At 50.3% G+C, this 57,671-nt stretch carries 43 protein-coding genes and 1 pseudogene (2 of these 44 cut by a window edge); 8 read left to right on the plus strand and 36 right to left on the minus strand.

All coding sequences use genetic code 11. The features are described 5' to 3' along the window. From SY83_RS21640 to moaA, 4 genes are all read right to left on the minus strand, one after another. On the minus strand, positions 1-480 hold the beginning of the coding sequence (locus tag SY83_RS21640; protein WP_331709963.1) for an HD-GYP domain-containing protein. 630 nt of this gene lie to the left of the window's left edge; the window shows 480 of its 1,110 coding nt (coding positions 1-480); its start codon is at positions 478-480; its stop codon lies beyond the left edge, outside the window. A 126-nt stretch (positions 481-606) separates the two neighbouring features. Then, positions 607-2,052, minus strand: a complete 1,446-nt coding sequence (locus tag SY83_RS21645) for a bifunctional metallophosphatase/5'-nucleotidase (protein WP_068610342.1) — start codon at positions 2,050-2,052, stop codon at positions 607-609. 35 nt (positions 2,053-2,087) lie between these two features. Next, a complete protein-coding gene (locus tag SY83_RS21650; RefSeq protein ID WP_068610344.1) occupies positions 2,088-2,552 on the minus strand; it encodes a molybdopterin-binding protein in 465 nt (154 codons plus the stop codon). Positions 2,553-2,573: 21 nt separating this feature from the next. Then, positions 2,574-3,575, minus strand: a complete 1,002-nt coding sequence (gene moaA / locus SY83_RS21655; RefSeq protein WP_068610346.1) for a GTP 3',8-cyclase MoaA — start codon at positions 3,573-3,575, stop codon at positions 2,574-2,576. A 107-nt stretch (positions 3,576-3,682) separates the two neighbouring features. On the opposite strand from moaA, the pseudogene SY83_RS23705 reads away from it, so the two are divergent. Together SY83_RS23705 and SY83_RS21670 are read left to right on the plus strand one after the other, a co-directional pair. Next, a pseudogene (locus tag SY83_RS23705) lies at positions 3,683-4,374 on the plus strand (molybdenum cofactor biosynthesis protein). An 89-nt stretch (positions 4,375-4,463) separates the two neighbouring features. Next, positions 4,464-5,510 carry an HD-GYP domain-containing protein gene (locus SY83_RS21670; RefSeq protein WP_068610351.1) on the plus strand — a complete coding sequence of 349 codons (1,047 nt, stop codon included), beginning with the start codon at positions 4,464-4,466 and terminating at the stop codon, positions 5,508-5,510. A gap of 70 nt (positions 5,511-5,580) precedes the next feature. On the opposite strand, the gene SY83_RS21675 is transcribed toward SY83_RS21670, so the two are convergent. From SY83_RS21675 to SY83_RS21705, 7 genes are all read right to left on the minus strand, one after another. Then, the gene (locus tag SY83_RS21675) at positions 5,581-6,795 is read right to left on the minus strand and encodes a C40 family peptidase (protein ID WP_068610354.1); all 1,215 of its coding nucleotides are present in this window, start codon (positions 6,793-6,795) and stop codon (positions 5,581-5,583) included. Positions 6,796-6,929: 134 nt separating this feature from the next. Next, complete coding sequence (gene sufB / locus SY83_RS21680) at positions 6,930-8,327, minus strand: Fe-S cluster assembly protein SufB (protein ID WP_068610356.1); 1,398 nt, start codon at positions 8,325-8,327, stop codon at positions 6,930-6,932. 37 nt (positions 8,328-8,364) lie between these two features. After that, the gene (gene sufU / locus SY83_RS21685) at positions 8,365-8,796 is read right to left on the minus strand and encodes a Fe-S cluster assembly sulfur transfer protein SufU (RefSeq protein WP_068610359.1); all 432 of its coding nucleotides are present in this window, start codon (positions 8,794-8,796) and stop codon (positions 8,365-8,367) included. Continuing rightward, complete coding sequence (locus SY83_RS21690; protein WP_068610361.1) at positions 8,783-10,009, minus strand: cysteine desulfurase; 1,227 nt, start codon at positions 10,007-10,009, stop codon at positions 8,783-8,785. Before SY83_RS21690 ends, sufU begins: the two co-directional genes overlap by 14 nt. Then, positions 10,006-11,313, minus strand: a complete 1,308-nt coding sequence (gene sufD, locus SY83_RS21695) for a Fe-S cluster assembly protein SufD (protein WP_068610364.1) — start codon at positions 11,311-11,313, stop codon at positions 10,006-10,008. Before sufD ends, SY83_RS21690 begins: the two co-directional genes overlap by 4 nt. 21 nt (positions 11,314-11,334) lie before the next feature. Continuing rightward, positions 11,335-12,120 carry a Fe-S cluster assembly ATPase SufC gene (gene sufC / locus SY83_RS21700; RefSeq protein ID WP_068610366.1) on the minus strand — a complete coding sequence of 262 codons (786 nt, stop codon included), beginning with the start codon at positions 12,118-12,120 and terminating at the stop codon, positions 11,335-11,337. Positions 12,121-12,323: 203 nt separating this feature from the next. After that, a complete protein-coding gene (locus SY83_RS21705; protein ID WP_082882682.1) occupies positions 12,324-12,908 on the minus strand; it encodes a DUF1802 family protein in 585 nt (194 codons plus the stop codon). 168 nt (positions 12,909-13,076) lie between these two features. Between SY83_RS21705 and mtnK the strand changes: the two genes are divergently transcribed. Next, on the plus strand, positions 13,077-14,297 hold the full coding sequence (gene mtnK, locus SY83_RS21710) for an S-methyl-5-thioribose kinase (protein WP_068610371.1): 1,221 nt from the start codon (positions 13,077-13,079) through the stop codon (positions 14,295-14,297). A 44-nt stretch (positions 14,298-14,341) separates the two neighbouring features. Beyond that, the gene (gene mtnA / locus SY83_RS21715) at positions 14,342-15,448 is read left to right on the plus strand and encodes an S-methyl-5-thioribose-1-phosphate isomerase (protein ID WP_068610372.1); all 1,107 of its coding nucleotides are present in this window, start codon (positions 14,342-14,344) and stop codon (positions 15,446-15,448) included. 55 nt (positions 15,449-15,503) lie between these two features. Here mtnA and SY83_RS21720 read toward each other — a convergent pair whose 3' ends face one another. From SY83_RS21720 to SY83_RS21750, 7 genes are all read right to left on the minus strand, one after another. Further along, on the minus strand, positions 15,504-15,806 hold the full coding sequence (locus SY83_RS21720) for a YunC family protein (RefSeq protein WP_068610375.1): 303 nt from the start codon (positions 15,804-15,806) through the stop codon (positions 15,504-15,506). A gap of 177 nt (positions 15,807-15,983) precedes the next feature. Then, complete coding sequence (locus SY83_RS21725) at positions 15,984-16,373, minus strand: DUF423 domain-containing protein (protein ID WP_068610377.1); 390 nt, start codon at positions 16,371-16,373, stop codon at positions 15,984-15,986. Between the two features lie 89 nt (positions 16,374-16,462). Then, on the minus strand, positions 16,463-17,677 hold the full coding sequence (fdhA, locus tag SY83_RS21730; protein ID WP_068610379.1) for a formaldehyde dehydrogenase, glutathione-independent: 1,215 nt from the start codon (positions 17,675-17,677) through the stop codon (positions 16,463-16,465). Between the two features lie 152 nt (positions 17,678-17,829). Beyond that, a complete protein-coding gene (locus tag SY83_RS21735) occupies positions 17,830-19,215 on the minus strand; it encodes a molybdopterin molybdotransferase MoeA (RefSeq protein WP_068610382.1) in 1,386 nt (461 codons plus the stop codon). Next, positions 19,212-19,979 (minus strand): formate dehydrogenase accessory sulfurtransferase FdhD, encoded by a 768-nt coding sequence (fdhD, locus tag SY83_RS21740; protein WP_068611290.1) that lies wholly within the window; start codon positions 19,977-19,979, stop codon positions 19,212-19,214. Before fdhD ends, SY83_RS21735 begins: the two co-directional genes overlap by 4 nt. A 60-nt stretch (positions 19,980-20,039) precedes the next feature. After that, complete coding sequence (locus tag SY83_RS21745) at positions 20,040-22,391, minus strand: FdhF/YdeP family oxidoreductase (protein WP_068610384.1); 2,352 nt, start codon at positions 22,389-22,391, stop codon at positions 20,040-20,042. Between the two features lie 128 nt (positions 22,392-22,519). Next, positions 22,520-22,882 carry a Na-translocating system protein MpsC family protein gene (locus SY83_RS21750; RefSeq protein ID WP_068610386.1) on the minus strand — a complete coding sequence of 121 codons (363 nt, stop codon included), beginning with the start codon at positions 22,880-22,882 and terminating at the stop codon, positions 22,520-22,522. Between the two features lie 198 nt (positions 22,883-23,080). On the opposite strand from SY83_RS21750, the gene mobB reads away from it, so the two are divergent. Together mobB and mobA are read left to right on the plus strand one after the other, a co-directional pair. Next, the gene (gene mobB, locus SY83_RS21755; protein ID WP_068610389.1) at positions 23,081-23,620 is read left to right on the plus strand and encodes a molybdopterin-guanine dinucleotide biosynthesis protein B; all 540 of its coding nucleotides are present in this window, start codon (positions 23,081-23,083) and stop codon (positions 23,618-23,620) included. Then, entirely contained in the window at positions 23,617-24,258 is a 642-nt protein-coding gene (gene mobA, locus SY83_RS21760) for a molybdenum cofactor guanylyltransferase (protein ID WP_068610391.1), read from the plus strand. The genes mobB and mobA overlap by 4 nt, the downstream gene beginning before the upstream one ends. Here the strand turns inward: mobA and SY83_RS21765 are convergent. The 9 genes from SY83_RS21765 to SY83_RS21805 all read right to left on the minus strand — a co-directional run bounded on the left by SY83_RS21765 (position 24,241) and on the right by SY83_RS21805 (position 35,399). Continuing rightward, the gene (locus tag SY83_RS21765; protein ID WP_068610393.1) at positions 24,241-24,639 is read right to left on the minus strand and encodes an MmcQ/YjbR family DNA-binding protein; all 399 of its coding nucleotides are present in this window, start codon (positions 24,637-24,639) and stop codon (positions 24,241-24,243) included. The genes mobA and SY83_RS21765 overlap by 18 nt on opposite strands. 140 nt (positions 24,640-24,779) lie before the next feature. Then, positions 24,780-26,255 (minus strand): CoA-acylating methylmalonate-semialdehyde dehydrogenase, encoded by a 1,476-nt coding sequence (locus SY83_RS21770; protein ID WP_068610395.1) that lies wholly within the window; start codon positions 26,253-26,255, stop codon positions 24,780-24,782. Then, a complete protein-coding gene (locus SY83_RS21775; RefSeq protein WP_068610396.1) occupies positions 26,245-26,466 on the minus strand; it encodes a hypothetical protein in 222 nt (73 codons plus the stop codon). Before SY83_RS21775 ends, SY83_RS21770 begins: the two co-directional genes overlap by 11 nt. A gap of 16 nt (positions 26,467-26,482) precedes the next feature. Next, positions 26,483-27,868 (minus strand): dihydropyrimidinase, encoded by a 1,386-nt coding sequence (gene hydA, locus SY83_RS21780; protein ID WP_068610397.1) that lies wholly within the window; start codon positions 27,866-27,868, stop codon positions 26,483-26,485. Between the two features lie 3 nt (positions 27,869-27,871). Then, on the minus strand, positions 27,872-29,173 hold the full coding sequence (gene preA / locus SY83_RS21785) for an NAD-dependent dihydropyrimidine dehydrogenase subunit PreA (RefSeq protein WP_068610398.1): 1,302 nt from the start codon (positions 29,171-29,173) through the stop codon (positions 27,872-27,874). Positions 29,174-29,191: 18 nt separating this feature from the next. Then, positions 29,192-30,553, minus strand: a complete 1,362-nt coding sequence (locus SY83_RS21790; protein ID WP_068610399.1) for an NAD(P)-dependent oxidoreductase — start codon at positions 30,551-30,553, stop codon at positions 29,192-29,194. 42 nt (positions 30,554-30,595) lie between these two features. Continuing rightward, positions 30,596-31,861, minus strand: coding sequence for a M20 family metallo-hydrolase (locus tag SY83_RS21795; RefSeq protein ID WP_068610401.1), 1,266 nt, complete (start codon positions 31,859-31,861; stop codon positions 30,596-30,598). Then, complete coding sequence (locus tag SY83_RS21800; RefSeq protein ID WP_068610403.1) at positions 31,858-33,228, minus strand: aspartate aminotransferase family protein; 1,371 nt, start codon at positions 33,226-33,228, stop codon at positions 31,858-31,860. The genes SY83_RS21795 and SY83_RS21800 overlap by 4 nt, the downstream gene beginning before the upstream one ends. 194 nt (positions 33,229-33,422) lie before the next feature. Further along, positions 33,423-35,399 (minus strand): alpha-amylase family protein, encoded by a 1,977-nt coding sequence (locus SY83_RS21805; RefSeq protein ID WP_068611291.1) that lies wholly within the window; start codon positions 35,397-35,399, stop codon positions 33,423-33,425. A 140-nt stretch (positions 35,400-35,539) separates the two neighbouring features. On the opposite strand from SY83_RS21805, the gene SY83_RS21810 reads away from it, so the two are divergent. Then, a complete protein-coding gene (locus SY83_RS21810) occupies positions 35,540-36,424 on the plus strand; it encodes a helix-turn-helix domain-containing protein (protein ID WP_082882684.1) in 885 nt (294 codons plus the stop codon). On the opposite strand, the gene SY83_RS21815 is transcribed toward SY83_RS21810, so the two are convergent. The 7 genes from SY83_RS21815 to SY83_RS21845 all read right to left on the minus strand — a co-directional run bounded on the left by SY83_RS21815 (position 36,351) and on the right by SY83_RS21845 (position 54,105). Beyond that, complete coding sequence (locus SY83_RS21815; RefSeq protein ID WP_068610405.1) at positions 36,351-40,223, minus strand: sugar-binding protein; 3,873 nt, start codon at positions 40,221-40,223, stop codon at positions 36,351-36,353. The two genes, SY83_RS21810 and SY83_RS21815, sit on opposite strands and share 74 nt — an antisense overlap. Positions 40,224-40,401: 178 nt before the next feature. Continuing rightward, positions 40,402-47,073, minus strand: coding sequence for a sugar-binding protein (locus tag SY83_RS21820; RefSeq protein WP_068610407.1), 6,672 nt, complete (start codon positions 47,071-47,073; stop codon positions 40,402-40,404). Positions 47,074-47,179: 106 nt separating this feature from the next. Beyond that, positions 47,180-48,658 (minus strand): extracellular solute-binding protein, encoded by a 1,479-nt coding sequence (locus SY83_RS21825; protein ID WP_068610409.1) that lies wholly within the window; start codon positions 48,656-48,658, stop codon positions 47,180-47,182. Between the two features lie 60 nt (positions 48,659-48,718). Next, on the minus strand, positions 48,719-49,624 hold the full coding sequence (locus SY83_RS21830; RefSeq protein ID WP_068610411.1) for a carbohydrate ABC transporter permease: 906 nt from the start codon (positions 49,622-49,624) through the stop codon (positions 48,719-48,721). A gap of 17 nt (positions 49,625-49,641) precedes the next feature. Further along, the gene (locus tag SY83_RS21835; RefSeq protein WP_068610413.1) at positions 49,642-50,559 is read right to left on the minus strand and encodes an ABC transporter permease; all 918 of its coding nucleotides are present in this window, start codon (positions 50,557-50,559) and stop codon (positions 49,642-49,644) included. A 146-nt stretch (positions 50,560-50,705) separates the two neighbouring features. Then, positions 50,706-52,325 (minus strand): response regulator transcription factor, encoded by a 1,620-nt coding sequence (locus SY83_RS21840; RefSeq protein WP_068610415.1) that lies wholly within the window; start codon positions 52,323-52,325, stop codon positions 50,706-50,708. 7 nt (positions 52,326-52,332) lie between these two features. Further along, positions 52,333-54,105 carry a sensor histidine kinase gene (locus tag SY83_RS21845; RefSeq protein ID WP_197479919.1) on the minus strand — a complete coding sequence of 591 codons (1,773 nt, stop codon included), beginning with the start codon at positions 54,103-54,105 and terminating at the stop codon, positions 52,333-52,335. A 98-nt stretch (positions 54,106-54,203) separates the two neighbouring features. On the opposite strand from SY83_RS21845, the gene SY83_RS21850 reads away from it, so the two are divergent. Further along, positions 54,204-55,544 carry an ABC transporter substrate-binding protein gene (locus tag SY83_RS21850; protein WP_068610419.1) on the plus strand — a complete coding sequence of 447 codons (1,341 nt, stop codon included), beginning with the start codon at positions 54,204-54,206 and terminating at the stop codon, positions 55,542-55,544. Positions 55,545-55,639: 95 nt separating this feature from the next. On the opposite strand, the gene SY83_RS21855 is transcribed toward SY83_RS21850, so the two are convergent. Together SY83_RS21855 and SY83_RS21860 are read right to left on the minus strand one after the other, a co-directional pair. Beyond that, a complete protein-coding gene (locus tag SY83_RS21855; protein ID WP_068610422.1) occupies positions 55,640-57,034 on the minus strand; it encodes a DUF4832 domain-containing protein in 1,395 nt (464 codons plus the stop codon). Between the two features lie 112 nt (positions 57,035-57,146). Further along, on the minus strand, positions 57,147-57,671 hold the 3' portion of the coding sequence (locus SY83_RS21860; RefSeq protein WP_068610424.1) for a carbohydrate ABC transporter permease. Its footprint extends 351 nt past the window's final position; 525 of the gene's 876 nt are visible here — the last part of the coding sequence; its start codon lies beyond the right edge, outside the window — the gene reads right to left on this strand; the stop codon is at positions 57,147-57,149.

Below are 57,671 nucleotides of genomic sequence, written 5' to 3' on the forward strand. Positions count from 1 at the left end.
GTAACCGTCCGCCATACCCAACATCGTGGAATAGATACACACATTTAATGAATGTTCATACAGGTACAGATCTGTGATACTCATATTCGTAAGCATAATCATAGCGTCCTTATGGCTGCCCAGATCATCAATCAGTACCTGCATCACATTGCGAAAGTCCTTGCCCATCGTAGGTTGAACTACATTCCGCTTACGTCCCGCTTCATCCATGATCCGCTTAAAATTACTGCGGATTTCAAACATCACCCGCCTGCGGGTGTCATCCGAAATTAAATCCGGAATCGTCACGTCCTCTGTTCGCGCGTCCGCTATATAGATATAGGCGATTCCCATTTGTTCCAGCCGTCGGATGAGTCCTCCTGTAAGCTCGACTTGCTCGCTAAGAAGAACTAAACCTTCCTCATTGTAAATCTTCCTGCCTAGTTTCATACCGGGTTCACATCTATGTATAGGGATTAATCGCATTACCGGTCTCTCCATCCAAAAAAAACATATTATAAGTATTTCTTATTTGATTTAAATGTAAAGCAAACATTGGAAAGAAGCAACTAAAAAACCGCATCTTTCGACACGGTTCTTAGGTCTTATTTTGAAGTTTAGCGCATGTTAAGACCCATCTATTGGTATAAAATTCTGATTATGGGATTCGAGCAGCGCTTGGGGATTCTGAATTTCCGCTGCCAGCACGTCCCTGAGAAATTCCGGCAATTGAAATTGCAAATCCTTCCCCTGACTTAAGCTCAGATAGCCGATGCGAAACGTGAACATATCGATGGTGCCGACTTTGTAGTCCTTGTCTTCGTTCAACAGCTCATCTCCTACGCGAATGGACGTAATACGGTTGCCTTCAGGGCCACGCGGATTATAACGGATCGTCAGGCCTGAAACCGCCAGCGTGCCGAGCACCTTCCCGCGGAAGCCGAAACCCCGGATCTCCTTCCCTGTAAAGGCGGGAAGGAGGCATTCCTCGAGCGACCGTCGCAGATCGCGGCCGCTCAGAAGCATGCTGCACGGGTTGATCGGCCCCGGGCAGATCGCGTGCAGCGTCGCTGCGGTGACCGGGCCCGCCGGCAGCCCGGCCAGCAGCTGTCCGGCGTTGACGAGGCCGATTTCGGCGCCCGTCCAACGCCGGAGGCCCGCCGCGAGCAAGTTGCCTAGCGGAGACTCCCTGTGCCACTCCAGTGGCACAGGGACGTCCAGCGCGGCAACGACGCCGCCCAAGGCGGCCTCGCCGCGGGCCCGGCCGGCGGCGATGGCCGCCGCTGCGCGGGCGGCCGGTTCGGGCGCGCCGGCAAAGCCGTCGACTTCGATGCACGACCCGCCCGTGTAAGACACGCGGCGGGTCGTTCGATCGAAGGAGAACTCGGCTTTGCCGACGTACTGCCCGAACTTGCCCGCGCCGCAGACGGCGGCGCCGCCGATGCGCAGCGGCGGATCCAGTACGTGGTGCGTATGGGCGCCGAGGATGCAGTCGATGCCGGGAATGATCCCGGCCATCTCTTCGTCTTCGCGGATGCCCAAATGCGACAGCACCACGATCAGATCCGCCTGCGGGCGAAGCAGGGCCGTCAGCTCCCGCACGGTGTCCAGCGGATCGCTCACAGCCCAGCCCAAAGCCTCGTAGAACGGCGAGAACGCCGCCGTTACGCCGATCAGCGCAACCCGGATCCCGCCTTTATCGACCAGGCGGTACGGCTCCACCCATGCGGGCGGGAGCCCGGTTTCAAGCTCTGTGAGATTCGCGCAGAGCACGGGAAACCGGGTTCGCCCTTCGTAGGCTTCTCTCAGTTCCTCACGGGTAAACGTGAGTCCTTCGTTGTTGCCGAGCGTCACGGCTTCATATCCTGTAAGGTTCATCAACTCAATGTTTGCGGCTCCGCCCGTCCCCTCGGTTTCGACGCGGGACCGATCCATATGGTCCCCGATATCCAGCACCAGAAGCTCTTCCGGCGCGTAATGCTGCTTATAGTAACCCACCACGCCGGCAATGCCGGGCATCTGTTCGAAGTGGCTATGTATATCATTCGTATGCAGCACAATCAATCGTTGCATAGATACCGGCACTCCCTTCGCAAGCACACCTTGAATCAGCCTTTATAGCGTAATTGTTCTAGGGTTACCTCATTCTTGTATCCGTATGTGGCTGCTTCGCCCAATTGCTTGTCGCGGGCAAACCGAATATCCACAACACTCTTTACATTCAGGCAGGCACTGCTTCCGTTAGGGACATAAAGACGGATCGGAAAACCCTTCTGCAGCGGTTTGCCGTCTTGCTCGTACAGAATGGAAGCCATATCCAGCTCATGCCATGGAATGATTGCTTGAAACTCATCCTCGGCTTCCACAATCAAGTGCGTCGGTCCATCAGCCCCTTCACCTTCACCTTGGCCTTCTCCTGCCCAGACCGCGTACCAGCTCCTTAAATCGAAAGCGCGTCCGCGCGCTTTACGTACCCGCTCTTCCAGATTGATATGACGCGGCGCTTGCCCGACAAGATCCTCCACCGAACACGTCATATCCTTCCCGCCATCTTCACGAACACGAATGGCCATAGCTTAATAAACCTCCTTCAATTATCCGCCGATTTGTGACATCCGCCGATCCGTCGGCTGATGGCTCTGATTCTCGTCCGCCAGCTTGGCGGCCATCTCATGGTTTAAAGGCTTGATGTCCAACGCCTTCATGAACAGTTGCTTTAAAGCTTCCTCATCCCCGATCAATGGCCTTACATTAAGCTCGTCTACCCAATATAAACAGGGCTTCAGACTACCGTCCGCCGTCAACCTGAGCCGGTTGCAGCGCTCGCAGAAATGATTGCTGACAGGATGAATTAATCCAAATGTGCCTTGAGCCCCTTGAATCTGATAGTCCTCGGAAGGGCCGTTTCCTTGTAAATCATTAATTCTGGCAAAATGGTGACCCTGGTCCTCCGCGATTTCCATTACTCTGGACAGAGGCAGATAATGCTTCTTCCAATTCTCATCCGCGTGACCGATCGGCATATATTCAATGAACCGCACATGAAGCGGTTCGTTCAAGGACAGCTCCAGAAACTTGGCAATTTCATTCTCATTGATACCCTTTAGCAACACGCAATTAATCTTAATCGGATGAAATCCCGCCCGCGCCGCGGCCTCAATGCCCCGAATGACTTTATCCAAACCGCCGTTTCGGGAAATCATCCTGAACTTGGACGGATCAAGCGTATCCAGCGAGATGTTCACCCGGTTCAAACCGGCTGCTTTAAGCGCCTCCGCTTTCTTCTCAAGCAGAATGCCGTTGGTTGTCATAGCTATGTCATCTATGCCCGGTATTGCGGCAAGTTTCGCGATTAACAGCTCAATATCTTTACGAATTAACGGTTCGCCTCCGGTAATCCTCAGTTTACGGATACCCATAGAAGCACCCGTCTTTACAACCGCTTCAATTTCTTCAAAGCTCATCACATGTTCGGATTCGAGAAAATCCAACCCTTCCTCCGGCATGCAGTAGACGCAACGTAAATTGCATTGATCCGTTACCGAGATCCTTAAATAGTTATGAATTCTTCCGAACCGATCGATCATTTCGTTCATCTTTCATCACCGCTTTTTGTAAGTATAGAGTTCAGTATAGCATAACATTTAGCGGGTAATTATGGTATGCTTATGTCAGATTTACTCCAAAAAGAGAGGGACGAATCATGCAATTACGCATACAATTATTCGCGGGTCTTACCGAGCAGATCGGAGCTTCAACTATAGATGTTTCAATCACGGACCGGGATACGGAGCTGACATCCGCAGGACTTATGCGGCTGTTGTCGCAGAAATACCCGCAGGCCGCCTCCCTGCTGGCTTCATCGTTTGTTGCCGTGAATCAGGCTTACGCCGATCAAGAGCAGCGAATTCATGAGGGGGATGAAATTGCCGTCATTCCGCCCGTGTCGGGAGGTTAAACATGATGTATTTCATTAACGATTCGCCCATACAGGTGCAAGATGTGGCAGCTAAAGTAGCTCACCCCGACCATGGCGCATCCCTGTTGTTCATAGGTTCAACGCGGGAATACACCCATGGAAAGCGCACCGTACTGTTGGAATACGAGGCCTATATTCCAATGGCATTAAGCACATTAAGCCAGATTGGCAAAGAAGTTGCTGAACGCTGGGACGGCGCTTTATGCGCGATTACGCACCGGATCGGTCCCGTTGGTATCAAGGACATCTCCGTAGTGATTGCCGTCTCCGCCCCCCACCGTGACGCATGTTACGAAGCAAGCCGCTATGCCATTGAGCGATTGAAACAGATTGTTCCTATTTGGAAAAAGGAAATATGGGAAGACGGTTCCGAATGGAAAGGTCATCAGCTCGGACCTTGGAACCCCCTGAGTTAGCATTCCATTCTGCAAACGGTGTCACATATTGTAATAAAAAGAATGTGCTGATATGATAATTTTATTAAGTGCGGAAACGGGGCGGTCCGATGAGAGTTCATGTTACGGAGCTGGTGAACGGAGATACTTTAAACAAGGATATATACAACAGTTACGGGTTAATGGTTATTTCCTCGGGCACGGTCCTGCAGTCTAAAGAAATATCCAAGCTCTATCTTCATTCCATTGATTACGTGGACATTCTGACCCGCGCAACCCTGCACGACCTGGAACCGGACAAGCTGGACAATCCTTATTTAAGTTCAATGCATTCCGAATACATATCAGCCCTTCAGGGCATCGAATCCCTATTCGCACAGGCTTTCCAGGATGGTAAATTCGAACACGAACAGATGGAATCTTCCTTCGGACCGCTTGTGATTAACTTTAAGCAACAGACGGATGTCGTCACCCTCTTACTTACTTTAAACAGCAAGGATGACTATACATATCAACATAGCGTACAAGTGGGCATGATTTCTTATTACATAGCCAAATGGTTGGGACTGCAGGAAGAAGAAGCGCTGATTGTCGGCAAAGCCGGTTTCTTGCATGATATCGGGAAATGCAGAATCGATGAGTCCATCCTAAATAAACCCGGACGTCTTACCGAGACGGAATATACGGAAATCAAACAACATACCATCCACGGTCATGAAATTATCTCCCGCTCCATCGGAAGTTCTGTCTACTCCAGAGTCGCGCTGGAACATCATGAACGGATGGACGGTCAAGGATATCCGAACGGGAAGAAGGGTGATGAGTTGCACTTCTACTCACGGATTGTGGCTGTAGCCGACGTATACAGCGCGATGATCTCCTCAAGAGTTTACCAGGAGAAGAGGGATTTACTCACCGTGCTGAAAGAATTGAACCGATGCAGCTTCGGTGAACTGGATCCCGTCATTACTCAGACCTTTATCAAAAATATGATCCCCAATTTTATAGGCAAAAAAGTCATGCTGAAATCCGGCGAAACCGGTGAAATCGTAATGAACAATCCCAATGATTTCTTTAGTCCCCTTCTGCAAATCGGAGATCAGTTCTGCGATTTATCCAAACAGAGCGAGGCTGAAATCGATACGATCTTTATGTAAAGAACACCGCAGAACTGGTACTTAAGAGCCCGCTCTGCGGTTTTTTATGCGTACAGAATCTTTGGCCGCCCTATTGAACCAATCTCTTCGCGGTCAGGAACGTTCTCTTCCAATATGCTTTATTGATATCCGTAATTTGGACTCCGTTTTGAGGCTCTGGTGAAGCGTGTATCATTTGGTTGTCCCCCATATAAATGGCCACATGGCCAATCGTACGGTTGGATTTGAAACGTCCCGGTACGTAGAAGAACATCAAATCGCCGGGCCGTAGATTTTTCCGGCTTACTTCTATGCCGTTCCTTGCTTGTGAACGGGCCGTACGAGGCAAATTCACTCCGTATTTATCAAACACATGTTGAGTAAATGTAGAGCAATCAAACGTTCCGGATTTCGGATAGGATTCTGTGCCGAATTCGTAATCCACGCCAATATACTTCTTCGCAGTCGAGAGTAGACTGGATTCATTCGCGGAAACAAGTGCAGGCAAAGCCTCTTCCTGATCTCCGTTCATGGATGGTGAAGTGCCATCCCCTGAAGTTTCGTTGCCTTGAGCTTCATTCCCTTGAGTTTTGCTTCCCTGATCTTCTTCACCCGATGGTGAATGAGGTTCGTCTCCGAAATTGAGGTTCGGGTCATTCCCCTCATCCCCATCATTAAAGTTTAACCCGTCAACGGGAATGGAGGAAGGGGACAACACAAGTCCGTCAGTTCCCGCTTGAGCGTTCATATCGTTACGAAACATATCCTCAGCGGCGGAGGCAGGCATATAAACGCCTCCGTTGATAAGAACGGACGGTTTGCTAAGCTGGATCTGCTCGCCCTCAGTCTTTACAACATTGGAATTCACATTGAACTCAAACTCCTCGCCGTAATCGCCTAATTTCAGAATGCCCGCGCTTTCGTTGAACTTAGAACGGAATTCCAGTGTTTCGGCGAGCTGAGAAACCGAAATATATTTCTCCCCTTCCCGCTCCATATAGGGAATCGTCACCGGGCTTAAGCCGCCACTCTGCATTCGAAATCTTCCGGTTCCGCCATTTGGCGGGATATCCGCCGCGCCCCGGCCTTTAAGCTGCATCTCCCGAATTTGACGCCTTTGCTCTCCTTGTTGCATTTGTAACTGTTGTTCCTGTAATTGACCTTCATGTTGTAAGTGAGGCGGGATTTCGGACAGACCTTGGCTTTGATTCTGACCTGTCCCTCCGCAACTCGGCAGTAACAAGATCCCGCCGGCTATAGCCGCCATAATCCATTTATCATTGCGGTGTTTCTTTGGTTGATTCACTTGGAGTCCCCTTCCGCTTTAAGTTACTTGCATGTCATCCATTAGCATGAGGTTCCCAAAGTGAATTTATGCAAAAGAAAAGACACAGCCGCAAGCGGCTATGCCTTTATGATCATTCTGTATTGGACTATTTATTATCCGATTGAGCCTTCCATTTCGAACTTAATCAATCTGTTCATTTCCACCGCGTATTCCATCGGCAATTCCTTGGTGAACGGTTCGATAAAGCCCATAACGATCATCTGAGTCGCATCCGCTTCCGTTAAGCCGCGGCTCATCAGATAGAACAATTGGTCTTCGGATACTTTGGAAACCGTAGCCTCATGCTCCAACGTGATGTTATCATTCAGAATCTCATTATAAGGGATTGTGTCCGAAGTAGACTGTTTATCCATAATTAACGTATCGCATTTAATGTTCGCTTTCGAACCTTGGGAGTTACGTCCGAAGGAAGCCAAACCGCGATAAGTCACTTTGCCGCCATGCTTGGAGATGGACTTCGACACAATGGTGGAGGACGTATCCGGCGCAAGATGAGTCATCTTGGCTCCCGCATCCTGATGCTGACCTTTGCCGGCAACCGCGATGGATAGTACCATCCCTTTAGCGCCGCGACCTTTGAGAACAACAGCGGGGTACTTCATGGTAAGCTTCGAACCGATGTTACCGTCAACCCATTCCATGGTTGCATTTTCTTCAGCTACCGCACGCTTTGTAACCAAGTTGTAGATGTTAGGCGCCCAGTTCTGTATCGTTGTATAACGCACGCGCGCGTCCTTCATGGCAAGGATTTCAACAACCGCGCTGTGAAGCGAGTTCGTGCTGTATATTGGCGCTGTACAGCCTTCTACATAATGCACGGAACTGCCTTCATCCGCTAGAATCAGTGTACGCTCGAACTGTCCCATGTTCTCGGAGTTGATACGGAAGTACGCCTGTAGAGGCACTTCACATTTCACGCCTTTCGGAACGTAGATGAAACTTCCGCCGGACCATACGGCACTGTTCAATGCCGCAAATTTGTTGTCGTTCGGAGGAATAATCGTACCGAAAAATTTACGGAACAGCTCCGGGTGTTCACGCAATGCCGTATCCGTATCCGTGAAGATTACGCCTTGATCTTCAAGATCTTTCTGCATGCTGTGATATACGACTTCGGATTCATATTGAGCGGATACGCCGGCAAGGAACTTCTGCTCCGCTTCCGGGATACCCAGCTTGTCGAAAGTTTCCTTAATTTCAGAAGGAACTTCCTCCCAAGTTTTCCCTTGCTTCTCAGACGGTTTTACATAATACTGGATTTCATTGAAATCCAAGTCATCCATATTCCCGCCCCATGTTGGCATAGGCATTTTGTAGAACTGCTCCAAGGATTTCAAACGGAAATCCAACATCCACTCGGGCTCATTCTTCATTTTGGAAATTTCGATGACGATTTCTTTCGTTAAGCCTTTTCCTGATTGGAAGATGGACTTATGTTCGTCACGGAAGCCGTACTTGTAATCTTCCATTTCCGGCATTTGTTTAGCCATGGCACATACCTCCTGTAAATTGATGTTGAAGTTGAAATTAAGATTTATGTTCGGATTGCTCGATACCCTTACGTAAGGCGTTCCAAGCCAATGTAGCGCATTTGATGCGAGCCGGGAACTTGTTGACACCCGAGAGCGCCTCCAGATCCTCATAGTCCCCGAAGTCAACCTCTTCGCCTTTCATCAAGGACGAGAACTTCTCAGCCATCTCTAGCGCTTCATCCAACGTATGACCTTTGACGGCCTCCGTCATCATGGATGCGGAAGAGAGCGAGATGGAACATCCTTCACCGACGAACTTCGCCGCTTTCACGATATTGTCCTCCACTTGCATTTGCAGCTGGATCTTATCACCGCAAGTCGGATTATTCAATTCGATGGTAACAGCTCCGTCTTCAAGCTGGCCCCGGTTACGCGGATTTTTATAATGATCCATTATGACTCTTCTGTACAAATCATCCAATTGCATGACCGAAGTACTCCTTTGTTTTTAGTAAGGCTTCGACTAAGCGGTCAACATCTTGTTCCGTATTATAGAGATAGAAGCTGGCGCGCGCCGTAGCAGACACTTCTAACCAGCGCATCAGGGGCTGACAGCAATGATGACCGGCACGAATGGCAATACCTTCAGTGTCCAGCACCGTAGCCACGTCATGCGGATGCACATCGCCAAGATTAAAGGTAATGAGTCCGGCTCGGTTATCGCGCGGACCATAGATGCTGATGTCGGGAATACCGCTCATTCGATCCATCGCGTAGGCTGTTAACTGCTTCTCATGAGCATCAATGTTATGAAGTCCGATCTCCTGAAGGAAATCAATAGCCGCTCCAAGTCCGACAGCGCCTGCGATGATCGGCGTTCCGCCTTCGAATTTCCAAGGAAGCTCCTTCCAAGTGGAGTTATACAGATCCACATGGTCAATCATTTCGCCCCCGAATTCAATCGGTTCCATACCTTCAAGAAGTACTTTCTTTCCATACAATGCCCCGATCCCGGTAGGCGCACACATCTTATGACCGGATAGCGTATAGAAATCACAATCCAAATCTTGTACGTCGATCTTCATATGGGGTGTGCTTTGCGCGCCGTCAACCAGCATCTTGGCGCCGTGACGATGTGCAATCGCGGCGATTTCCTTCACCGGATTAACGACACCCAGCACATTCGAGACGTACATGACAGAAACAAACTTCGTTCTTTCTGTAATTGTGGCTTCCGCATCCGCAATCGTAATGGAACCGTCAGGCTGTAACGGTATATATTTCAGAACGGCGCCGGTCGCTTTCGCGACCTGCTGCCAAGGAATTAAGTTGCTGTGATGCTCCATCGGAGTAATGACGATTTCGTCGCCTTCACCGCACACAGCCCGCGCGTAGCTTGAAGCAACCAGATTAATAGCCGTTGTTGTTCCGCGCGTAAAAATAATTTCCTGCGTGGAACGGGCATTAATAAACTTCTGCAGCTTTTCTCGCGCACCTTCGTAAGCGTCTGTCGCGCGGGATCCAAGTGTATGCACACCGCGATGTACATTCGCGTTGTCCCATTCATAGTAGCGTTTGACGGCATGGATGACGGATTCCGGTTTCTGGGAAGTGGCTGCGCTGTCCAGATAGACAAGCGGGTGGCCGTTGATTTCTTGTTGTAGGATCGGGAAAAGCTCACGGATTTGTGAGGAATTCATCGCCCTAACTTCCTTTCAATCATACCCTGTAATTGATTGCGAATGGGTTCCAACGGAATTTCGGCAACAACAGGCGCAAGGAATCCATAAATAATGAGACGCTCAGCTTCTTGTTTACTTATACCACGAGACATCATGTAGTAAACCTGCTCAGGATTCACTTGACCTACTGAAGCTGCATGTCCTGCCGTAACATCGTCTTCATCGATCAGCAAAATCGGATTCGCGTCGCCGCGCGCTTTGGGGCTCAGCATCAACACTTTCTCGGTCTGTTCTCCGTTAGCTCGTGTGGCGCCCTTCTCAATCTTAGTAATCCCGTTAATGATGGCGCTGGCGCTGTCTCTCATAACGGCGCGCGTAATCATCTGGCTGTCGGAGTCCATTCCGAAGTGAATGGCATGTGTCGTAATGTTAAGGCTCTGATCGTTCGAGCCTACGCATAACACCTTGGCATCCGATTCCGAACCGTTTCCTTTAAGAATAGAAGTGGTTTCGCTAACCGCTTTACCGTCATTCAACTCGCCGACAATCCATTCCATCCGTGAATCGTTCTCTAACACGGCACGGCGGTAGGATAAATCCACCACATGGTCGCCGAACGCGTGAATGGAGGAATATTGAACCTTAGCTCCCGGTTTGGCGAACACTTCTACAACACCGTTGTGCACCTGAGGCTTCCCTTTGTCGGAGGAAAGGTAGTTATCCACGTAAGTAACGCGGGAGTTCGCCTCGGCCACGATCAAGACATGCGGCGCGAATGTAGCGGAACTGTCCTCCGCGTAGAATAGGGCTTGAAGAGGAACCTTCACGTCCACGTTGCGGGGCACATAAAGGAAAACCCCGCCGTTCCATGCTGCCGCGTGAAGTGCTGTTAAGCGATTCTCTTCAACAAGCACGGCTTGCATCAGGTAAGATTGAACCAATTCGGCGTGTTCGCGGGCTGCCTCTTCCAAGCTGGTGAAAATAACGCCTTGACTGGCAAGTTCGGCGGATAACCGCGTATAAACTACGCTTGAATCCTTCTGAACAAGCAGGTTCTCGCCCTGCGCCGCTTCCGTAATTAAAGCTAACGCTTCCTGTGGCAATTCTGCCGGAGAAGCGATCGGTGCGGACGCTTTAGGCGCTCCGTAGGCATCCAGATTCCAGCGGGTAATATTTGTTTTTTCCGGTTTCGGAAGTTCCAGTTGACCGGCAAGTTCCAATGCTTTAAGCCTAAGTTCAGCAAGCCATGCAGGCTCGCTCTTGCTTTCGGATAAGGCACGGACCGCGTCCGGGTTCAACGGAAGAATGGTATTTGTGCTCATGCTTCTTTGCTCCCCCTTTGGTTAGACGCTCTCGCCTACAGTTTCGTCCACGATGCCGAGTTCTTCTTTCACCCAGTCGTAGCCTTCGGCTTCAAGACGCTTAGCCAATTCAGGTCCTCCGGACTTCACGATGCGGCCTTGCATCATCACGTGAACATGATCCGGAGTAATATAATCAAGCAAACGCTGATAGTGAGTAATGATCAGGAAACTGCGGTTCTCGTCGCGCATCGCGTTAACACCCGCGGCAACAATACGCAAAGCGTCAATATCCAAGCCGGAATCAATTTCATCCAGTATGACAAGCTTCGGATCCAATAGCATCATTTGCAAAATTTCGTTGCGTTTCTTCTCGCCGCCGGAGAAGCCTTCATTCAAGTAACGGTGTGAAAACTCGGGATTCATTTCTAGCTCTTTCATCTTGCTTTCCATCTGACGGATAAACTTGATCAGTGAAATCTCGCTGCCTTCTTCCCTGCGCGCATTGATTGCGCTGCGAAGGAAATCGGAATTGGTTACACCTGTGATCTCGCTTGGATACTGCATCGCCAGGAACAGGCCGGCGCGGGCGCGCTCATCTACGGCCATATCCAACACATCTTCGCCGTTCAATGTAACGGAGCCGTCTTGCACTTCATATTTAGGGTGGCCCATAAGCGTGGAAGCAAGGGTACTCTTACCTGTGCCGTTCGGTCCCATGATCGCGTGTATTTCGCCGCCTTTAATATCCAGGTTAATGCCTTTCAGAATTTCTTTCCCTTCAATAGTGGCTTTTAAGCCTTCTATTGTAAATTGCAATGTGGACATGAAATGTTACCTCCGTGAAATAAGTATAATGAGAAAAATCCCGAGTGGAATTCTTCTTATTTAGTAATTATTCTAATTTGATTCTCAATGATTCTCAATATAAATATAGCTTAACATATCTCCCGGATAAAGACCAATGACCGGACAAGCTTTTGCTCAAAAAAAGAAGGTTATGGTCTACATTACTCCTTAGCAGGTCGACTTTACGTGGCAAGCGCATGTTTTAAACGCAGATGTTCCTTCTCAAATTCGGTATCATTCAGCACGGGGGACAAGGGGCCCGCAGCTTCCATCCGGTCTTGTTCCAACCGCACCCACGATTTGCACCCCAGATATTCCGGCACAACCGGCAGAGTCACGGGATTCTCCAACATATACACGCGTAGAACAAGCAAGTGTAGAGGCTGCTTACGTTTCCATTTCAACCGTTCTTCGGCAAAAGCGTCCGTACCGATATGAAAATCAGCAATGCGGATTAAATCTTCCGTGTCCGTTATTTCAATACTTTCCACAACCTTGGCGCATGCGGACACTGTAACAGTCTGCCCTGTCTGATCCCAATTCACAAGCGTTTCGTCAATTTCAAGACGGTGTGATTCTTTGATCCATTCTTTTTTCTGATGTTCGTAGGTTGGATAAAGATAGAAGGTATGGCTTCGCACCTCAAAATGCCGCGTCTCTTCCACAATTCCGCCTTTTCGCATCATGATGATCTGCGCGCCTTCCTGCAGCGCCTTTGTGGTGACCGCCCATTCCTTGAGCGCGATGGACTCCGGTATGAACATCATTATTTCCTCCTCTGCCAACATGAATACCAAAATTATAATGAAGCTTCCTGCTGAAAACAACTGCAAACTATGGTCTGAGGATTAGGTATGTTCATCATGTGGGTTCTATTTTATAATAGGTTCAAATGCGCTCGCGTTTATCATGTATTCTGGGGAGGTTTTTACGCAATGTCCGCTTACCATCCGCTGAACGAAGCAGAAGCGATCGAAATAGCACGTACTTTACCCGGCTTGTTTAGTCCCGGAGCCGAATTGACCAGCCGTGAAATCGGCGACGGCAATTTAAACCTGGTGTTTCATATCAAGGATGCTTCCGCATCCCGCAGTATCATTATGAAACAAGCTCTGCCCTACGCCAAAGTCGTGGGGGAATCCTGGCCGCTGACGCTGGACCGGGCCCGTATTGAAAGCGAAGCTTTGCTGCTTGAGGGTACTTTATGTCCTGGTTTGGTTCCTCATGTCCACTTGTACGATCCGGAGATGTCATTAATTGTCATGGAAGATCTAAGCGACCATGTCATCATGCGTAAAGGGCTGATTGAGGGCAACCGTTATCCGCTGTTTGCCGATCACATCTCCACTTTCCTCGCGAACACGCTCTTTTTCACTTCCGATCTCGGCATGAATCAGCAAGAGAAGAAAGAGCAGGTCAAGCGATTTATTAATCCGGAGTTGTGCAAAATTACCGAGGATCTGATCTTCGACGATCCTTACCGGGATGCGGACACCAACAATTTCGCCGAATCGATTCGCGACGAGGCCGAAATGCTGTGGCACGACGGAGAACTTCACCTGGAAATCGCGTTGCTTCGTCATAAGTTTCTCACGCATGCGCAAGCGCTCTTACACGGGGACTTGCACACAGGCAGCGTGTTCATTCGCGAGGATTCAACGAAAGTAATTGACCCTGAATTTGCCTATTATGGCCCTATGGGATTTGATATCGGCGCCGTTATCGCAAATCTGCTGTTGAATTACGCGGGTCAGGAAGGTTGGACCCGGGATGAAGCGGAGAGAGTTGCTTACAGAGCCTATTTGCTTGAAACCGTGAGAGAGGTCTGGAATGGATTTGAGACGAAATTCCGCAAGTTGTGGGATGATCAGATCCAGGACCGAATGTCTGAAGCGTCAACAGCGTTTCAGGATGTCTATGTGAAATCCGTCCTGCAGGACGCCATCGGATTCGCGGGCGCCAAAATGATTCGCCGCATCGTTGGTCTGGCTCACGTTGCTGATATTGATACCCTGACCGATGACGCGACGCGCGAAAGGGCTCAGCGACTTGCGCTGGCTGTAGGTAAAGCCCTTGTGAAACTGAATCGCCGGGCCGTTACGATTGATGAAGTCATTGAAATTGCCGAGCAACAAAGCTCGTTTGTTAAAGCATAACCTAGCATACTACAAGACTTATTTGTAAAGAGAGGAGTACCATCATGACCCCCGAAGAATTTATTCATACAGAGACACAACCTACTGACGGACAAGCCGGTTGGATCCAATCCGTCCGCTGGAACGCTTCGGAGCACAGGCTGGATCTGCTTGATCAGCGGCTGTTGCCGGAAGAAATCCGGTACTTGCCGCTTCACACCTCCCGGGACGTATGGGAGGCAATCCGTCACTTGGCGGTGCGCGGCGCCCCCGCCATCGGCATCAGCGCCGCGTTCGGCGTCTACCTCGGCATCCGGGATGCCGGGGGCGATGCGGCCGCGGTGCTTGAAGAAACGCGGAAGCAGGCCGAGTATCTGGCCACTTCGCGCCCTACCGCGGTCAACCTGTTCTGGGCGCTTGACCGCATGAAAGCCCGGGCGGACGAGCTCGCTTCGCGGCAGGATCTCACCCCGGCCGGGATGAAACAGGCGCTTCTGGAGGAAGCGCTGGGCATCCAGGCCGAGGACGAGGAAACCTGCCGCCTCATCGGCGAGCACGCCCTGGAGCTGTTCCAAGACGGCATGGGCGTGCTCACGCACTGCAATGCCGGAGGCTTGGCGACGGCGCGGTACGGCACCGCGCTCGCGCCGATCTATCTCGCGCAGGAGCGCGGGATCTCGCTCCGCGTGTTCGCGGACGAGACACGCCCTGTGCTGCAGGGCGCCAGGCTGACCGCCTTTGAACTGCAGCAGGCCGGCGTCGACGTGACGCTGATCTGCGATAACATGGCCGGCATGGTCATGTCCAAAGGCTGGGTGCAGGCGGTCATTGTCGGCACGGACCGCGTTGCCGCCAACGGCGATGTGGCCAACAAGATCGGAACTTACAGTGTCGCCGTGCTGGCCAAAGCGCATGGCATTCCCGTATACGTGGCATGCCCTTTATCCACCATCGATCTGACCACCCCAACGGGCGATGAAATCCCGATCGAGGAACGCCCGGACAGCGAAATCACCGAAGGCTTTGGTAAACGCACGGCCCCTGTAGGCGTGAAGGTGTTTAACCCGGCATTCGATGTAACGCCGAACGAATATGTATCCGCCATTATTACGGAAAAAGGAATTGTCTACCCGCCATATAACGTGAATTTGGCCAAGTTGTTCGACATTTAGGTCAGCCGTGAAGAAACCCGCCGTTCCTGTTGGAACATGGCGGGTTTCTTGTATTCTACATCATTCGAAGGATAGCTTCTCTTCCCTGCATCCCTTTAACAATTCCGTGCGCTTCCGCGGTATGCGTGACGGATTCCAATGGAGCTTCGAGCAAATCCTCCAGTGTTTTCACCCCTAAGGCGCGTCCCGCGATAATTTCCCGATCCCGCAATCGTTCGTTCAGCAAAGCGACATCCAGCGCACCGCACATGATGTACCCTTTGTCCGTCGTGACCACAACCAGCGTCGTCTTTGGCAACTTAACCTCGATGCCGATCGCTGTTTTATCCCCTATCGCGATTGGTTCAACTCTTACCATAGTCTCTCCCCCATCCGATATGAAGTTCATACTTCTTTATGTATATGCACAAGGCGGATTGTTGTGACGATGGTTAAATAAATCATGCGGAGGCGCCCCAAAGATTAGTTTCCGCTCTTGCACACAGGGCACGTGAAAAAGACCATTTCCGACGAAATGGTCTTTAAGTAAATTTCATTATGGTTTATTCCGTTGTACGGCAGTCATAGCAACTAATGTCCACCCCGTTAAGAATGCAACGCCTCCAAGCGGTGTTATCGCTCCAAGCACTTTAATGCCCGTGACACTTAGAATATACAAGCTGCCGGAGAATAAGATCATCCCTGTCAGGAACATCGTTCCTGCCCAAGTCCAACGCTTGCTCCCTGTGAACTTATCCGATAGTGAAGCCAGGAATAACAGCGCCAGAGCATGCGCGATATGGTACTGCACACCTGTCTCGAACGTTGCTTTCGTGCCGTGTTCCTCCAAAACCGGTTCAAGACCATGCGCTCCAAACGCGCCGATGGCGACCGCCAGGAAGGCGGATACCGCTCCCCAAAGGATGAATTTATTAGTCGTTTGCATAAGCTGTTACCTCCGGATTTCATCTTTCATCATTTCTATCTTAGGAGATTCCGACGGCGGAAGCAACCGGAGGAAACATCGGCTATGTGCTACTTCACTAAACCATGCGGGTCAATGACGAATTTTCTGGAAGCCCCTCTATCGAATGCCTGGTAAGCTCCAGGAGCTTCCTCCAGTGAAATTCGGGTAGCGTTTACGGCTTTGGCAATCTGCGCGCGACCAGACATGATAGACATCATCAGATCCCTGTTATACTGCATAACCGGCGTCTGTCCGGTCACGAACGTATGCGACTTCGCCCAGCCCAAGCCGAAGCGGATCTTCAGCGTACCGATCTTCGCGTCTTCATCCACGGCGCCCGGATCCCCCGTTACATACAGTCCCGGAATACCCAGTCTGCCGCCGGCCCGCGTCACTTCCATGATGGAGTTCAGCACCGTTGCAGGCGCCTCCTCATGCCCCTTGCCGTGTCCATGAGCTTCAAAACCTACGCAGTCAATCGCGCTGTCTACTTCGGGCACGCCCAACAGTTGGTCGATCTGCTCGCCAAGGTTGCTGTGCACACTCAGGTCAACCGTCTCGCATCCGAAGCTGCGGGCTTGCGCCAACCGCTCCGCATTCAGGTCGCCGACGATAACAACCGCCGCCCCGAGCAGCTGTGCGGAATGGGCCGCCGCCAAGCCGACAGGACCCGCACCGGCCACATAGACGGTTGATCCAGGTTTTACGCCTGCGCTGACCGCTCCGTGATAGCCTGTTGGGAAGATGTCTGACAGCATCGTTAAATCCATAATTTTCTCCATTGCTTTATCTTTATCTGGAAATTTCAACAGCTGAAAGTCGGCATAAGGTACCATGACATATTCGGATTGACCTCCGACCCAGCCGCCCATGTCGACATAACCGTAAGCAGATCCGGGACGATCCGGATTGACATTCAGACATACGTTCGTGTTGCGTTCCTTACAGCTGCGGCAACGTCCGCAGGCAATGTTGAACGGGACCGAGACGAGATCCCCCTTCTTGATGAACTCTACGTCCCGTCCGACTTCAATGACCTCGCCTGTAATCTCATGTCCCAACACAAGGCCGCTTGGCGCCGTCGTTCTTCCCCGCACCATATGCTGGTCGCTGCCGCATATATTCGTAGTTATAACTTTAAGAATAACGCCGTGCTCGCATTTACGCCCGATATTCCTAGGGTTGACCCCTGGACCGTCTTTCAGGACCAGATCTGGATACTCCGTATTTCGAACTTCAACTTTTCCCGGTTCTGCGTAAACGACCGCGCGATTTCCCGCCATATGTAAGCATCTCCTCAGCTATATGATTTATTTAGTAAATTCCGATAGTCAACATTGCGCCAATTCTCCATCTCTCCGGTCTTCGGCCTGCCCTCCCTTCGAGAAATCCTTGTAAACGCTTTAAATCATTGTATTTCAACTGGCAAAATCCGTCAACGAAATCCGCCGAGCGGAATAATCTCAACCAAAGCGCCTTTCAGCGCCGGTTTACCGCCGCCCGGAAGCACAATCAGACAAGTTGCTTCGGGCACCGAACGCATCATACTGGAGCGGGCATGAGGTAAGGGCTCGGCGAGGAGCATACCGGCATCGCCGCGCAGCTTTCCCTGAAGGTAGCGGGGATGAGGGCTTCCCTTGAGGACCGGCTCTGACAAGAAGGCGTGCAGCGCGTCTTTTTTCGTGAAAGGCGCTCCTTGCAGAGCGCCTATACAGAGGGACGCAAACAGTTCAAATCCGACAAAGCAAGCACCGGGATTGCCAGAAAGTCCGAGCACCAGACGATGCGTGGAATGTGGATTTAGCAGGAGCCCAGGGCGATGTTCCTCCCCCTCTTCCCCCGACTCTATATGCTTATCGCCGCAATCCCCCGGGGCCGTCAAAGGCAACAGCCCTGCCGATGTCGGACTGCCGGGCCGCATGAACACTTTATTGAATAATAAGCAAGTATCGCGAACGAATACTTCCGCCATGACATCCCGTTCACCCACGGAGACAGCTCCTGTCGTAATAACCAAGTCCGTCTTCAAGGCTACTGAGCGAATGAAATCTCGCGCCTTGTAAGCATCGTCTTCGATAATGCCGTAATCGTAAGGTATACCGCCATATTGCCTGACGAGGGCGGCTAGCATGGCGCCGTTACTGTTGTGGATCATGCCCGCCGGCATGGCTTCATCCATCTTGCCTCCCGCATCCGGTCTCGGGTGAAGGAGTTCGTTCCCGATACTGATGATCCCTACGCGCGGCTTCCTGTACACACGAATCCGGCGATGGCCCGCCGCAACAAGCAGACCGATGTCGGACCCGCCGAGCCTGCGCCCTTGAGGGATCAACACCTCGCCGCGCTCCCATTCTTCACCGATCCGCGCGATGTGCCTGCCCGGAATGACGTCATGCTTCAATTGAATATATAATCTGTTGCCTTTCGTATATTCATCTGTTTCCTCCAGCATGACGATCGACGTCGCGCGCTCGGGAACTTCCGCGCCCGTCATGATGCGAGCCGCCGTCCCGGGATCAAGCGGCCGCGGAAAGTTACTCCCGGCCGAAATATCTTCTGTTACCACAAGACATGGCCGCGTCTTCCCCGCTGTAATTCCTTCTTCGACGCTTAAGTTAACCGCGTATCCGTCCACGCCTGAACGCTCAAAACGGGGCATCGGAAACATCGCCATCACGTCTTCCGCCGCGACCCTGTCCGCCGCTTCCACGAATGCTACGTATTCCGTCCCGAGCGGAAGACACGTCTCAATCAACCTCTGTTGCGCCTCCGCTACAGAAACTCCGCTCCTTACTCTGCGGGCTTTACGCCTGGTGATCATAACGGTTCCTCTTTGGTCATGACAGCCGTATCCAAGATTCGTTCCGGATGAGTATATACGTTTAATCGGTTGCCCCGAATGAATCCAACCGTAGTGATGTTGAGATCATTGGCCAGCTTTAAAGCGAGATCGGTAGGCGCGGACTTGGAGAGGAGAATTCCCGCCCCCATTTTCGCCGCCTTGAGGACCACCTCGGAGGACATCCGCCCGCTGAACGCGATGACCTTATCGCGCATGGAAATGCGGTGGAGCAGGCAATATCCGTACAGTTTGTCCAGCGCGTTATGCCTGCCGATATCGGATCGGACCAGGAATAGTCCGTCGGACCCGCAGAGGGCGGCATTATGTACACCGCCGGTCTGTTCGAAATCCGCCGATTCCCGCTGAAGCGCATTCATCAATTGGAAGCAGGTTTCTACCGTAATCGGAACACTTGTCATGATCGTTCTGGCTGTTTGGACATCACTTCGAAGGTAGAACTGCCTGCTTTTGCCACAACACGAACCAATCCAACGCTTGCTGTGATCCCCTGACCGCATGTGATTCTTCCGATGCAACTCGACATGCGCGAAGCCTGTGCCTTCATCCACATCCACCCGGCTCACATCGTTCGATGTCCGAATCCATCCTTCCGACGCCAGAAAGCCATACGTCAACTCCAGCAGATCGGATGGTGTGCATACGAGCGTAGCAAACTCCTCCCCGTTCACCTTGATCGTCAACGGCCATTCCGTGGCAATCCGATCTTGGCTTCTGAATAACATGCCCGCATCATATCGAATGACTTCCCAATCCGCATTGCTTTGAAGTTCCACCCTGCGATCTCACTCCTCTTCGTTGTCCGATTCTTCCTCAGGCTTTCGCGCCAACTTCCGATCCTTTCGGCTATAGAACGAATCCGCCTTCTCTATCATGACACCTGTATTATATTCGGGAATGCCGGCATGGGGCTCGTATACGCCCTTGGGGAGCAGCGGATTCGCTTCCGGCCAGAACATGGCTGCATTCCCCGCCCTGATATCGGCTAAGCGTATACGGCCTTGAAATCTGCCATGCTCGTTGTAAACAACAATCGATTCGCCGCTTGCCAACCCGAGCTTCGCCGCATCGTCCGCGCATAGGAGCACATCGCCGCGATCCGCGCCGTTGAAGGGATCCTGATCTCCGAAGATGAGAGAATTGAACTGCTTTCCCCTTCGAGTAGTCAGATAAAAGCGTCCTTCGGCTTTTCTTAACTCGGGCAATTCAATCGGGATCAGCCTGCCTCGACTGTCAGGCGTCGGACAAGTGCCGCCCTCGCAAAGCCACGCGCCTCCCCACTGAAAGAAATCGCCCTGTCGGGACAGTTCTTGAATGCCGTCGTAATAAGGCACCGCGCGGGCAATTTCCTCTCGAATCGCAGCAGCATGGTCAAACCAAATCTGCTCTCTGCGCTCAGGGTGCACCTGAACCGCCAAATCCCTGTAGATTTGCCATTCAGCACGGGCTTCGCCAATCCGCGGACCTTCAATTTCCGGCGAGAAGTAAACCATTCGCTCCGTTGAAGTGGACGTACCGCCTCCCGGTTGCTCATACCGTGTCATCGCCGGCAGCACGATTACCGCTTCCCGGGCGTCCACCAGTGTGGACGTGTTGAAGACGATATCCTGATGCACCCGAATCTCTACGCTTTCAAGCGCTCTGCGCATTTCATCCGGATCAGGCATCGTCTCGAGGAAATTACCTCCGGAAGTGTAAAAGAGCTTCAGTTTTCGCTCATCGCTGTCTGGCAGCAACGCATTCTCCAACGATACACCGACAATGTCTCCATGCCATCGCGGAATGGAAAAGCCCCAGAGACCTTCAATTCGCTCTATATCCACATCGTTGAATTCGCCGCCGGGCAAGGAGAAAGGGTCCGCTCCCATTTCGCCGGAACCCTGCACGCCGCTGTGTCCGCGAATCGGCATTAAGCCGCAATGCTCTCTGCCGAGAAATCCGCGCAGCAGGGCCAGATTCGCGACTTGCGAGATGTTATCGGTACCGAACCGGTGCTGCGTTAATCCCATGCTCCACACAAAGACGCCGGTACGCGCCTTGGCCAGAAGCTCGGCGAATTCCGTCATCCGGGTTCTGGACAAGCCTGAAGAGGCTTCCAGCTGTGTCCAGCTTTGCTTCTCGATATGTGTCTGCAACGGCTCGATACCGGTCGTATGGTCCCCGATAAAATTCCAATCCACAGCGGAACCCCGAGTTGTCGCTTCCATTTCAAACCAAGCCTTCATCACGCCGTTCATAAATGCGATATCACCGCCGATGTTCACCTTGTAGTAATCATCCGCAAGCTTCGTACCGAACAAGGCCGATTCCGGCACCGAGGGAATCCAATAAGCGTCCATTGCCGGCTCGTGATAAGGGTTGATGACAATGATTTTTGTGCCTTTTCGTTTCGCTGCATACATATATTTTGTGGACACCGGCTGATTGGTCGCCGCGACGCTGCCCCAGAACACCAGCACATCCGTACCGATCCAGTCCTTATAGTTACAGGTGGAAGCGCCGACGCCGACCGAACGCTTCAATGCCGTCTTCGAAGGCGAGTGGCAGATCCGCGAAGCGTTGTCGATATGATTCGTGCCCAGGAATCGCGCGGTCTTGGCGCCGACATAATACGATTCGTTCGTAATGCCTCTTGCCGTCATATAGAAGGCGATCTGCTTAGGAGGAAGGCTGCGAATCTTGTTCGCGATCCGCTCCAGCGCTTGGTCCCAGGTTATGCGGCGAAACCGGTTCTCGCCTTTCTCCCGCAGCAGCGGGTATGGTATACGGCCAAGCTTGCGAAGCTCCGCGCTGTTCAACTTGCGCAGCGCGTCCATGTCGGCGTACAGATGCGCATCCTTCATGGCCGGCATCGTGTTCAGGCGCAACAGGTTCAAGCGCGTAGTGCACAGATGCGGACCTTCGAGCGTTCTGTCGTAAAGCCCGGATACCCCTAGCGCGCACCCGTCGCATACGCCCTGAGTGAGCATCCGGTATGCGTAGGGCAAAGCGTCCCGATTGTCCCAAGCGACCTTGAGCGTATCTCGAATATGATGGGGCTTTACTTTCCCGAGTCCGAACGGAATGCGGCTGACCCACAGCTTTGAATCCGGTTTGGCGGGGAGCTTGATCGGCCCGCTATGCTTCGTTGTGCTCATGGGCAGAATCCTCCTTGGTGTGAATTAATTTTGGTCATAAAAAAACCATCGCAAAAGTCCACTCCGAAGAGGTCCTTCTCACAATGGTTAGTCTTGGGCAGGATCGCTGCCAAGTGCCAACAGGCGTATTATTCAATTGTAAATTTAGCTTCAATGTTCCGGTCGAACACGAACACCGAAATGCCGAAGTCCTGATCAATATCGATGTCTACAAACAAATCGACAAACACGGCGCCTAGCAGCTCTTCCATCTCGACCGGACGGTGCTTGCGGTACATGTCCTTCACCATCTGCGTTCGCGCATCCCGGAGCAGCTGCTTCCCGTCGTCCTTGGTTGCGATAAACTTCTCCACAGGTGACAAATTTCCGCTCATCTCGCAGATCGCCCAATGCTTGCAGAACGTAGTGGATACTTCCCTCGGGCCTTTGCCCATATGCCGCTTGCGAAAAGCCTTGACCAAATTGCTGAACTCAGCTTCATATTTATTCATCAGGCGCTCCGTTCATGTACCGACCAGATGGCTCGATAGTTAATCTCGTGCATCGGGAGAATCGGTGACAGGTTCACTGTTCCGTGTCAGTCCCGTCTTCCATTATTTACGCTGGTTAGGTAAGATTATCTTACCAAGAAAGCGCACTCATGACAACAACTTCTATGGAATAGATTACCTGAGGGGAGTTTAAGCGGGATGGAACAGCAGAAACCGGTCATTCAATTCGTAGGGTACAAAAATCGGGGCAAAACCACGCTCATCTGCCGCCTCATCCCCAAACTGGCTCAACTGGGGTTGAGCGTCGGCGTGATTAAACGGGACGCGCACAACGCCGAGTTGGACAAGCAAGGCTCAGATACTTGGCAGCACCGGGAAGCCGGAGCGGCGGTCACGGCTATTACTTCAGATTGCCAAACAGCGTTGATTACAACCGCACCCACGACATTGGACGCGTTGATTGCACAGATGCAAAGCGTGGATTTCATCTTCGTGGAAGGCTTTAAGCAAGCGGGTTATCCCAAAATTATATGTGTGCAGGCGCCGGAGGATATCGCATTGGTGTATGAGCTTGAAGATCCGGTTGCCGTAGCTGCTTGGCGGACTGAGGGCTTGCCTGCGGATGTTGGTGTGCCGGTGTTGTCGATTGACGATGTGGACGGAATTCTATTGCATCTGCAAACCTGGAGAGGAAAAGGCGGTAAACCCATGTTGCCATTCGGGGGAGAACACTTATGAACAATAGCATGATGAATCCTGATCCCATCCATAACTCACGGCCTTATGTGCAAGGCATTCTGCTGTGCGGAGGACGCAGCTCCCGGATGGGAACAGATAAGGCGCTGCTGGAGGTTTCGGGACAGCCATTGCTTGTACGGTCTTGCAGACAATTGGCACAGCTTTGCGATGGTGTTACCGTTGTCTGCCTCGCCGAGAAGCTGGAACATTATCGCAGTCTGCTGACGGCAGAGCCGTTTTCAGTGTCCTTTACCCTGGATCAATATCCCGGCAAAGGGCCGCTTGCGGGCATCCACGCCGGACTGGATTCATTACGCCAAACGGGGTACGGATTCGTTGTCGCTTGCGATATGCCGTGGATCGACTCGGTACTCTATGAAAGATTGGTCCAGGAAACAAGCGACGATCCGGATTGGGTGGGCTGCGACAGACAGCCGCTGCATGCTCTCTATCATAGCCGGCTCACTTCGAACGCCGAAGCATTCCTGCAGCTAGACAAGCTGCGTCTCTGGTCTTTCGTGGACCAACTTCAATCCCGGATCGTGGATTATGATCAGCAAGATTGTTTCAGAAATCTCAATTCGCCTGAAGAATACCAAGCTTACCTTCAACGTATCTCATCAAGATCGCAGGAATGAGTTTCGTAACCGCTTGGGAGCGGTTCGAAGGTAAGCTTCTGTAATAAGTTCCGTAAGCTCGTACCAGACGGCGGCGTCGGCATCGGGATCTGCGTGCACGGCGGTCACCCAGCCATGACGGCCAATATACGGCGTCATTCGATAGGCGTCATCCTCCCGAGCAAGCAACAGCGATTGGGTTTCTTTATCCGTCTTCAAATGCAGGTTCGCCACGTCGCCGGTTTGCCCCATCATGACATAAGGTTTATCCTGAACCCGAAACGAAGTATGCCCAAAGCCGTCGATCTTCTCTTCCGTTTCCGGTAATGCCATGCAGATTGTCCGAATACGAGCCAGCAAACGCAAGCCTTTATCGGTTGTGATCAACCGCTCTGTCTCCATGCTTGATCTCCCCCTGAAATGTTCAGCTTAGTTGCATTTGGATTTTGCCAATACCATAACATGTTGCACATTCAATTTCAAAAATAAAATGACCCCTCCCTTTGCAGCGTGGAAGAGGCCGTACTTAACCTGTCAGTTGTTTAGAAATATCTTGAAGTCATCATTTTCTTCTTCGTATAAAATTCTACCCCGTCTTTACCGTTCGCGTGCAGGTCGCCATAGAAGGAATTCTTCCATCCGGAAAACGGGAAGAACGCCATGGGCGCAGGTACACCGACGTTTACCCCGAGCATCCCCGCCTCCGCCTCCTCGCGAAATTGACGGACCGCTTTGGCATTCTCCGTATAAATTACCGCGGAGTTACCATATCGGGAGGAGTTAACAATCTCAAGAGCTTGATCCAATTGTTCAGCCCGAAACACAGACAGCACGGGTCCGAAGATTTCTTCCCGGGCAATGGCCATCTCCGGCTTCACCCGATCAAAGATGGTAGCGCCAAGGTAGTAGCCTTCGTTCTCACACTGACGGTGCAACCGCCCATCCAGCAGAAGCTGAGCTCCCTCTTCCACACCCCGCTCAATATAATGTTCAATGCGTTGCTTATGCTCAAGCCGGATCACCGGTGTCAACGCCGCTTCCTCTATACCGGGTCCGACTTCCATCCCTTCTGCCGACTTGAGGAGGGCCTCCATGAAAGTCTCTCCGTCGCCGACAACCACCACAGCGGAGCAGGCCATACAGCGTTCGCCTGCGCTTCCGAAGGATGATGCGATGATATTTTCCACCGTTTTCTCTACATTCGCGTCCGGCATGACGATATGAAAGTTTTTGGCGCCGGCCAATGCCTGAACGCGCTTAGCATGCGCCGACGACCGTTCATGCACATACTTGGCTACAGGCTGTGAGCCGACGAAGGAAATCGCCGCAACCCCCTCATGGCTTGTCAGTTCATTCACGACATCCTCGCCGCCGTGCACCACGTTCAGCACACCGTTCGGCAACCCGGCTTCATGCATAAGCTCCGCTAACTTCATGGCGGTCAGCGGCGTTCGCTCTGAAGGCTTCAGTACAAATGTATTTCCGCACGCAATGGCCAAAGGAAACATCCAGCAAGGCACCATCATGGGGAAATTAAACGGGGTGATCCCGCCAATGACACCGAGTGGCACCCGAAACATCTCCGAATCCAGATCAGTCGCGATATTCGCCAGTACAGAGCCCATCAAGAGCGTGGGAGCTCCTGCCGCGAATTCCACACATTCGATCCCGCGAAGCACTTCGCCTTGAGCTTCCTTGAAGCTCTTTCCATTCTCGGCCGTAATCGTTCTCGCAAGCTCATCCGCATGCTTCTGCAGAAGTTGCCAATAGCGAAATAATACACGCGCTCTGCGGGGGACTGGTGTTCGGCTCCATTCCGGAAAAGCACCCCTGGCGGCCATGATCGCACGATCCGTATCCTCACTGGTCGATAAGGGAACTTGGGCAAGCACCTTCCCGTCGGCCGGGTTCAAGACGTTGTCGAATCGCTTGCTTGCCGAAGGAACGCTTACCCCTGCGATCCAGTTGTTAAGCGGGTCAGCCTCGTTTCCGGACCGTGTCGTGACCTCATTGTTCATCTTGTGTCCTCCGCTCCGCGATGATTCGATTTGCGATATACTTTCGGCTGTCGGCCGACCCGAGTCTAATCGATACAGGTTTTCCCTCCGGTGACAGGAGCCTCACCTCCGCCCCCTGAAGATCCTCTTGGATTCCAATAATTCTGTACTCCTGCTCTAGATAACCGTCCAACCGGGATCTCTCTTCTAGAAATTCTTCATATGCACCCATAGTGTTACACCTCTCTTCATCCTCCGGAATAGCCCACCCGCCGCAAGTATTGCCCTGTGCCGCTGTTCCCTACGAACACCTTGTCGCGAATAACAAACTCCCCCCGGACCAAAACCGAAACCGGCTCACCTGTTACTTTCAGTCCTTCGAAGGGGTTATAATCCACATTCATATGATGGGTTTCCGCAGATAAGGTTCGTTCAACAACCGGATCAAACAGCACAAGATCGGCGTCGGAGCCGACGGCGATCGTACCCTTGCGGGGAAACAGTCCGAACAGCTTGGCGGACCGAGTGGACACGATATCCACGAACTGGTTCAACCCGATCCGCCCTTTGGCCACGCCTTCGGAGTACAGAATGGAAAACCGATCTTCAATCGTTGGACCCCCGTTCGGAATAAGGCTGAAATTATGACGACCCAGATCCTTTTGCCCCTTAAAATTAAATGAACAGTGATCCGACCCCAACGTCTGCAGTTCCCCGCATCGCAACGCGTTCCACAAGGCCTCTTGATGCTCTGCTTCCCTTAGCGGCGGGGACCACACGTACTTGGCTCCCTCAAAGTCTGGACCTTCCAAGGCGGAACGATCCAGCACGAGGTATTGCGGGCAGGTTTCACCCCATACCTCCACACCGCTCGCGCGCGCTTCCGCAATTTGCTTCACAGCCTCCGCACAAGTTACGTGTACGACGTACAACTGTGACTGCGCCAAACCCGTTAATTTCGCCGCTCTGCCCGTGGCCTCTCCTTCGAGCACCGGCGGTCGCGTTAACGCGTGATAGATGGGCTCTGTGTTCCCCGCCTGCAAAGCTTCACGAATCAGATAGTCGATGACATCCCCGTTTTCCGCATGAACCATGACCAACGCACCGAGCTTTCTGGCAGCCAATAAGGTTTGAAAAAGGGTCCCGTCATCGGCCTGAAATACGTTCTTGTACGCCATGAACACTTTAAACGAGGTAATCCCCTCTTCGCGAATTACCTCCGGCAGCTCCGCCAATACCTCCGCATTCATCTCCCCGATCATCAGATGAAAACTGTAATCAATGGCAGCTTGGCCCCGCGATTTATCATGCCATGTGCGGATGCTGTCCGAGAGCGGTTTACCTTTATCCGTCAGACAAAAATCAATGATGGTCGTTGTCCCACCGAAAGCTGCGGCGCGAGTGCCGGTCTCGAAATTATCCGCCGTGACCGTACCGCCGAAAGGCATATCCAAATGGGTATGCGGATCAATACCTCCTGGAAACACATAGTAACCGGAAGCGTCTACAATCTCATGTGTTTCGCGGTTTAGGCCTTTTCCGATAGAGGCAATTTTTCCGTCCTCGATCAGAAGATCCGCCTGATACGTATCCGCGGCCGTTACGATGGTTCCGTTGATCATGATTTTGCCCATAGTTTACAGTCCCTCCTTATCCTGATCTCCCAATTCGCTGACAGCCCCAAGCTCCGCCAGCGCCGCCTGGCGTTGATTCCAGCTCATGGGCACTTCCCTTGAAGGCAGCTCCACCATTTCAATCGCCCCTTCCACAGGGCAGACAATCGCGCACAGATTGCAACCCACACAATCTTCTTCCCGAACTTGGAGATAAGTGGCGCCGGCGGCGTCCGTTAAGCGCTCAATGCATTGATGGGATGTGTCTTCACAGGCAATATGACATTTATTGCATTCAATGCAGGTGTCGGTATCGATTCGCGCTACGACCGCATAATTCAAATCCAGGTCGCCCCAATCCGAAAATTTGGAGATCGATTTTCCAATTAGATCATGTACGGATTCGAGTTCTTTCTCTTCCAGGTAAAGGGTCAGGCCGTCAATCAGGTCTTCGACAATCCGGAAGCCGTGATGCATCGCTGCCGTGCATATTTGTACGTTTGAAGCCCCCATCAGGAGGAATTCAACAGCGTCCTTCCACGTGGCAATGCCGCCGATGCCGGATATGGGAACGTACACGAAATTGTTCCGCGCGCATTCCGCCACCATATTCAGCGCGATCGGCTTAACCGCCGGTCCGCAATATCCTCCGTGCGCGCCCTTGCCGCCGACATGCGGAATCGTGTTCCATGTGTCCAAATCAACCCCGGCTAAAGAGTTGATGGTGTTGATCAGCGAGATGGCATCCGCTCCGCCCCGTACAGCCGCTTTAGCTGTAGCTGTAATGTCGGTAATGTTAGGCGTAAGCTTAACGATTACCGGCGTTTGAGCGGCTTCTTTGGCCCAAGCGGTCTGAGCCTCGACAAGGTCCGGCTGTTGTCCTGAGGCGGACCCCATCCCGCGTTCAGCCATGCCGTGCGGACAGCCAAAATTCAGCTCCAGACCGTCCACGCCCGCCGCCTCGACCCGCTTTACAATCTCGTGCCATTTGTCCCGTTTCGGTTCGACCATGAGCGATGCGACAAGGGTATGGTTAGGAAACCGTTTTTTGGTTTCATATATTTCCTGTAAATTGACCTCCAGCGGTCTGTCGGTAATCAGCTCAATATTGTTAAAACCAGCTACCCGTTGACCGTTAAAATGAATAGCTGCAAAGCGAGAGGAGGTATTGATAATCGGGTCCCCCAGCGTCTTCCACACAGCCCCTCCCCATCCCGCCTCAAATGCCCTCTGCACCTGATAACCCGTGTTGGTCGGCGGCGCGGATGCGAGCCAGAACGGATTGGGGGATCGAATTCCTGCCAGATTCGTTGTTAAGTCTGCCATGGACGAGCCCTCCTCAAACTATGGTTTAGCTGATGCAAGCAATTGGTGTATTGCCCTTGCAGCCTTCTTGCCTTGCTGAGCGGCGGATACAACCATGGCTTCTCCTTGCCCCTCGCCGAAGATGACATCGCCCGCCGCGTAAATACGAGGATCTGAGGTTTGCATCGTGTCCGGATTGACGGTAACGGTTCCCCTCCTATGCTCGATCCCCCAGCTCTCAACGAACGCGGTATGTCGTGTTTGGCCGATAGCCAATATGACCGCGTCCGCTCGCAAAAGAAAAGCGGAATGTTCAACAGGGACGAGGCTTGGTTTGTCATCAGCAAGTGGGTGGCCGACCTGCGCTTGCATTTTTACGCATTCAACCCCAGCCAATGTACCGTCCGGCCTCGTCACCAAGCGGGAGGGGGCGGTCAGCCATTCGAACTCCACGCCGTCCGCTTTCGCAAATTCGAATTCGAAATCATAGGCCGTCATTTCCTGCCGGGTACGCCTGTATACAATCTTTACTTTCGCTGCGCCAAGCCTTACAGCGCAGGTGGCCGCATCGATGGCTGTATTGCCCGCGCCGATGACGGCCACTTCTTTCCCCGTGAAGTCTGTGCGCAAAAAGGGACCTTTGGTCGACTCGATAAATTCGACAGCATCATATACATCGGGCGAAGCTTCCCCTTCAATCCCTAACCTGGGCACAGCGGACAAGCCAACAGCCAGCACAACTGCATCATATGCGGATAACAATTCGGAAGGGGAGATATCGCGGCCGACTTGGACCTGAGTGCGGATATTCACGCCTAACGCCTTTACTTGTTCAACCTCCCACAAGGAAATTTCCTGAGGCAGCCGGAACGACACGATGCCGTAGGTATCCAAACCGCCTGCTTGCTCCTTGCTCTCAAACAAGGTGACGGCAAACCCAAACCGGGCCAATTCGCGCGCAGCCGACAATCCTGCCGGACCGCCGCCTACAACCGCGACGGATTTACCGTTGGGCTCACCCGCTTTGAACAGTGCCTGCTCGCTCTGGATTGCCCAGTCGGTAGCATACCTTTGGAGATCGCCGATGCGAATCGGGTTTGATGATTCATTCAATACACACGCTCCCTCACACAGCTCCTCGGTCGGACAAACCCGTGCGCATGTGGCTCCTACGGGGTTCGCGTCCATAATGGTTCTTGCCGAACCTTTGAGGTTACCTGTAGCTATTTTCTTTATAAAGGAGGGGATATCGATTCCTGTCGGACATGCCTTAATACATGGAGCGTCATAACAATAGAGGCAGCGGTTGGATTCTTCCTGCGCTTCCTTCGGCCGCATCACCCGCTTCACCTCCCGGAAATTCCGCTCCAGATCCTGAACCGAGATGAATGTAGAAGCCATCTTTTCATTCCTCCTTATAACAGGCTGACAGTCGTTTGCACATCACGCCTCTGGATTCGAAACGGCCATAAACTTGGCGGTACGGTACAGCAACTCCACGCCCAGCGAAATATCTTCCGGGGAAGCGTACTCTGCCGGATTATGCGAAATCCCTTGTTTACATCGGACAAAAATCATGCCGTAATCGCACACATAAGACATCGTCAACGCATCATGAAAAGGGCCGCTCATCAGTTCAGGCGGGGTAAGTTGCATATCTTCCGCTTGGCTTCTTATCACGCTGCGGATCGCTTCCGCACAATATCGCGGTTCGCTGTTGGTATCTTCGCGGATCTCATAAGTTAGACCGTGAAGAGCGGTAATTGCCTCCAATGCGGCTCGTAATTGCGCCTCATACAGGTTACGGCGTTCCAAATCCATATCCCGTAAATCCACGGTGAAAGACACCTTCTCCGGGATAATATTGCGCGAGTCCGGGAAGACGGTCAGCTGACCGACCGTTCCTACCGTCGGGGCGCCGGGAACAGCCGTAACCAGTTCATTCAGAGCGACAATGACCTTGGCAGCCCCGAGTAAAGCGTCCTGACGCATATGCATGGGTACGGAACCCGCGTGACCCGCAAAGCCCGTCATCTCAACGGTCCACCACAACGGCCCGGATATGCCGCTAACGATCCCGACCGGTTCCCCCATGGAATCTAGAATAGGCCCTTGTTCAATATGAAGCTCCAGGTAAGCGCCGATCCGCCCCTCTTCATATTGGTAGACCTCGATTTCTTCCAGTTGGCATCCAAATGCCACCAGCGCCTCCCGCCGCGATATGCTGTTTCGGTCCGTGCGCGCAAGTTCGCCCTCTTCCAGCCTGCCTACCATGCCCCGAGCGCCGAACAACCCTTTATTGAACCTACTCCCTTCTTCATCGCAAAAGGCGACCACCTCCATGTCCCGCTCGGGCGTAAACCTTTCTTCCTTCAGCGTCTGCACCGCTTCTATCGCTCCGAGTACGCCGATCACGCCGTCATAGCGTCCCCCGTAAGGCTGCGAGTCGATATGCGAGCCTAGCATGAGAACGGGTTGCTGGGGTTGTTCGCACTTCCAGGTCCCGATCAGATTGGCAAAAGGATCGATTCTCGTCTCCAGTCCCGCTTCTTCCATCCATTGCCGAACCCGTTCCACCCCTTGCTTGTCCTCGGGCGTCAGAGCCAAACGGCAGACACCGGTATCCCCGATCTTGCCGATCTCGGCAAGCTCCATTATTCTTCGTTGCAACCGTTCCGCTTGAATCGTTAGGACCCCCGCTTTACTCATGACGCATCCTCCTCTGAGATTCCGAAGAATACTTCAGAAAGCACGCTCGCAATATAGTCAAGCTCATCATCTGTCGTTATGAACGGCGGGCATAATGTAAGGATATTCATGAATCCTGGCACCGTATCTCCGTTCTTACCGATGAGCAACCCCTTGCTGAAGCATGCGGCAATGATACCGGCAACCCGATCTGACCGTGCAGGCGTCTTGCTGATTGGGTCATCCACCAGCTCGATCCCCACTGCAGACCCAAAAAAACGGATATCCCCTACATTCGGGTGCTCCCTAAGCGGCGAGAGCAGAGTCTGCAATTGGGTCCCGATCTGCGCTGAGCGGCTCACAAGTTCTTCCCGCTCCAATATATTAATGTTTTCAAGCGCCACCGCACAGGAAACCGGATTGCCGCCGAACGTATTAACATGGCGGAAGTGATTGTCGCCGCCGGGGATCTTGAAACATGCATAAAGCTCCGCGGAGACGGCTGTAGCCGACAAAGGCGAATAGGCGCTTGTCATGCCTTTGGCCATCGTGACGATATCAGGACGAACCCCATAATTCAGATGCCCGAATCGTTGTCCGGATCTGCCGAATCCGCAGATAACCTCATCCATGATGAGCAGCACATCGTATTTGTCGCATATGCTGCGAATTCTCGGCAAATAGCTGTCCGGCGGGACAATCATTCCTCCGCCTGTGATGACAGGCTCCATGATCACGGCGGCCACGGAGTCGGCTCCTTCCCCAATGATCGCATCCTCAAACGCTTGGGCGCATTCTAACCGGCAAGAGTCCGCTTGTTGTCCGAACGGACACCGGTAACAATAAGGCGGCGGCACATGGCTGAACCCGATTCCCAGCGGCTCATACTTCAGTTTTCGCTGAGCTTGACCTGTCGCGCCTAAGGCTCCCATGGAGTTACCGTGATAGGCGCGATACCTCGAGATAAACTTATGTTTGCCGAGCTTGCCGTTCTGGCGGTGATATTGCCGCGCAATCTTAAAGGCCACTTCATTCGCATCGGAGCCGGAATTCGAGAAGAAGATCCGGTACTCTCCGTCCAACCAATCATTGATCTTCGCCGCAAGTTCGATCGCCGGAACATGAGACTGGGTCAGCGGAGTATAAGCCAACGTCGTCATCTGCTTGGCGGCCGCTTGGGCAATCTCCTCCCGGCCGTGTCCCACATTCACGCACCACAATCCGGACATGCCGTCGAAATACCTGTTCCCGTCGGCATCCGTCAACCAGGCGCCTTCACCGGAGACAAAGATGATCGGGTTATCGTTATGGGGTGAAATATGATGCCAGAGATATGTACGGTCTTTTTTGAGCCATTCGGCTTTAGGATCAGCATTTAAATCATTCATTGTTCACAGCCCCTTCCCGGTTGGAAGAGAGGTGCCCGGATTAGCCCAGCCATCCCCATTATTCATAGATATGGCTAAGTACCTGTTTCAAGAATCGTTGTGTGAAAGATCTACCCGGAGAAGATATGGCGGAAGAGGAAATAGCATGGAGAAATTACACTCCATGCTGTTTGAAAGAGGATATAAAGTTAACTTTAATATTCCAGAACAACCATTTGGTGACATTCAAGCTGCGGCAAACTGTAGGTTACAACTCCGTCCATCTGCTCGAACGTGATCTCAGACAGGTTCGGAGCCGTATATATTCGCTTGATTGGTTCATTCACACGAATATGGGATTGAATATTGTACAACGGTACAATATCCTCGATAACCTCAATGTCAGTTCCCCTTCTAACAGGGGAAGCGTAGAGCAAGTGGTGAATGTAGCGGTTCTTAGCGCCCTGTCGTTGCAGCGTTGTAATCCCCTGAGCCGGAAGCGAGGTGCGGAGCGTCTTCTTGTCCTGAAGTAGACGGTTGAGCGCATCCATCACCATCTCCCTGAGGATCAAGCTCCCCTTGATGGCGTAATCTTCGAACACATCCCAAGCCATATAAATGCCGCTAACGCTTTCTACAACGGCAGGACCTCCGTCATTCAAACGGCTCGGTGTGTGAAGATGCGAACAGAACGTGAATATTTCTCGGTTAAAATAGGGATCTTCCCGGTGTCCCAGCTCGGATCCGCTCTCTGTCAGTTGAATCCGTTGTCCTATGCCATACATAACATAAGAGGCATCCCGTATATAACCTTGATCGGTACTTGGCCGATAATAATCCGGTTGATACGAATTCTCGGCTAGCCAGCGGACACCAAGATCGATCGCGAACTGATTGCCTTCACCGTTCAGCCCGGAACGCCCGGTTGCCAGTACCTTGCCGCCGCCTGAAAGGAAATCTTCCACTTTTACCAGAAGATCTCCTTCAAGTGCCACACCATCCGGTAAGATAAGTACCTTGTACATATTAAAGTTAGAGTACTTGTCCACAACATCGAACAGAACCTTTCCTTCCAGCAGAATGCGAACGGCTCCCGCGTCCGCGTTAAATGTACGTTGCTCATGATCAGAACCACTTGGGGGAACCGTTGCTTCAAGTGACAGCAGCGCAACGTCGGCTACGTTCGTAACATCCGCGCACCATGCTTCCTTCGCTTGCACCTCCGCATATGCCATCCCGATCAGTTCGTACGTAGCCGGATCCATATAGCCGTTCGGGTGCAGTTGATCACCTATGGAACAACGGGAACCGTTCGCAAGACAGAGCGCTGTTTCGTACCTGAGCGCGTTCGGGTGTTTATACCCGCCGAACTCGCCCCAGGTCGTATGAAACTTGCCTGTCATGCCGAGGAGGTCCAAGCCGAGCTGCTGCGCATACCTAGCGGATAATGGGAAGTGATCATAGCCCCATCCCCCTGTAGGCAATGACTCCAGTTCAAGATGCGTATTCATGTCTGCAAGGTCTCTGCGGCCTCGGCGGATATGTCCGCCGTTATGGAATACGTTCAGCCCTGGCTTGTGCTTGTCTACCGCACGGCGCACCCGATCCGTATAATTCGCATAAGTGCGTTCCCAGACGCGTACCATCGCTTCAGAATCCCGAGGATCGCTGCCTTCCTGTCGAACGGAAGCGACACAATACTGACAGTAACAGTTCCTTATGCCTACTATATCCAGGAAAACCCCGTTAGCGTCGTAACGGCTAACTACTTCCTCAATCTGACTAATCAGAATATCCAGATATGGCGTATTGAAGCAGAATTGATGATACCCCGGTGTCATAAACCCGCTCACCCAATTTGTCCGATCGTCCATATCCCGAATTAGCCAATCCGGTTGCCGGCGAGCCAGCTTTTCATCAAGACCTGCCGATATATAAACGGGTGTCTTCACATCGATCTCATGGGCTGCCTCGATCATGGCGCCGAGAAGATCAAAGGAAAGCCCGGGGTGCATTTCATTGTTCTCGGTCGGGTGGTACGCCCATCCATGATGGCATTTGGCAAAAACGGTGATCGAGTCAACATGACCAGCTTGGAGCATGGCCTGGAAATGATCCTTATTGAACTGCTCTCCGATGTTCGCAATGGCTTCGGAAGTGTGAAAATCTAGATGAATTTGCCTGAATCTCATATACAAGAATCCTCTCCCTTTTTCAATGAATACCTCCATCATACTCGGACATCTTGACCATGAGTAGAAACAATTCCGTACAGAAATCGCACATTATCGACTTGATGCTAGAAACTCATGTACAATAGAGAGGAAAGGAGATGAGAGCGATTCTGATCGATTGCCTTGAACTTCCCATCCACCCGTTGCCCCAACTGATAACCGTAGGCCATTCCTTTTGGAGCGCGGATATGCAGCATTTTGAACGAAATTTCGACGTTTACGACGTACTACTCATTAAACAAGGTCGCTTCTTCATGACAGAAAACGATAAGCCCTATGAACTCGAGGCCGGGGACATACTCGTGCTAGAACCGGGAAAAACTCATTGGGGACAACGTCCTTGCGGCGAAAGTACAGAGCTGTACTGGTTCCATTTCCTCCATGACAAACCGCTCCGAACCGTCCCCGCCGAGGACATTTCATGGAAGTATATTTTTAAACAGGGCACAGACCATGACTTGCGTCCGACGGAACAGCTGATGTACGTGCCTAAGTACGGGCGTATTGATCTGGGGCCAATTCTTCCAATTTTGGATGATATGTACCGGTTGCACAACGTAATGTCTGTGGATAGCGCGCTAGAATTGCAGAGTCTGTTCACTATTCTGTTGTCCCGTCTACAAGCTGCCGCAATGCCGCGCACACCGGTCAGATCCCGCGCAATAGCTGATTTAACGACCGACTACATCCGCCGCCACAGATATGAACCGTTTAAAGCCGACCAGATGGAGAAGGAACTTAGCTTTCGTTTCGACTATCTGGCACGCTGTATGAAGCAGCATACAGGCATGAGTCCGCTTCAATTCGCCCATCATCTCCGTATCAATGAAGGGAAGGAACTGCTCGTGAATTCAACGGCCAACGTTCAGCAGATCGCAGAGCAACTCGGTTTTGAGAATGCCAATTACTTTATCCGGCTGTTCCGCCAGACGACCGGCACCACACCTCTGCAGTATCGTAAATCCCGGACGGGGTTTGTCTAAATCTATTTTTCATACCATAGGAGACTTTGAGAATGTGCAGATCCAAACCGTTATCCAATTGCTGTGCATTCACACGTTTTGGATACACAATTTTTATATAATGCATGCCTGCGGGCAGGTCTGACATTGTATACTCGGCAAGTTCCTGGTTTCCCGGGTATCCAAGCACCTTGATCGTTGGCGTTACCTCTGTATATTGCGTATTATTTGCAGACACATATATCCGGTAGGGCCCATTCGTAACGGCTGCTCCTCGTGTTGCAAGCATACTGAAATGCGTCAAAGGATGTCCGTTCGTTGCATATACGACGGCGTATTCCTCTGCCGTGTTCGCATGTAATGGGCTAAACCGTCTCGGATCGCCAAAGACATCCGCATTCCAATCAGAGATATATAAATTGCCGGTTGTGCTAAACGTCTTACTGAAATCGTCCGCATCATCGTTCACAGACACGTTGCCGTCCAGGTACAAGGTTCCGAATTTCGACGTGTCTTGCCAATTGCTGTCGGTTCCGTTCCACATCCGAACACCTTCCCGGGCAACCCCCGTATCATCATCGTTGTTCCCGATATCCAGCCCGATACGCATGCCGTCTTCCGGTTGTATCCCCAAATTTATCCAGGGCACAGTCAATTCGATTGTATATCCACCGGAAACTTGGGACGCACCTCCAGTGATACCTGCCGAAGGATGTGATGTCACGATGCCGCTTCCTAGCGCGCCAATGGTTATTTGTCGATCAAATGCATCGTATGCACCGTTCTTGCTGTAATTCCCGTCGATATAGATTTCGATCGAATCATCCATATAAACCTCAGTTGAATCCTTGATTACTGCGTGGTCCATGACACTGGCTGCGACGTACAGGTTCTGGTCGTCCCATACCGCGTCGAAAGTTACTGCATTATCATTCAAACCGCTTGTCACCTTACCGATGCTGCCGGCTAGATTCCATACCGGCTCCGTTAACAGACCGTTCGAGACCGGTGCCCCTCCTGAAATATAATGGGACAAATATTCTCCCTTGTTGCCGATACGCTCAGAAGTAAGTGTCAATTCTCCAAAGTTCGCATTACTTTGCCAGTTGTTCCCATCGCCGTTCCATAACAGCACGCCATCTCGATTTGCGCCGTTAGCATCCTCATTGTTCGCGACATCGAACCCGATCTTGTGACCGGATTGGGGAGTGATGCCCAGATTCGACCAAGGCACGGCCATTTCGAACGTGTATCCGCCTTGTACCGCACTTACAGCAGTGATGATGCCGTTACTATTTTGAGCTGTATGTGGTGCGCTTTGATCGAACGTGACGGAAATCTGCCGGCTGTCCGTGCCGTATGCCCCTTCCTTACTGTTATCCGCATCGATGTAGATTTCTACGGAATCGTCATGGTAATAATCGGACGAATCTCTAACGAGATGCTTGTCGTATACCTTGACTGCCGCATACAGGTACTCATCGTCCCACAGTGTGTCGAACTTAACGACATTCGTGTTCACACCTTCACTTAGCTTAGTTAAGGTGTGTTGAAGCTGCCACATCCCTTCATTAACGACACCGTCAACGATAACGGGACTGACCGTCTGCTTGATCGTATTCTCGGGTGAGTCGTTCGTGCCAATGATCTGTCCATACATGATTCCTGTATTGCTTGTAGCCAAATACACTTTCCCATATACATTCGGATCCCCGACGATCGTGTGCATATCAATACCGAGCTTGTTGCTGTCATTATTAATTCGAATCCAGCTCGTACCCCCGTTATCGGAGCGGAAGAACCCCTCGACGCCATTGATTACACCTCTTACGTACAGTGCAGGTACGGTTGTCCCCGGTGCGTGCTTACCGTAGGTAAAGTTGCGAACCCGATCAATATTGGGTACCTTCGTGAACGTGTTGCCATAATTCGTGGATAAATAAGCACCGCCGCCGGCTACGTCTGCGCTTACCCATACATAACCGGGTTTGCCCTTAATCGTTGATACCAACACCCAATTCCATTGACCGATTACCGGCAGGCTGGCATTTACTTCGGACCACTGTGCTCCGGAATTATCCGAGCGGAACAATTTACCGGAGAATTTATCGTATAAATAGAATTTATCGCCTACATTGCGATCGGAAACCAATTGATCCCCGCGATTCTCCCAGACGCTTCGCATAGCTTGACTCGCTGGCGCTGTCGTTTTCACCCAAGTCTTTCCCATATCGGTCGAACGATAGGGAATATCATTGACCGGGAGGTATACAAGGACAGGCATTCCATTCGCCTTTACGTCGGCAGAAACCGCAATTCTCCCCCCGTCCGCGAACGGCCAGCTTTCGAACTTTTGCCACGCACGGCCTCCGTCCGTTGAATATCCGCCGTTACATGCGACGAAATCCGGATTCGCTTCACTAAAATCAATGGTGTTACAATGCGGCATGCCAGGTACATCGGCATTAAATGGCTTAACCGGAAATTCCGTAAGATTTTCATAAGCGAATCCATTCACATCCGCTACTGCGGCTATCAACTTCGTCTTCGATGTCGCAATGAGATCCACGGCTACCGTTTCCTCAATACCGTTAACACGCGTGTACCAGTTCACCGTATCGGCGTGGATTTCTTTCGTTTCCCATACGCCAAAACCGCCGGTGAACCATACCGAACCGTTGTGGGGATCGAATTCGATTTGATTCGTCAACATATTAAAGGCCCAATCTTGCCACCAAGGTACCGTTCTGTTCTGAATGTGCTTGTTCGTGACATCACTCCACGACGCCCCGCCGTTCTTAGAAACGTAAAATGTTCTCTCTTCGGTTTTGAATTCGGTTACAATAAGAAAATTCGGATCATCCGGGTCTACGCCGATGGCCCCGTACTTCTCTCCCGGCATCGGTGAAATGTTGGACCAGTTGCCGTTCCGGAACACAAAGATGCCGTCACTAGCGTCAACGACTTGGTTCCCGAATCCCCATTCCGTGCCGCCGGCAGCAACGTATATGCTCCCGTCCGACGCCAATTGTATTCGCTTTGGCTTAATCGGACTGCCCGCCATGAGCTGCCATGACGCACCTGCATTTACCGTCTTGTATATTCCTTGTCCTTGAACACCTATATACATGACCGTCGTCTGACCATTTACGACGGGGCTGTTGGGGTCAAATACAATGTTACGAATGCCGCGGTTCGGGCTTCCTGCGGGTACGCTTGACGTAGGAATTTGCGTCCAGTTCACAGCTCCATTCTTGCTGACCCATAATCCGTCAAGTCGCGTACCTGCGTAAATGATTTGATCATTATTGGGGTCGACCGCCAGACTTTCACCGTTAACGCGTTCATTGCCGTTGGGGATTACCTGGTCGCCGCCGTAATTAATTTTATTTAAATTCGTTTTTTGCCACGTTTCTCCCCGGTCCGTTGATTTGTAAACATCGCTTCCGGGTTGCCCCTGATATCCGCCAAGCGCTACGTACACAACATTGGGATTAGTCTTCGAGAGCGCGATGCCGTCTACTGAATATAAGTTAACCTGGTCAGGACCGAGAAATGACAGCATCTGATGCCACTGTTGCTCATCCGCATCCCAACGGAAAGCACCGCCAACGTCCGTACGGGCATACATCAAATCCGGTTCCACGGGATGAATCACGATTCCTGTCACGTATCCGCCGCCGCCCACCGGAACGTTGCCCCACTCGTATTGATCTGCACCGTTGACAGCTGCGGACGACACTTGGGGAGCTGCCAAGAGTCCGCCGATCAACGTTAACAACATGGAAACAACCAAACAAATACTTGAAAGCTTCTTCATTTTATTACCTCCTCTAGATTTAGATGTTATTGGAACCTCCGTGCTTTTACCTTCCCCTCACCTCCTTCGTAGATTAAAAATGCAGAGAAACTGTAAGTCGACTGACAACCATTGTTCCGTTGAAGAATGACGCTGGCCGGCAATATACCTTGAACCGGCCAGCGGATTCTGTAACCCTCTACTCTAGTACGGCATAGATCACTGATGCGGCTTGCGCCCTAGTCGTCTGCTCCTTCGGCTTAAAATTGCCGTCTGGATAACCCCTGATCATTCCAGCGTTACCCAATGCACGGACAGCATCGGCCGCATAGCCAGCAACGGATTGCTGGTCGTCGAATGCTGTTACCCCGGCGTTTGATGTCAATTTCTGTTCAGAGGCTTGCATCGCGCGATGTAACATGACTGCCATATCTTCCCTTGTAATCATTTCGTTGACTCCAAAATTTCCATACTTGCCTTTGGCGATTCCGAGCTTCTCGGCTGATGCGACTGCTTGCTTGAACCAGGCGTTTGCCGGAACATCGCCAAAAGTAGTCGTTGCTTGTTCGTCAATGAGATCTAGAGCGCTCAGTAACAGTTGAAGAAATTCCACCCTTGTGATACCCCGATTCGGCTGGAAGTCACCGTTTCCGGTGCCGCTGATGATTGATCTTGCCTCCAGCGCCTCAATCCCTGTCCGCGCCCATTCCGAACGATTCAGGTCTGAGAAAGAAGTAACGCCTTTAGCAACGGCATACATGCCGGAATGCTCTGGGCTGTAACGAATCTTTTCCGTTTGTCTGTCGTATTTCGCATTCTTGACGACCTCTAGTTTCCCTTCTTCAGAGATATAGTAAATGACGATCAGATGAGGTTTTTCTCCAGTTTCCAATTTGTATGCGATCTCAACGGCGACCGCTTTCCGGGAGAAGTTGCTCAGCCGCTCCCCGTCTACCGACAAATTAACATCGTACACGGGCTTTCCTTGTACCTGATTCTTCACGTTTCCTGGCAATGCGCTTGCATCGATTCGGGAAATCGTGATTTCTGCTTGCTTCGAATCGGGTTTCAGGATATCTGCTTTCGTTTGCGTGGAAAATGTTACAGTTACATCTCCCGAACGGACAGCGACGTCCTGAACGCTGCTTCCTGCCTTAATAAGAGCCTGGAGCGGTAACGCAATAACAGCTCTTCCATTTCCCGAGGATGCAACTGGTAGTTGTACATCGATTATTAGTGTCTTGTCGCTAATGGATCCCAGCGCCCGGCTGATCTCTTCTTCGCCGATTTCCGCCTTCATCGAACCGTCGGGCAACGATTTAGGGGTAACCTTAATCGTGCCGTTCGTGACGATAGATTCTCCACCATTACCAGTGCCATTGCTATTACCGTTTCCAGTGCCAGTGCCAGTACCAGTACCTGTACCTGTACCTGTACCTGTACCTGTACCTGTACCTGTACCTGTACCTGTACCTGTACCAGTGCCATTACCATTACCATTACCATTACCATTACCATTACCATTACCAGTGCCAGTACCAGTACCTGTACCAGTGCCATTGCCATTGCCATTGCCATTGCCATTGCCATTACCGTTACCGTTACCGTTACCGTTACCGTTACCATTACCGTTTCCATTACCGTTTCCATTGCCATTACCATTACCATTACCATTACCATTACCGTTGCCACCGTCATCAAGGTCTTCCACGGTGACCGTAACGGTAGCGATCGCACTACCGCCGGCCCCGTCTGCTACCTTGACTTTGAACACGTCTGGGCCCGTGTAATTAGAGTTCGGCGTGTATGTCCATTCGCCAAGCGCATGAAATTCCACAGTTCCGTTGACAGCCGCTTGTTCCACGGAATAAGTAAGCTGGTTATCATCTTCGTCCGTTGCCTGTACTTGACCTTGCACCGGCAGGTTTTTCTTTGTTATTACAGAAAGATCGTTAGCGACAGGTGCCCGATTTAGCTGACCAGGCGGTATAACAGTTAAAGCGATCGTCGCTTCAGCGGTAGCGCCCAGCGAGTCCGAAACCTCAACCACGAATGAGTCTTCTCCCCGATAATCCAATACAGGTGTATATGTCCACTGACCGTTATCCGTCAATTGAATATCACCGTGCAGCGGCATCTGCTTCAACTTGTATGTCAGAGCATCGCCATCCGCATCCGTTGCATACACAGATCCTGTAACGGTTCGGTCTCTAACTTCAACCGTGGTGTTACTCATGACCGGGGCCGCATTATACCGTTCGTACGCGTAAGAAACCTCCAAGATATGCATATCCCATGCACCGTCTACTTGTGTTTCATCTACGCGCTTTGGAAAGGCAATCTTCAAGAAGTTCATCCCTTCAGGCATTTCTGAAACTTTATATTCAGCTAACTCCTGATTGTCCGGATAACCGAGCACCGTGATGGACGGTGACAGCATATGATATTGCTTGCCGTCCGGAGAAACGGAAATTTTGTACGGACCCTCCGTAGAACCTGATGAACGTGTTGCCTGCATGCTGAACTTGCTCAATGGATAGCCGTAAGTGGAATAGACGACGCTATACTCTTCTTCCGGATGTGCATGAAGCGGACTGAATCGTTCCGCATCACCGAATACATCGGCATTCCAGTCGGCAATATACAGATTGCCTGTGCTGCTGTAAATCTTGTTAAATTCCTCTGCCTCGTCTATCACGGTCACCGTATGTTTAACTGGCACCGGTACATCCGTGATGTCGCCATCCAGAAACAAGGTCCCGAAGTTCGTTGTATCCTGCCAGTTGTTATCTGTGCCGTGCCACATGTTCACACCTTCCCTTTGACCTCCGTTATCATCATCGTTGTTCCCTACATCGAATCCAATCTTCAAGCCGGGCTCGGGCTTGATTCCCAGGTTAGACCATGGGATGGTCAGTTCAATCGAATACCCGCTCGGGATTTCCACTGCGGCGCCTGTCATGCCAACCGGATTCTGAGACGAGATCCCGTCCCTCTGAATACCGACGGTCACTTGCCGGTCGAACGCATCGTAAGCCCCGTTCTTGCTGTTATTGCCATCGATATAGACTTCAATCGAATCGTCCATATAGATTTCATTGGAATCCTTCATAATGTGATTATCCAAGACGCTGGCAGCCACATACAGATTTTCATCGTCCCATACTGCATCGAACTTCACGGCATTATCGTTTACACCGCTTGTGCCCTTAAAGAGGCTTCCAGTTGGATTCCAAACTGCCTCAGATAAATGACCATCCGACACAGGTGCTTCTTCCGAAATGTAGCGGGTCACGTACATACCGTTGCCGCCGATTCTTTCGGATGAAAGCGTCAATTCCCCGAAGTTTGTATTATCTTGCCAGTTGTTCCCGTTCCCATCCCAGAACAGAACGCCGTCCCTTGAAGCGTCGTTATCGTCGTCATTGTTTGCAACATCGAAACCGATCTTCATATCCGATGCCGGCGTAATGCCCAAGTTAGACCAGGGTACGGCCAGTTCAACGGAATAACCGCCTTCGATGGACTGAATGGCGCTGACTAGCCCGTCTCTCTTCTGCGATGTGCTAAGCTCGGCGCGGTTGTAACCGATCGTGATTTGACGGCTATCCGTGCCGTACGGCCCGTCCTTGCTATTATTAGCATCGAGATAGATTTCGACGGAATCGTCCTCATAATAATTGGTCGAATCCTGAACAAGTTCGTTGTCATATACTCTAACGGCTACGTAGAGATTCTCCTTGTCCCATAATGTGCCGAACTTTACGGCATTATTGTCCACACCTTCATCCTGCTTCGTCAGCGTATGGCTCAGTTTCCACATTCCTTCATCGATCTTACCGTCAATCATGACGGGACTGACTGTCTGTCTCACAGTGCCGAGACCGACTTCTTCCGGTTCCGTATTCTCGACATACGTTACCGTTACATTCTTACTGCTAACATTGCCAGCCAGGTCCGTTGCTTCAATCGTAAAGACGTTATCCCCCTCAGCCAACTTTTGAAATGAAGAGAAGGAAAGCGCTTCGCTCAATTGCGCCAATTGGCCGTTTACTTTAACGTTAGCGGCTTCACTCACGGTACCCCTCAATACATAGATCGTATCGGTTGCAGTCTCGCTCTCCTGTACTGTGATGATGGGCGGATCCGTATCATACACGGCATTGACCGTATAAACTTTGGAAGTATGTCCTTCTGAATCTGTCGCTTGCACATTAACTGCATTGTCACCCGGGACCAATGTTACAGGATGGGAAAAGGTAAGATCATCCTTTAAAGTTGCAGTTTCCCCATTCACCGTAAGGGTTCCCGCCACGTTCACCTTTCCTGAAATCACAATATCAGGTGTATTTACATATAATTCCTTTTGATCGAGAGTAACGCCCACGTAATCTGGGTCATGAAGAACGTTTAGAATAATAGGTTTTGACGTATTCGGGATTGGCGCGCCTGTCAGATCGACAGCGTTATCCTGACCGCTTACCTTAATCTCGTTCATGCCTGCTTGCAGGGTAACCTCGTCTTGAAATGCAAGATCATCTGCGTTGACGATCTTTTCTCCATCGTTCACAAACACGGTCCCAGGCTCATTCATTCGGCCTGTAATGGCGAACTGTTCATCCCGAACCGCATAAGTCGCGTCCATAACCGTACTTGTGCTGCTCTGGTCTAACTCGATCACCGGCGGAGCGTCGTCCGTGCCCTTGATTTGGCCAAACAAGATGCCTGTGTTGTTCGTGCCCATGTAGATTTTCCCGAACACATTCGGGTCTCCAACCATCATGCTCATCTCAACACCGAAACGTTGACTGTCATCATTAATCCGTATCCAGCTGGTTCCAAAATCATCGGAGCGAAAAAATCCTTCAACACCATCGATGATTCCTCTTAGGTACAATGCCGGATCGGCCTTCCCCGGTGCATGCTTGCCGAATGTGAAATTACGCACTCTGTCGATATTCGGCATTTTCGTGAAGGTTTGACCATAGTCGGTTGAAACGTAGGCCCCGGAATTTTCACTGTCAGCGCTTACCCATACAAATCCGGGCTTGCCTTTCACCGTAGCGGTTAACACCCATTGCCATTGGCCGATGACCGGCAGGTCAGCGTTAACTTCCGACCACGCTGCTCCTGCATTATCCGAGCGAAACAGTTTACCGGTAAATTTATCATAGAGGTAAAATTTGTTCCCTTCATTCCGATCTGACACGATAAGATCTCCGCGATTTTCCCAGACACTGCGCATCGCTTTGCTGTCAGGCGCGCTCGCTTTCACCCAAGTTTTGCCCATATCGGTGGAACGGTACGGGATATCATTAATAGGAAGAAACACAAGAACAGGCAGGCCGTTCTCCTGGATCTCCGCCGAAACCGTCATCCGTCCGCCGGATTCAAACGGCCAACTGGTGAATGTCTTCCAGTTATGTCCGCCGTCGGTTGAATAACCGCCATTACAAGCGACAAACTCCGGGTGTTGTTCGCTGAAATCAATGGTGGAGCATCCGGGCATTCCCGGTGCGGTAGCATTGAAAGGTTGTTCGGGATATTCATAAATATTCTCATAAGCAAATCCGTTAACATCCGCTACCGCAGCAATCAACTTCATCTTCGGTGTAGAAATAACATCCATGGCGACGGTTTCTTCTATACCGTCAACGCGTGTATACCAGTCTACCTTGTCATCATGAATGTTCTTCGACTCCCAGACGCCGAAGCCGCCGGTAAACCACACGGAACCGTTATGCGGATCGAATTCAATCTGATTCGTCAACGTATTAAATTGATAGTCCTGCCACCAGGGGATCGTCTTGTGTTGAATAAAATCGCGTGTGGCGTTCTCCCATGACTCCCCGCCATCCTTTGATATGTAGAACGTTCTGGTATGGAACTCATTCGTTACCAGGAAATTGGAGTCTTCAGGATCTACACCGATGCCCCCATAAGCTTTGCCGGCCATTGGCGAGATGTTCGTCCAGCTTCCATTACGATAAACAAATATTCCGTCATTAGCGTCCACGACCGGATTTCCGCCCCATTGCGTGCCGCCTGCAACAACATACATTTCACCTGCTGCCGTAAGATTCATTCTCTTGGGTTTAACGGGACTACCGGTCATTAAATTCCATGTTGCGCCTGCATCTTCTGTTTTGTATATACCTGCACCTTGAACCCCAACATAGATGACCGCAGTCTTGCTGTCTCCTGCCGAACTGTTCGGATCAAATACAATGTTGCGTATACCCCGATTTTCGGGTCCAGTTGGTACACTCTCGATCGGAACTTGCTTCCAGGTTGCCGCGCCGTCGTGGCTTACCCACAGACCGTCGTTTCGTGTGCCCGCATAAACGATATCCTCATTGTTAGGATCAACCGCCAAGCTTTCCCCGATGACACGCTCGTTGCCGTCGAAGTTCGCCTGATCGCCGCCGAGGTTAAACTTGTTCAGATTTGTCTTGTGCCAGGTCTCGCCGCGGTCCATCGACTTGTAGACATCGCTGCCTGTCCCCCCCAGATAACCCCCCAGTGCGACATATACAATATCAGGGTTAGTCTTAGAAAGCGCAATGCCGTCTACTGAATACAGATTCTGGTCGGCCGGACCAAGAAACGACAGCATCTGATCCCAACGTTGCTTAGCTGCGTCCCAACGGAAGGCGCCGCCGACATCCGTTCGAGCATACATCAAATTTTCCTCAACCGGATGAATCACCATCCCGGTAACGTATCCTCCGCCGCCGATCGGAACGTTGCCCCATTCATATTGATCCGCTCCATATTCGGCAGCATGTGTTACAGCAGGGGATGAGATGAGGCCGGAAACAAACGTAAAGACCATTGCAAATGACAGGAAAACACTCATAAACTTTCTCATGATCGAACCCTCCACCTAAATTTCTTTAATTGTAAACGCATACACACAGGTTTATATAAGAAGCCGACAACACATCAACTGCGATGTCGGCTTCTGTGGTGACAAATTAGTTAGATTGGAACGCTTTCAATTGCTTCTCGCGCTCTTCGATAACCTTAAGGTAACCTGTCGCGTGCAGTTTCTCACGGTATTTAACAATCGTTTTTTCGGGATCGATAATGCCGGTAAAGATGGCCGTCTCGAATTCCGCTTTGGCATTGTCCCATGCTGCTTTTTCTGCTTTAACCGGCTCATCGTTCGGCGTAAAGCCTAGATTTTCGGACACTAATGCGGCATCGTTATACTCCTTGAATTTGTCCCACTTTTTGGGATCTTCATTCGGGAAGAGGTAACTTAAGAATTGGTTACCGAACATCCAGCTTGCGCCGTGGTTATACGTCGAAGTTTGTGCAGTAACCCCTTCTGGAAAGTCGATTACATTCTCGGATACCTTCACATAATGCTTGCCTTCTATACCATAGTCCAACAGATTGACGACATACGGATCGGAGTGTAATAGATTCAGGAACATCATCGCACGTTCCGGATCTCCAGAGGTTCTGGATATAGCAAGCATCGCCCCCGTCGTATCATCCGTTCTGGTTATCGGTTGTGTAATATCCACTTGCACGTATTCTACACCCGTCGACGCAGTCAATTCAGCATCCTTGCCTGGTTTCAACCCCTCCACACGGGCAAATACTTTGCCGGTTTTGAGTGTTGCGTTAGCGTCTTTGTTCGTCGCTGCATCTTTATTGATGTATCCAGCGTTCCACCACTTGTGCTGAAGTTTCAAGTAGGGCATTGCTTCTTCCGTAATGTACGGATCGCCAAACCCTTCATAGAGTTTGCTGGCGAACGAAGCCAATCCATGACCCTCCGCACTGAAGAAAGGAATTGCATCCGGCTCCTTATCCTTGATCACCTTCAGCATAGGCTCAAGATCCTCCGGCCGTTTAATGGTTGTGATGTCAAATTTGTATTTATCTACATATTTCTTGTTTAGAACAAAGCCCAGATGCGAAGCTGTCTCTTTATTTGTCGGAATCGCATACAATTGTCCGTCCACCTTCGCGCCTTGGAGCAGCGTTGGCGTAATGTTCGCGGAAATGTCTTTGCCTTGGTTCGCAAGCAGTTCGTCAAGCGCCAGAATCTGTTTCTTAGCGACGGAAGATGAATACCCCATCCAACCAGCCGTCATCAGAATATCGAATTGCTGATTAGAAGACGCCATCAAATTCAGCCGTTGGCCGTAATTATTCCAATCAATCGCTTTAATCTCGATGGTGGCATTGATCTTTTCCTTTAGATATTTGCTCATTTCATCCGAGATCAACTGCTCGTCCTTCGTTGGCGTACCAGGATAGTACATGACTAACTGATAAGGCTTTAGTTTAGAATCCGATTGCTCTGTTTCTTTCCCCTCGGTTTTCGAATTCGTCTCAGCCTCATTGGATGCCGAATTATTCGCGCACCCTGCTAATAAGCTTGAGATCAGCAGTAAAACCCCCAATAATACTGAAAACAATTTCTTCTTACTTTTCATACCGCTTACCTCCCTGTAATGTTGTTCTATATCAACCATAAGGCTTGGTTGTAAAGGAAGCTACCCTTTAATCGCACCTACCGTGAGCCCCTTCACAAAGTACTTCTGGAAGAATGGATAGGCAACTAGGATCGGTCCCATACCCAGGATGACCATTGCCATCCGAATGCTCTCGTTAGGCATATCCCGCAAGATTGTGCCGGCTTGTCCGCTTGCCGTAAGCTCGGAGTTCGACTGCAAGTACTGAATGTTCGCCATGACCTTATACATCAGATATTGAAGACTCACTAAGCGTTCATCCGTAATGAAGACCATGCTCAAGAACCAGTCGTTCCAATACAAGAGCGTATTAAACAATCCGATGGTGGCGAATACAGGCAATGAAATGGGGATAATCATCGCAAAAAACGTCCTAAATTCGCCGGCACCGTCTATTTTGGCAGACTCAATAATCGCATCAGGCACAGACAGGGTGAAGAAGGTTCGCATAAGAATGACATGGAACGGAACGATTAGCAACGGGATAATAAGGATCCAAATCGTATCCGTCAGATTCAATACGCTCGAATATAAGATATACCAAGGAACCAGTCCGCCGTTAAATAGCATCGTAAACAGCAGGACGAAAGCGAAGAAACCCCGATACTGGAATGATTTGCGCGATAAACCGTATGCGAACATAGACGTAAACCATAAGCTGACAATGGTTCCGACGACAGTTACAAACACCGTTACGCCGTACGCTCTCACTACGCCGTCGAAATCCGCGAACAGATAGCTGTATGCATCAAAGCTCAATTGGCTCGGAAATAAGCTGTACCCATTAGCAATTAGTGTTTTCTCCTCCGTTAGGGATACCATGAAGACCAGAATAAGCGGAATAATGCATGCCGCAACATACAGGATAAAGAAGACATGTACAAGGAACCGGACAGCGGGATGGAGACCCCTATCAAGCTTGTTCAAAGCTTTTCCCCCTTTCTCTAGAATAGCGAGCTATCTTTGTCATATTTACGGACGATCTGATTGGCAATAAGGATAAGTACGAATCCAACGACTGATTGATATAAACCCGCAGCTGACGCCATGCCGATGTCTCCAAGATTCATTAATGCTCGATAAACATAGGTATCAATTACGTTCGTCGTTGAGTAGATCATCCCGACATCACGCGGTGTCTGATAGAACAACCCAAATTCCGAGTAGAAAATCTTCCCGATCTGTAACAATGTCATTATGACCATGACCGGCATGAGCAGCGGAACTGTAATTTTAACGATTTGCTGCCATTTGTTTGCACCGTCCATCTTGGCCGCTTCATAATATTCCGTATCTAACCCGATAATGGCCGCCAAGTAAATGATGCTGAAGTACCCGATGCCCTTCCAAGTGTTAACAAGTACCAAGATATACGGCCAATACTCCGCTTCCGTATACCAGGCACGCGGTTCAAGGCCTAACCAGGGGAGAATGAACTTATTTAAAACCCCGAGCTCTGGACTTAGGAACGAATAGGCTAGATATGCAACTACGACAAAGGATAGAAAATACGGTAGAAACATCGCGCTCTGATATAGTTTTGATAAAAACTTGCTTCGAATCTCATTCAACAAAATAGCGAATGTGACGCCGAGCACCAGATTAATAATGATAAAGGCCACATTATACAAGACTGTATTCCTCGTAATTATCCAGGCATCTGTTGATGAGAACAAAAACTTGAAATTACTAAAGCCTGCCCATGGGCTGCCCAAGATCCCTCCAGCGTAATCATAGTTTTTAAACGCCAGGATGACACCGAACATCGGAATGTAATTGTTGACAAGTAAGATCAGCAGTGCCGGCGCCATCATTGCCAGTAACACCTTGTTTCTCCATAAATCTCTTAATATCATTCTCATTGTATCTCCCTCCCGCTAGATCATTGTATAGGGAGTTGAACATTATGAGAATGAAGCATTCTACACGAATCTCTAAAATTCAACACTCTCTCCCAAAAACAACAAAAACGCGCATACGGCAGATTTTCGTCCGCCATACACGCGTTTTATACATTGTCCTGTTCCTTTACCATCTGTCTGTATTTCCCGGGATGCATCCCGGTATATTTCTTAAATACGGTGCTGAAATAGTTCGTGTTCTCGTAGCCGACCATTTCCGCGATATCCAATATTTTTAAATCCATGGATTTAAGTAATTGTTTGGCATTCTCCATTTTTACAGTAACCGTATAATCGGTGATCGTCTCTCCCGTACCTTTCTTGAAGATTAGGCTGATGTAGTTGGGGCTAAGCGACAAGATTTCCGATAAGGTGTGGATCGTAATCTCATTCATATAATTTTTTTGAATATAGTCCTTTATCGTCTGAATGACTCTATAGTGCTTCTGATTATTCTTCCCCGCAAAGCTTTCGGCAAGCTTCACCAGCACATGAATCATATATGACTTTAAACTGTCCAGGGTCACCTGTTTATGAATGGTCTGAATGAGGTTCGGTAAATGCTCATTGATGATGGCAAAATCATCGCCGAACTCCATCAGCGTTCTTTGGCAAGCGTACAATAAATCAATACATAGGCTCTGCACATATTCGGGCGTAGTCCCTTGGTACCGGCGGACATGGTCGAAGATTTCTTCAACTGTCAGCTTCGTCTCTTCCGCAAGCCCCGACTTTATATTAGAAATGACACGGTGATGAAGCTTGAGCACATTGGCCAATTCCACCCCCATTCCGTTCGGCTGCTGAATATCCTCATAGAGCACAATGGAGTTGCTTCCCGTATAGTATGTGTGCTGCAGAGCTTCCACCGCCTGATGATATGACAAATCGACGTCAAGAATAGTAGATTTCGATCCGATCCCGATCGAGACAGACAGCTTTAGAAACCTTTTCAATGCAGCAATAACTTCCCGGGACAACGCGTGATGCTCTTCCGGCCTTCCCCATAAGACGAACCCGAATTCATTCTCGCCGATGGAACAGACGGCTCCTAATGCCGATTGGGAAACAATTTCCTCTGCAACGTTAAGCAGCGCGAACCGAATTAGTTGAATATGCTCTTCCGTATACATCGCGATCGCCTGGTCATAATCATCGATGCGAAGTGAGGCAGCGTACAACGGGCGGTCCTCGTCCTGTAAAAGTTGAACATAGGCCAGCTTCTCGCGAATCGTCCGTTCGGATTTATAATAGCCGGTCAGCCAATTAGCCAAAAACTTGTCCCGAATAACGGGCATATGATCGATAAGTTGTTTTTGCAGGCTTTCTACAGTAATCGATGTATTAAGCTCTCGCTCGATCCTTCTCGTAATTTTATGAATCGTTTCCATTAATTCTTCCATTTTGATCGGCTTCAGGATGTAGGCATCGACGCTCATCGACAGTGCCGTCTGTGCGTAACGAAAATCCTGAAAGCCGCTGATGATGACGATGTAGGTATGCTCCTCTCTTTCTCGAAGCCTGGCAGCCACCTCCAACCCGTCCATAAACGGCATGCGAATATCCGTAAGCAAGATGTCAGGTTTCAGCTGACCGCAGAGTTCCAGCGCCTCTTCCCCGTCGGACGCCTCACCTACGATTTCAATATGCAAGTCGTGCCAAGGCACAATCGTTCTCAAGCCTTCACGCACGTGGGCTTCATCATCGGCTATAACCATCTTATACATGGTGCACTCACCTTCCGCTAGGTTCAAAATAACGTTTGTCCCGTATTGACGGCAAGGTCAGAAGCACCGTCAACCCAGGTTGATCTTCATTCTCGCAAGCTTCCACGCCGTAACAGTCGCCATAAAACTGTTTGATTCGTTGATTAACGTTACGTAATCCGAAGCTTTGTTTAGAGGTCTGCTCACTATCCAGAATCTCCTTCATCATATCCATGTCGGCGCCGGCTCCGTTATCTTTGACCCGAATAACCAGAGAGTCACCCTCTTGGCAGGCACTTACTTCAATGTACCCTTTGTCCCTTACCTGGCTGATTCCGTGTTCAATCGCATTCTCGACAATCGGCTGCACGATTAGTTTCGGCAGGAAGATCCCTCGCAAGCTTTCATCCAATCGAATTTCATAATTCAGTTTATCTTGGAACCGAAGTTGCTGTATCGCAAGATAGCTTTGTATTTGTTTCATCTCGTCTTCCAGAAGAACGATACTGTCTCCGTCATGAAGGCTTAAGCGAAAAAAGTCGGATAAATAGGTGACCATCATACTAACGTCCTTAGCACCGTGGCGAAGGGCCATCCAATTGACGGAATCGAGGGTATTGTACAAAAAGTGAGGGTTGATTTGCGCTTGTAAAGCCTTAAGCTCAGCCTCTTTCTTCTTGATTTCCGACACATACAGCTTCTCAATCAATCCGTTAATTTTCTGAAGCAGCTGGTTGTACTGATTGAACATGGTCGCAAACTCATCTTTACGCCGATATTCAACAGAGATATTGAAGTTACCTTCCTTCGCATAGGACATGAAATTGATAAATTTTTTGATGGGCCGGGCGATGTGGCTGGACAATAACCATGCGAGTAAGAAGGCTATGACCATACATAACAGCAGTGTGATCGTCATGGAATTCTTGAAACTTGTCAGTTCACTATCAAGTTCGCTTACTGGAGAAGTCATAATCATTTTCCATGGCAATTGTCCGATCGACTTATACGAGATTAGCGTATTCATTCCGTTGACGTTCGCTTGAAACATCCCTTTATCCGAAGCGTATGGATTCAGCCCCAACACATCAGACATATCCTTGCCCGCTCCCAATCCCCCAGCTTGAAACACAATGTTGGCATTATCATTGATGATCATATACTGCGTATGCGGTGTAAGCATCAGCTCATTGAGTCTTGCTTTAAATTCGTCGACTTTCACCTCTAATGTTAAGAGACCGACGTAATCGATATGTAATTTCTCCAGTGCGTATAATCTCTTCGCCAGCAGGATGGAATCTACAGGATGACTGCCGGTCTTGTCCATCTCGACAACATTATACGTATGTTGGTGAGGCAATTCCATATACCACGGTTCCGTTTCGATATCGGTAATGCTGCCGACACGACTTGAAGAGTTGATCTGACTGTATTCTGGACGGTCGTATAAATATACTTTCGGAACGAAACTGATCTGTGATCCATAGTTGAATTCATAGTTATCCAATAAACGGTCCATCGCGGTTATTTCCCTGACGAACGAGTTGGAGTCGGTTGGTCTTTTCGATGAGATGATTTGTTGGAACTCAGGACTTAAATATAAATAGGTGGCAATTTCGTGCGCTACTTCCAATCTCTGAAGTAAGTTAGTGCTAGCCGCGTTAATATTCGTATCAACCGCCCGTACAATGTTACGGTTAATCGAATCTACGCTCCGGTTGTAAATCGTTATTGTGATTACTGATGTTGGCAGTATAATAAACAATAAGAAATACACCAATAGACGGTACTTGATACTCATCTGAAATAATAGATTCTTCGGTAGTTCAGACAACAACCACTTCACATCCCAGCCCCCTCTCGACATGCGTCATACTAGTATTATAGGAGAACACTACCATGAGGAAAAGCATGAACAGTAAGATTGTATGGATCGTGATCGCGATTGCCTCTGTCACAATGCTTGTTGCCTGCTCCGGCCAGATCGTAACGCGATACGAACAGAACGCGGTTACGACTCCCGATTCAGCTCCAGCCAAAGACGGTGAAATCATCAGCTTCGCATTCCCTACCGAATTAAACACCCAGCTGCAAAAGGAGTTAATCGGTGTATTTAACGAAAGTGCAGGAGACATGAAAGCTAAGGCAATGCCTATTCCAAGCGATCGATATAACCAAACCTTGAATATGTTAATGACGTCGGGTTCCGGCCCGGACATCTTCTATCTGCATCCGGAATGGCTTACGTCCTATATCGACAAAAACTGGCTGCACCCCATTGACAGCGATTCGACCTTTCGCAGATATCCCGATTGGGCCGTGGATTACGGAACATTAGGCGAAACTACTTATACCGTATTCTCACGGGGGTTCATATTGCGATTATTGTATAATCAGGATCTGTTTGAGTGGGCGGGTTTACGCTCGGATGAACCTCCAGCAACGAGTACTGAATTCGTCCAGGCAGCAGAGCAGATTAGTGCTAAAGGCCTCGGCTTTAAAAAATACGGATATGCTTTACCGGCCGGCGACGAATGGGAAGGATACATACGCAATGTGGAGATGCTAAGCAGCTACAGCGGACATCATATCACGAATCCCTCTTCAGGAACATTCGAATTCAGCAAGCTTTACCCTTGGTTAGAAGCATGGCTGGAACTCAAAAAAGAGAGGGGACTGTTTCCTGGTGAAGCATCCCTCAAGACAAACACAGCCATCTCTTTGTTCAAAGAAGGCAGCGTAGCTATGGTGCTGGCATCAAACCGCGAAATCCATTCATTATTTGAGGATACGGATGTTCCATTCAGGTGGTCGATTGCACCCCCGATGAAGGGAAGTAACGATGACCAACTGAATGAGTATATCATTCCCGATGGCCTTTACGTCATTAATCGGAAGACGGCAAACCCGACTCTTTCCCTGAAGCTCTGGGAATATTTACACTCTTATGAGGTCGAACATCGTCTTCTTGAGGAAAGCCATATGATTCCGACCGCTATGGACGTCATCGCCAAAGAGACAGAACAGGGGCGCCCTGTCTTTGATCTATACAACTTTCCATTAACTGACACGATAAGTCATTACACATATCCGTTTTTCAATCACCGTAAATACGCGAGCGACTATATTTCCTCCAAAGGGCGCGCACAGGCATACAGGTCCGTATTGGAAGACAATCAGCCCCTGGACTCCGTTCTTCGAGAGATGGATGAATCCTTGGATGAAAAGTTTATTCAATAGGATGCTCCATCAACAAGTCTCGTTATGGGCGGGTTTGTGCCCTAAACAGAGAAGAAGCCGGTCAGCAAGTGTTAACACCTTGCGACCGGCTATCACTAATTAATCGTTATGTTGCCTAAAGTAAGCCATCCTCCCCAGTTCCAGTCCATCTTCTCATTTGCGAATTTGAGAGGTTTGCCGTTCGTAAGCGGGTTGGTGAACCGAAGCAAATACGTATAGGTACCCTTTGCCAAACCGTGATTGTTCTTCGTATATGATTTGGTATAGTTGGTTCCGCCTGGCTGGATACTCTTCAGATTCCAATCCATATAACCCCACGGTGAAGCGACATATTGGTTCGAACTGTTAACCAACACCACTTCGACTTGCCAGTTATAAGGAAACGGTGCCACACCGCGGTTTTGGATATTGACATCCAAACTTAACGTTCCCGACGCCGTTGTATCCGGAATTTTCACTTGGGACACATGGAATTGATAACCCATCATCTTATGTGCGCGCATCGCATTATTATACTCTGTGCTGCCAAGTGTACCTACATTATCAAACAACCAGTAATTCGCGAGCCAAGAAATATGCGTGGTATTCACCGAAGTTGTGAAATCTTGCCCAACGGTGTTAGGCCAGGAATTGAACAGATCCGGCATAATTTCCGGGCGTACCTCGCCCCCGATGGATCGCGTCTTCCAAATCTCTGTTAGTCCGTTAGAAGTCATCTTCGGCCAGAAGTGCCAACTGGTAGGAGCCAGCGTCTCATATGCGAATGAATCGTCGTGATAACCGACACTGTTCTTTAATGTGGTGTCCGAAGTCCCCAATGGATCGCGCAATACTACCTGTGTTTTCGTAAACGCATTCTTGTACGAAGTAAGCAGGCGATTGCGGTTAGGCTCAGACATTCTCCAATCATCCCCGAGACCATCTGGCTGATGAGGATAAGTATGCCATTCCCCCCAAAAACCATATAATCCTGCCTGAACGAATCCAAGACGATTGTCCCCGTCATATCTTGCGCCTGCCGCAGCAATGAATCTTTCTAACGCTGAAACCAAGTTATTATCGTTCCAATTGGGTGCTTTACTGGTAGTATTCCCTAAATCCGTATAGCTTCGCATTTGAAGCCCGCCGTCAATGAGAAACTGCGGTGTACCGATCGGACGTTGCGGATAATCGAGATACACCCGGAAAATCGCATGATTCCCCCTGCCCGAGATCGCATTCAATTCATTATCGATGGCCGCCCAATTGTAGGTGTTGTAGCCTGTCATTACATCTCTTAATGATACATAAAACCACTCCATACTGTGGGGAAAGGCACTTGTTCCTTGCCAAGAGAACGGCATAAGTCCTTTATACGGATTGGTCTCGATGCCCGGCGCATTCGAATTGTAATTCTGATTAACCCATGCATTCGGGCCCGCGAGCGCACTGGATGTAATAGATAAGAACATGACGATAGCTAACACTGTAATTCCCAACTTTTTTAACATAATCCAACTCCTTAAGTAGTTTTTTTTGAACAAAATTCTGTCTGAGGTTAAATAAAAAGATTTCTAACCCTGAAGAACCGGTAACACCACCCCCCTTCTTCTACCGTACTGCTTATTCCTTTACAGCGCCCAACACCATTCCCTTGACAAAGAAACGCTGCAGGAACGGGTATAGCACAATAACCGGCAGAGCCGCAATAAAAATTTGGGCCGCTTTAAAGGATCGTTGCGTAATTTTGTCCATATCGCTTGCAGAGTTGATTAAATTCACAAGGTTCGTCTCCACAATGATCGTTTGTAAATAGGTGGCCAATGGATAGTTATCCTGCCGCATATAAATAAGTCCGTCAAACCAAGAGTTCCAATGACCGACCAAAGTGAATAATGACAGTGTTACAAGTGCGGGCAGTGAAATCGGCAGAAATATTCTAAATAAAGTAACCATATGATTCGCCCCGTCCATCAACGCCGCTTCTTCCAGTTCTTTGGGAACGTTACGGAAGAAATTCATCAGCAGAATCATATTCCACACGTTAACCGCGCCAGGCAGTATTAATGCTCCCATATGATTAATTAAATGCAGTTTGGACATGAGGATATAGGACGGAATCATCCCGCCGCTAAACAGCATAGTGAA

Source organism: Paenibacillus swuensis (genome assembly GCF_001644605.1).
Classification (GTDB): domain Bacteria; phylum Bacillota; class Bacilli; order Paenibacillales; family DY6; genus Paenibacillus_N; species Paenibacillus_N swuensis.

What these genes read in the sequence shown, in the direction of transcription:
- SY83_RS21645 (WP_068610342.1), bottom strand. Translation starts at nt 2,052, where the DNA reads ATGCAACGATTGATTGTGCTGCATACGAATGATATACATAGCCACTTC.
- SY83_RS21800 (WP_068610403.1), bottom strand. Translation starts at nt 33,228, where the DNA reads ATGAATGATTTAAATGCTGATCCTAAAGCCGAATGGCTCAAAAAAGAC.
- SY83_RS21690 (WP_068610361.1), bottom strand. Translation starts at nt 10,009, where the DNA reads ATGAATTCCTCACAAATCCGTGAGCTTTTCCCGATCCTACAACAAGAA.
- SY83_RS21810 (WP_082882684.1), top strand. Translation starts at nt 35,540, where the DNA reads ATGAGAGCGATTCTGATCGATTGCCTTGAACTTCCCATCCACCCGTTG.
- SY83_RS21765 (WP_068610393.1), bottom strand. Translation starts at nt 24,639, where the DNA reads ATGGAGACAGAGCGGTTGATCACAACCGATAAAGGCTTGCGTTTGCTG.
- SY83_RS21745 (WP_068610384.1), bottom strand. Translation starts at nt 22,391, where the DNA reads ATGAGCACAACGAAGCATAGCGGGCCGATCAAGCTCCCCGCCAAACCG.
- SY83_RS21735 (WP_068610382.1), bottom strand. Translation starts at nt 19,215, where the DNA reads ATGATCACCAGGCGTAAAGCCCGCAGAGTAAGGAGCGGAGTTTCTGTA.
- fdhD (WP_068611290.1), bottom strand. Translation starts at nt 19,979, where the DNA reads ATGTTATTCAGAAGCCAAGATCGGATTGCCACGGAATGGCCGTTGACG.
- sufC (WP_068610366.1), bottom strand. Translation starts at nt 12,120, where the DNA reads ATGTCCACATTGCAATTTACAATAGAAGGCTTAAAAGCCACTATTGAA.
- SY83_RS21790 (WP_068610399.1), bottom strand. Translation starts at nt 30,553, where the DNA reads ATGGCTTCTACATTCATCTCGGTTCAGGATCTGGAGCGGAATTTCCGG.
- SY83_RS21820 (WP_068610407.1), bottom strand. Translation starts at nt 47,073, where the DNA reads ATGAGAAAGTTTATGAGTGTTTTCCTGTCATTTGCAATGGTCTTTACG.
- fdhA (WP_068610379.1), bottom strand. Translation starts at nt 17,677, where the DNA reads ATGGCGGGAAATCGCGCGGTCGTTTACGCAGAACCGGGAAAAGTTGAA.
- mobB (WP_068610389.1), top strand. Translation starts at nt 23,081, where the DNA reads ATGGAACAGCAGAAACCGGTCATTCAATTCGTAGGGTACAAAAATCGG.
- SY83_RS21825 (WP_068610409.1), bottom strand. Translation starts at nt 48,658, where the DNA reads ATGAAAAGTAAGAAGAAATTGTTTTCAGTATTATTGGGGGTTTTACTG.
- mobA (WP_068610391.1), top strand. Translation starts at nt 23,617, where the DNA reads ATGAACAATAGCATGATGAATCCTGATCCCATCCATAACTCACGGCCT.
- SY83_RS21795 (WP_068610401.1), bottom strand. Translation starts at nt 31,861, where the DNA reads ATGAGTAAAGCGGGGGTCCTAACGATTCAAGCGGAACGGTTGCAACGA.
- SY83_RS21705 (WP_082882682.1), bottom strand. Translation starts at nt 12,908, where the DNA reads ATGATGTTCATACCGGAGTCCATCGCGCTCAAGGAATGGGCGGTCACC.
- SY83_RS21775 (WP_068610396.1), bottom strand. Translation starts at nt 26,466, where the DNA reads ATGGGTGCATATGAAGAATTTCTAGAAGAGAGATCCCGGTTGGACGGT.
- SY83_RS21840 (WP_068610415.1), bottom strand. Translation starts at nt 52,325, where the DNA reads ATGTATAAGATGGTTATAGCCGATGATGAAGCCCACGTGCGTGAAGGC.
- SY83_RS21670 (WP_068610351.1), top strand. Translation starts at nt 4,464, where the DNA reads ATGAGAGTTCATGTTACGGAGCTGGTGAACGGAGATACTTTAAACAAG.
- SY83_RS21770 (WP_068610395.1), bottom strand. Translation starts at nt 26,255, where the DNA reads ATGAACAATGAGGTCACGACACGGTCCGGAAACGAGGCTGACCCGCTT.
- mtnA (WP_068610372.1), top strand. Translation starts at nt 14,342, where the DNA reads ATGACCCCCGAAGAATTTATTCATACAGAGACACAACCTACTGACGGA.
- mtnK (WP_068610371.1), top strand. Translation starts at nt 13,077, where the DNA reads ATGTCCGCTTACCATCCGCTGAACGAAGCAGAAGCGATCGAAATAGCA.
- moaA (WP_068610346.1), bottom strand. Translation starts at nt 3,575, where the DNA reads ATGAACGAAATGATCGATCGGTTCGGAAGAATTCATAACTATTTAAGG.
- preA (WP_068610398.1), bottom strand. Translation starts at nt 29,173, where the DNA reads ATGGCAGACTTAACAACGAATCTGGCAGGAATTCGATCCCCCAATCCG.
- SY83_RS21845 (WP_197479919.1), bottom strand. Translation starts at nt 54,105, where the DNA reads ATGAGTATCAAGTACCGTCTATTGGTGTATTTCTTATTGTTTATTATA.
- SY83_RS21720 (WP_068610375.1), bottom strand. Translation starts at nt 15,806, where the DNA reads ATGGTAAGAGTTGAACCAATCGCGATAGGGGATAAAACAGCGATCGGC.
- SY83_RS21725 (WP_068610377.1), bottom strand. Translation starts at nt 16,373, where the DNA reads ATGCAAACGACTAATAAATTCATCCTTTGGGGAGCGGTATCCGCCTTC.
- SY83_RS21750 (WP_068610386.1), bottom strand. Translation starts at nt 22,882, where the DNA reads ATGAATAAATATGAAGCTGAGTTCAGCAATTTGGTCAAGGCTTTTCGC.
- sufD (WP_068610364.1), bottom strand. Translation starts at nt 11,313, where the DNA reads ATGAGCACAAATACCATTCTTCCGTTGAACCCGGACGCGGTCCGTGCC.
- hydA (WP_068610397.1), bottom strand. Translation starts at nt 27,868, where the DNA reads ATGGGCAAAATCATGATCAACGGAACCATCGTAACGGCCGCGGATACG.
- SY83_RS21650 (WP_068610344.1), bottom strand. Translation starts at nt 2,552, where the DNA reads ATGGCCATTCGTGTTCGTGAAGATGGCGGGAAGGATATGACGTGTTCG.
- SY83_RS21850 (WP_068610419.1), top strand. Translation starts at nt 54,204, where the DNA reads ATGAGGAAAAGCATGAACAGTAAGATTGTATGGATCGTGATCGCGATT.
- SY83_RS21835 (WP_068610413.1), bottom strand. Translation starts at nt 50,559, where the DNA reads ATGAGAATGATATTAAGAGATTTATGGAGAAACAAGGTGTTACTGGCA.
- SY83_RS21855 (WP_068610422.1), bottom strand. Translation starts at nt 57,034, where the DNA reads ATGTTAAAAAAGTTGGGAATTACAGTGTTAGCTATCGTCATGTTCTTA.
- SY83_RS21815 (WP_068610405.1), bottom strand. Translation starts at nt 40,223, where the DNA reads ATGAAGAAGCTTTCAAGTATTTGTTTGGTTGTTTCCATGTTGTTAACG.
- sufU (WP_068610359.1), bottom strand. Translation starts at nt 8,796, where the DNA reads ATGCAATTGGATGATTTGTACAGAAGAGTCATAATGGATCATTATAAA.
- SY83_RS21805 (WP_068611291.1), bottom strand. Translation starts at nt 35,399, where the DNA reads ATGAGATTCAGGCAAATTCATCTAGATTTTCACACTTCCGAAGCCATT.
- sufB (WP_068610356.1), bottom strand. Translation starts at nt 8,327, where the DNA reads ATGGCTAAACAAATGCCGGAAATGGAAGATTACAAGTACGGCTTCCGT.